The organism is Allobacillus halotolerans, assembly GCF_018967645.1.
GTDB classification, from domain to species: Bacteria; Bacillota; Bacilli; order Bacillales; family Alkalibacillaceae; genus Allobacillus; species Allobacillus halotolerans.
In genome coordinates this window covers 115659-173329 of the sequence record NZ_JAHLZF010000003.1, presented here as the reverse complement: position 1 = coordinate 173329, position 57671 = coordinate 115659, and the positions used below count along the sequence as shown (strand labels likewise).

Genomic DNA, 57671 nt, shown 5'->3' with positions numbered 1-57671 from the left:
TGCTTCTCCAGGTGAAGAAACCATATCCGTCACTTTATAACCCATGGTAACGAGACGCGCCATTGTATCGTCCAATGAATACTCTTTTCCTGTTTCAATGGTGAGAGACAAGTCACTGGCTGTTTGCTTCGGTGGCATGAGCCGTTTCAACCCAGCAACAGGGACGATGAAAATTCCATTTTCTTTCTCTTGCCAGCGGTTTTTCGCCTCAATCCGCTGTGATTTCAATTCAGGGGAGGCAGTCATAATCTCAGCGGGCAGCATTTCGTTAATCGGGTATAAATACAATTGATCTGGGTTTTCCGTCAACCCTTGTAGATCATCGTATAACTGTTGCGCTTGATTCAATTGAGGCGTGACGACGACTACCGGACGATTCGTCGACTCATGAGCCATAACCATTAAAAAGTTACGTAACGAGTTCGTTAACCCGGAAACAAGCTGTTCACGCATTTCACCCTTAATCCCATTAATTATATGTACAAAATCATCTTGTAAGCTTAAATAATCCTTTAATCCTTTCATCTGCTCTCCCCCTAGCTCGATACGTCCCTCTTCGGATTCATTGAATGGAAAAATGCTTTGGCGTGTACCAAAGCTTAGTGAATAAAATTATCATTTTCAAATAAACCCGGGTTCTGCGTGAGTGTTTCTTCACATGTTTCGCAAACCAATTGTAGCATCAAATCACCTTGCTGATTTTCTTTCATCATATGATTCGATTCCTCTGTTGATAACTCTTGATTCAATAAATCGAATACACGCGGATGCTCTTTCAACTCACCCATAGATTCTCCACAATGCCGACATGTCATCTGAATCGCCATCGATATCTCCTCCTCATCATAAGCTAGTGACTAGCTTTTCCAAGAAGAAGCAAATTTATTCTGTCGGTAAGTCTTCAAACGGTTTTTAATTAAACTGATTCATCACTTCCGGAAATGCCGTATCCATCCATGCTTCACAAGCATCATAAGTTTTCACGATGGATGAGTTGATCGTTTCCTTTTCTTGTTTGGAAAATTTACTGAGCACATAATGGACGATATCGATATTTGTGTCAGGTCTGCCGATTCCAAAACGGACTCGGTTAAATTCCTTTACCCCAAGATGCTCGATAATATTCCTCATACCATTGTGACCACCATGGCCTCCTGTATGTCTAAGACGGATTTTACCCGCCGGAAGATCCAAGTCGTCGTAAATGACAAGCAAGTTCTTAGGATCGATCTCGTAAAAATCCATTGCCTGTCTGACGGATTGGCCGGATAGATTCATAAAGGTTTGTGGTTTAAGTATGAGCACCTTTTCTCCTTGCCAGTTTTCAACAGCATAATGGGCTTCAAACTTCCCTTTTTTAAGCTTCCAGCCATTCTGCTTCACCAAGTAATCAATCACGTCAAATCCGATATTATGTCTTGTATGCTTATACTTTAAGCCTGGATTCCCTAACCCAACAATACATTTCATGACTGTCTTTATCTCCTTTTTGTCCATCGACTAACAATCGTTAAACAGCGATTATCCTACCCTCAATGGGCCATACCATCTTATTCAAGTTTACCCTGAGAAGCTTCGTGCCATGCCAGTCTAATTGAAAAAAATGCAACATGAAAACAGATCGAAGCGCCATATCGTGCTCCGATCTGTTTCATTCATGCTATGAAGACGGACTTATTTTTCTTCCTCTTCATCATCTTTAGCATCAACCAATTCTGGTTCTGCTGGCTCCTCGCCATCATCTTCTGTTTCAACTTCCTCTTGCTGTGGTGGTAAGATCGTAATGATGGTCGTTTCATCGTCGTCCATGATCTCGTAGTTTTTATCACCTTTAAGATCGCCAACAGTGATGACATCGCCAATGTTTAACTCAGAAATATCGATCAAGATCTCTTCAGGAATATTTCCTGGAGTCGAACGAATATTCAAGACATGCATTGGTTGCTGTCTGACACCACCGTCTTTTTCACCAATCGCTTCTCCGTCAAGGTTGATGGAAACTTCCACATCTACTTCTTGAGACATGTCCACCATATAGAAATCAACATGCGTCAATTCGCCTTTGATTGAATCTTGTTGATAATCATATAACATGGCATCATAAGCATTCCCATTATCTAATTTAACAGAGAATACAGCGTTCCTACCTTCTTCACGTACCTTTTTGATTAAATCGATTCCATCTACAGAAATATTAACAGGCTCTTTCCCTTTTCCATATAAAACGCCTGGGATTTGACCTTCGCCTCTCAATTTTTTTGTATTGGAAATACGTAAATCTGTTCTTGCTTTACCTTCGATTGTTGCAGCCATAATTTTTCACTTCCTCCATAAATAATTTCCAGTATATTTGTATTCTTCTCTATTATAACCTTTTAGACAGCTTTTTTAAAATTTTAGCTTATTTGAATGAAACCTTAGTTAAATAATGTACTGATTGAACGGTGCTCGTGTACACGCTTAATCGATTCCGCAATTAACTCACCAACAGAAAGTTGTTTGATTTTGTTTGAAGTAATTTGCTCAGTCAATGGAATTGTATTCGTCACAATCAATTCCTTGATTGGTGACTGATCAATTCGGTCATTTGCCGGACCGGATAATACCGGATGCGTACAGCATGCGTAAACTTCCTTCGCACCGCTATCCAACATAGCGTCAGCTGCCAATGTAATGGTTCCCGCTGTATCGATGATATCATCGATTAAAATCGCTGTTTTGCCTTCAACTTCACCTACAATGTTCATGACCTCTGCCACGTTCGGTTGTGGACGTCTTTTATCAATAATTGCAATCGGTGCTTTCAAACGGTCGGCTAGCTGTCTTGCACGTGTTACGCCCCCATGATCTGGAGAGACAACGACGACATCTTGCAGTTGCTTTTCTTCAAAATATTGACTTAAAATCGGCATGCCGAATAGGTGATCAATTGGAATATCAAAGAAACCTTGAATTTGAGCCGCATGAAAGTCCAATGTAATCAGTCGATCGGCACCTGCTTTTTCAATTAAATCGGCGACCAATTTTGCGGTGATCGGTTCACGGGATCTTGCTTTTCGATCTTGTCTTGCATAGCCATAATATGGTGTGACAACATTGATTGTACGAGCGGAAGCACGTTTTAATGCGTCAATCATAATCAATAACTCCATTAAATGCTCATTTACCGGGTTGGAAGTCGACTGTACAACGTATACATCACAGCCCCGCACACTTTCTTCGATATTGATTTGTACTTCACCATCACTGAAGCGCTTCACAGAACTTTTACCTAATTCCACACCGATATGATCAGCAATTTCCTCAGCAAGCTTCGGGTTTGAATTTAATGAGAACACCTTTAAAAATTCATCTTGATATTGACGAGTCATATTGAAACCTCCAACCAATTATTTTTTATTTAAACGCTCAACGTAACCTTCTTTATTTACTTGACGTGCACGGGCTATAGACAATGCTTTCTCAGGGATGTCTTTCGTAATCGTTGAGCCAGCAGCCACATAGGACCCTTCTTTTAGTGTAACCGGTGCAACTAAATTCGAATTACACCCGATAAATACGCCATCTTCTATAATTGTTTTATGTTTGCTTTTTCCATCATAATTGACGGTAATTGAACCACAACCAACATTCACATCATCGCCGATTTCTGCATCACCAAGATACGATAAATGGGAAGCTTTACTATTCTGTCCCATCGTCGTTTTCTTGATTTCCACAAAGTTACCGACTTTTACATCATCCTGGAGCGTACTCTCTGGACGAATATGTGCGAACGGGCCAACTTTTACTTGGCGGCCAACCTTACTTTCTTTCAGTACACTTTGGTGAATCTCCGTGCCTTCACCAATCTCACAGTCGATGATCTCACTGTTTAACCCGACATAAACATCGGATTGAATCGTCGTTTTCCCTTGAATCCGACAACCTGGTTCGATGACGACATCCGGTTCAATTATGACATCAGGGCCAATATATGTCTGATCGGGGTCAATTAACGTCACACCGTTTTTCATATGTTTTTCGTTAATTCGCTTCTGCATCAGTTTTTCTGCTTTGGAAAGCGCCAAACGATCATTGACTCCAATCGTTTCTTTATCGTCAGGAGTTAAGTATGCAGTCACCTTTTTTCCTTCATCTTTAGCAATCTCTAATACATCAGGCAAATAATACTCACCTTGCGCATTCGAGTTGGATACATTCTTTAACGCTTCGAACAACATTTTATTATCGAAACAATACGTACCGGTATTGATCTCAGTCAGTTGTTTTTCTTCATCAGTTGCATCTTTATCTTCAACAATTTTGGCTACTTCATTTGATTCATTACGTACAATACGACCATATCCTGATGGATTTTCAAGTTCAGTCGTCAACACAGTTACGGCGGATTGTTCTTTCTCATGATGTTGCATTAATTGCTTCAATGTCTCTGCTGTCAGTAGCGGGGTATCTCCACAAACGACAACGGTCGTTCCTTCATTATTCCCAATGAATGGCTCGGCCATTTGGACCGCATGACCTGTTCCAAGCTGTTCCTCCTGCAGTGCATATTCACTACGGCTTCCCAGCTGTTCTTTAACTTTTTCAGCTCCATGGCCTACTACAGTAATCAGTTGGTTTAACTGCAACTCATCCAGCTGATCGACAACATGCTCGACCATCGGCTTCCCACAAACGGGGTGCAGCACTTTATATAACTTCGATTTCATGCGTGTTCCTTTTCCCGCTGCCAACACGACAGCATATCTATTCGCCATAATTTCCCCTCCATACATAGGCATACATTATGAATATATCTTAAATAAAAAGTCGTTGCAACTGATGACAAGAAGTTCCAACAACTTCTTTTCCATCAACAAAAAAGAAGCCTATTCATTTACTTCATGAATAGACTTCTTATTCAACTCTTTTTTAGGAAGCTCCTGCTTCTTCAAGCTCAGATTCTTCTCCAACACGATGGTATTCTTCCAATACAGCATCTTGAATTTTACCTCGTGTATCTGAGTTGATTGGATGCGCGATATCTCTAAACTCTCCATCTGGTGTACGTTTACTTGGCATAGCAACGAACAAACCATTGTTTCCGTCGATCACACGGATATCATGGACGACAAATTCATCGTCCAATGTAATGGAAGCGATTGCACGCATACGACCATCAGTGTTCACGCGGCGTAATCTTACGTCGGTAACTTGCATTATGTATCACCACCTTTAATGAAAACTGCGCTTACGAGAGATCCGTAAGCTTGATCGGTTTCTCCATTCTTTTTAAACAAAGAATACGACTTATTATTGTCAATTCAACATTCTATCGATAAATCCTTCTTTTTATTAAAAATAATTTAAAAAATTATTGCATGGATGGAAACTACTTACGAGGCTGGGACAAAATCTTTAAAGTTGACTCAGATACGAACATTCTATTTTAGTGTGCTGGAAATACCCGCTTCGAAAATATACTGCGCTAAGTTAGATTGTTATTCATGTTTGTGAGTTTATCACTTTGATTTGTCCTAGCCTCTATATGTTACCAACAACCCAGTTGTCTTTTATGAACTTCTATAAACGATTATTCAAAGTAATTCCCACGGACAACTTGAATACGGCCTTCACGCTCATTGACTTCTTGAAATTTCAACAGGGAGATATAATCATCCACGCGACGGTCTTCTTCATCATCTTCAGCCTCCGCCAATACCCCGATTCCTTTGACGGTTGCATTAAATTCATTCATCAGGCTAACCATGCCATGAATGGTGCCTCCTGCTTTCATGAAATCATCTAGAAGGATTACATTCGAGTTCTCTTGAATGCTCCGTTTCGATAAAACCATCGTCTGAATTTTTCTAGAAGAGCCAGACACATAATTGATACTCACGGTCGAACCTTCCGTCACTTTCGGATCTCGTCTAATAATGACAACAGGAACTCTTAATACATCTGCAACAGCGTACGCGAGCGGAATCCCTTTCGTCGCAACCGTAACGACGTAATCGACATCATACGCTTTGAATGCTGCGCCAAACATTTTCCCGATAATGCGTAGTTGTTTAAGATCACCGAGCAGATCACTCATATAAATGTACCCGCCAGGCAAGATTCGTTTAGGATCTTCTAAAAGTTCAATAATATCATCAATCTTCTTTTTACTTAAGTCCATGTGATAATCCGGAATGTATTGAACCCCTCCGGCTGCACCAGCCGATGTTTGCAGCCGTCCAATTCCTAATTGATCAAACATGGCGTCAATAATATCCAAATCCTCACTGATCGATGATTTTGCCGCTTCAAACCATTGCACGAAAAAAGGCAAAGAAATATGTGTATAAGGGTTTTCTTTGAAGTAGTCAGTCATCGCCACCAGTCGTTCGCTTCGTCTCATTACCTTTCCACCTTTTTATTGCCGAATATTAATTAATAATATATCACTTAATGTTTGGGTTTACTAGGATTACTGGGTATTTTAACGGTATATAGTTAATCCGTTAAGGCACGGACTAAATAAACTTCTTGGCAAAAGCCCCTTAACCCATTTACGGTCCGTTCAGCTTTCGAAAGATGCTCGGTCAATCCGTATACAGTCGGTCCACTACCACTCATTAACACACCTTCCAAACCTTGCTTTTGCATAAATGTCTTTATTTGATGAACTTCTTGATGCATGGCGACCGTAATTGGTTCCAATACATTTTCTAGATGGTTACATAACGATTGGAAATCTTTCTTGCGAAGAGCATTAGCCATTGACTCTGTATCCGGATGCTCGATCTGATCTACATTCACGTTTCCGTATACATCTTTTGTCGATACGCCGATATTTGGTTTTGCGAGCACAACCCAACAAGGCGGGGGAGACGGTAAAGTGGATAGCTTCTCTCCCCTCCCTCTCGCAATTGCTGTTTTTCCCGACACACAAAACGGTACATCGGAGCCAATTTCCTCACCGATCTTTTGAAGCTGTTCAGTGCTCTGCCCAAGATTGAACAACCGATTCATGCCTCTTAGTGCAGCTGCTGCATCACTACTTCCGCCAGCAAGCCCTGCAGCAACAGGTATTTGTTTATCAATCGTTATTTTCACACCTGATTGAATCCCGAATTTTTCTCGCATCAAGGCAACCCCTTGATAAGCAAGGTTTCGTTGATCATTTGGTACGTATCTTTTTTCGGAAACAATCGTGATGGACGGATCGTTTGTTTTCTCAAACGTGAGTCGGTCTGCAAGGTCAATGGATGTCATAATCATTTCAATTTCGTGATACCCATCGTCTCGTTTATATAAAACGTCTAGCGTTAAATTGATCTTCGCCGGCGCTTTTTCAAAAATCATTGTTTCACCTTCTGCATCATTAATTTCTTTGATTGTATCACATACAAGAAACCATTTATAAAGAAAAAGAGCAAATGATTTTATTCAGTTTTTTTAGATGATTCATGTTATGTAACTTTAAGATTTCAAGCTCCCATTTTGAATGTGGCCGACATAGAAAATCGGCCACAGTTCAACTGAACCGTGACCGATGCAATCATTAGGGGGACATGCAGTCGGAGGAGAAAATTTACAATTTGTTTTTCGTGTTCTCCTCAGCCATTTCAATCGCTCGCTTTACCATGTTACCGGCATCGCGAGACTTGATGCCTCCCCATCCTTCTTTTTGAACCGTGTCGTAAATCCCCATTTCCTTTGCGATCTCCTCTTTCAAGCGATCAGACATGATGCCTTTTCGTCTACTCAATGATCACAACTCCTTTTCGGTTTTATTTACGACAGGCTTAGTATATGTATTTCCGGAAACATAAGACATGTAATTATTGGTGATATCATCATTGAATTTCATGAGAGACAATCACTTGAGGGGGGGATAGCTGGAGGACGATTTTCAAAACTAGTCCGCGTAAACATAAGAGGTCCCACAGTCAATTGCTGCAGGACCTCTTATGCTTGCTCTCCGTTAAGCCATTTTACTGACTTCATCTGTGAAGGTAATCTCTACGGTTTCTGTAAGTACGTCTGCATAGCTGTAAGAGACTCTTTCAAAAGAATGCTCATCCTGGTCTAGCTCAACGATAAAAACAGATGGGTACGTTTCTGCCAATACGCCAAACCGCTCAATCGTTTTGCGTCGACCACCGTTTGCTTTCAATGTTAATTGCTGCCCGATCTTAACATCCAAAGCTTGTTTAATTTCAGCCAAAGTTTTTCCCATACGACTCCACCTCACTAAGTGCTATCTTAACACAAAATGGCTTGGAAGTCAAAAAGTATTTAATTATATCAACATTCCAGCCATGGTGTCAACATAAATTTACGAACTATATTTTAACATTTCCCATTTAGCCAAATTCATGCATCAGAAATTCCGTTGGGGGTTCTTGTTTTATTCATCTGTGTTGGCTTTTTCATGTGTTTTAGGTAATTTTTTCATATATGGTAACCCAGTTCGAAAAAGACCTCTCGTCTCCAATCCACCGATTCCTTTTTCTTGCGTAACGGTCTTTTCGATGACGTCGTAAATATCTACTTTTTCCATAAAAGGTGTATAACCAACTTTGGCTGCTACATATACAGGATCTAATGCATGGATATTGATTCGCGTCGGTGAGCTGGCAAAGTTCGCTCCAGCTCGAATTAATGACTCAAAGTGGGATTGACAAGCGCCTGCAAAAATCACGAGCTGATCTAGGTGGGAAACCTTTTTTCTTGCGGCACGTACCGCTTCAACAAAATAGCGGCTATTACGATATGCACGCAAATCCACTTCTTCTCCTTTTTGCTTTGAATAAGAGTCATGGCCGGTCAAAACTAAAATGTCCGGCTGAACTTTTTCAAGCAATTCAGCCACTTGATGCGGCATCTCGCTTTCTTTTACATGCGCTCCATGTACTTGAAGCCCAAGTTTCTTATAAAGAAGTACACACTTTTTCAAGAATAACGCATCACTATCCATGTGAAGGACTTTGGGGCATATTTGGAACCTAGGTGCATCTTTGACGGAAATTGGCTGTGAGTGGTCTCTGAAGGACCTTAAATAGTAATCCTGTCTGAACAGTCTGTAGGATTCATGCTCTTTATGAATGATTGATTGTTCCACACGCTTTTTTTCTTCTTGAATGACTATCTTCAAGTCATCAATCGGTGCATCGACCTCAAGGCGAAAGTTTTCACCGTATAATTGAACTTGGTCTTGATCGATCGATTGGACGCGAAACAATAAATCATGATCATAAGAGTATCTTGTGACAATATCGCCTCTTTGAAGATTCATGGATGTCTCTCCCTCGTAATAGGCTCTCTGACTATCCTATTGAGGGAGCAGATGAATTGTTACACTTCTAACGCTTCTTTCATGAATTTTGTCAGTGTGGAGAATTCCTCCATCGACAAAGATTCACCTCGACGCGAAGGTTCGATTGCCGCTTGATTGAACACGTTCTGTAATTGTTCTTTGGAAACTCGGTCTTGAAAACCTTTTTGAAGGTTATTTTTCAACGTCTTTCTTCTTTGTTGAAAGCTTTTCTGAACGACTTCGAAGAACAACTCTTCATCGGTCACTTCAACGGGAGGCCGGTCACGTTTCACCAATTGTAAGATCGCTGAATCAACGTTCGGCTGTGGGATGAAGCAAGTCTTCGGAACGGTCATGACTACATTGGATGTCGTATAATATTGGACGGCAATCGACAATGATCCATATTCTTTAGAATTAGGCTTCGCTGCCATTCGTGCCGCGACTTCTTTTTGCATCATCACGGTTATGGAGTGAATGGGTGAGTTTTCCATCAATAATTTCATTAAAATTGGTGTCGTAATGTAATATGGTAGGTTGGCTACAACGCGAACATCAGAAGCTTCTGGCATCTTTTCGGCTATGAACGCATTCAAATCCACCTTCAAAATATCTTCGTTCATCACTTGGATATTTTGAAAGCCTTGCAATGTATCGTTTAATACCCCAATAAAACGCTGGTCGATTTCAATGGCAAAAACTTCTTTCGCTTTTAATGCCAACTGCTCCGTCAATGCACCGATCCCTGGACCGATTTCAATCACTGTCGTATCATCAGTTACACCGGCTTTATCAACAATCTTCTTTAAAATATTGGCATCAATCAAGAAGTTTTGGCCTAAACTTTTCTTAAAGGATAGCTTATGCTTGTCCATAATCTCTTTGGTTCTGGAATACGTCGCAATCGGTTTGCTCATGAATTGTTCCATCCTTTATCGATTTCATTCTGAATAATTTCTTTCATTGCCGCTTCGAACTGATATTCATCTATGGCAAACATGCTCAATCGTTTTTCCAATTGCTTGGCATTGGCATAGCCAATTTTTAAATGGTTGCCGAGCTTCATTCGTCGGTCTTTTGCTTTAGGACCACCAATTAAGCCATAGTGAAGTAAATACGGTCGCCAATCAATTGAATCCTTCATTTCTTGTCGTACCGTATAAACATCTTTTAGCGCTTGCTGAATATCCTCGATATGAGCATGCTCAATCCCTAAACCTTTTCTTTTCCCCTTAGCCTTAGCTTTTTCCTTTGGTAAAAAAGCATGCTTACATCCAGGGATATAGGCATCAATCAACCGTCTGAGTCGCTCTCCGGGATAGTCTGGATCGGTAAAAACGATGACTCCTCGTTTTTCCTTAGCATGTTTGATTTGCTCTAATGTATGTTGATTTAATGCAGAGCCATTCGTTTCGATTGTATCGGCATCGACGGCCAATTTGATTCGAACGGTATCATCTCTGCCTTCAACTACAATTACTTCTTTTATTTTCATATAAACCCTCACTGAATAAAAAATATGTAAGTCTAAAAAACATCACATAAAAATGAAGAGGCTGGGACAAAACTTTTAAAGTTGACTCAGATACGAATGTTCTAATTTAGTGATACGGAAATATCCGCTTCGGAAATATACTCCGCTTTTACCCATAGGGCATAAGGCGACATCTGCGGTAAACCGCAGTGTCTTCTATATCGCGGGCAGCTGTTGAGCCTCCTCGTGCTTCGCACTGCGGGGTCTCACCTAGGCTTTTGCTCCCGACGCCCAGGACGGGCTAGTGTCAACGTTGGCCACAAGACGTGGCCGTATTTAGTTGACCGCAGAAGTCTCCGTATATTTCCTACGCTAAGTTAGATTGTTATTCGTATTTCTGAGTTTATAACTTTGATTTGTCCCAGCCACTTCATGAGTTTTTTTATTAATATACTTTAATTCGGACTGTTTTTCTTCCGAATGATCTTGCTTTCTCATAAGAAGAAAAATGAATGTCAATTTTCTTTCCGTTAATCGCTCCACCTGTATCGCCAGCAATCGCCGTCCCATAACCTTCAACCCAAACTTTCGAACCTAATGGGATGACGTTAGGGTCAACTGCGATAACCTTTGGATTCGAACGTAAGTCAATTCCTGTTGCTGTATGTGTTCCTAATGACGGATTGTTCGTTGAATAGGCCGTTGCCTGAACAACCATCGTTTTGCCCGTTTCTTGCTTTGTATCTTTCGTTTCAATTTTAGACTTAGACTCAGACTTAGCGGATGTTTGTTGAACATTAGATGATTTCTTCGCGACAGTTCGCTTCGGTGGCTCCTTCGTTCCTTGGGCAACCACTCGACTTTGGCTTTCTTCCGTGATCTCTTCCTTCACTAGTTCACGGGAAACCTCTTCACCGTTTTTATACGTGATTTCAAAGGTTTGAACTTTTTTTCCTTCTTTACCTTGCTGTACGACACGTGTTTTTCCTTTTTCTAGTGAATCGTCGTTTTCCGTCTTTGTATGGTATGGAATGATTTCATCATATGTTTTTCTCTCTTTGTCAACTCGAGTAATCGTAATGGTTTCTTCGGAGTCTAGTTTTTTAGTCGGCTCCATGTTGAGTTGATCATGATCCGTCAGCTTAATCCCTTCTTTTGCAAGCAGCGATTGAATCGTCTGGCCTGTCGTCATGACAGTTTTCTTCTCGCCGCCATCGTTAATGACGACTTCAAAAGCTTTGGATATCGCTAAATGACGACCGTCACTTAACTCTTCTTCTAATTCAAAAGAAAGGTGATCATGTTCACTGATCTCGATATTCTCTTCTTCTAAAAACTCATCTGCCGTATCTGCTAACGTATGATAAGTTTCAGTTTCATCATCAACTGTGACGACCACTTCGTTGGCATAGTCCAGTTCAATTTCCATGCCATCTTCCACTTCTTTTGTGAGATCTTCAGAAAGATAGTCATGTGCGTCCTTTTCAAGACCCAGTTCATTCAATACGTCCTCAACTGTTTTAGCCATTGTGTTCGTATGAAACTCTTCTTCATCGGCCACGACAGTGACTTCTTTTTTCATAGATTCATAGACAATAAAAAATAACGAGGCCATAGCAACTACTGTTAAAGATAAAATGACCATGCCTTTAACGCCAAATCGTTTTGGAGCTGAATTCTTAGCATTCATAAACGAGCCTCCTATACGCAATTGATTATAGGCATACCCAAAAAGGAAGTCAATGAACAACCACATTACAAATTCATTACAATACTGAAACATTGACTGGATGATGCGAATCAATTGCAAATTGAAATCTTTCTTCTCTTGAAAAATAAGAGAGAATCGATCAACGATGAGCCTCACACTAAGCTTTTAGATAAAAAACACACCTAGGCGATTGTTTAAATATTGCTCATTTTAAACTGTATGCCTAGGTGTGTGTTTTAGAACATTGAATTAGCGCTTCAAACATTGACTAGCGATCGTTTCTTCTGAATAATCCATTCTTAAGCTATACCAAATAACTTCTTCGCATTATTCCGTGTCACTTCACCAATCTCTTCTACGGTCATTTGCTTAATTTCAGCGATTTTCTCTGCTACTAATAAAACGTATGCAGGTTCATTTCGTTTACCCCGGTTCGGATGTGGAGCCAAAAATGGACAATCCGTCTCAATCAACAATCGATCAAGTGGTACTTGTTCGGCGACGATTTTTGGATCGGTTGCATTTTTAAACGTCACTGGACCACCTAATGAAATATGGAAGTTTAAATCGATACATTCCGTTGCATATTCAGCGGGGGCATTAAAACAATGCATAATTCCGCCAATTTCTTGTGCATTTTCATCCTTCAATATTTCGATAATATCTTCAGTTGCTTCCCGATTATGAATAATGATTGGCATGGCAAGCTTCTTCGCAAGGCGAATTTGTTTCCTGAAAACTTCTTTTTGGACGTCTACAGGCGATTTATCCCAATGGTAATCGAGCCCCATCTCTCCAATAGCAACGACTTTTTCATGTGCTGCAAGCTCTTCAATCCATTTTAGATCGTCGTCGGTCATATCAATCGCATCAACAGGATGCCAGCCGACCGCTGCATAAATAAACGGATAGGCTTCAGCGATTTCTATCGCTAATGGTATGGTTTTTCGGTCGAACCCGACGACAACCATTTCAGTCACCCCTGCCTCTTTCGCTCGCTCGATGACTTCATCACGGTCTTCCATAAATTGATCGGCATTTAAATGAACATGTGTATCAAATAACACAGACTCATCCTTTCATTTGAACAGTTCGAATTAGTTAATTTGCGTTCCATTTGGTAACGTTTGATCGATCGTAGCCAATGAGAGGATTCCTTCATCATCTTCTCCAGCTAAAATCATACCTTGCGATAGCTCTCCGCGCAGTTTGACCGGTTTTAAATTCGAAACGACAATCACTTTTTTCCCAACTAGTTCACCTGGTTTATAGTGTTCAGCAATTCCCGAAACGACCTGACGTTTTTCATAGCCGAGGTCCACGCGCAATTTGAGTAATTTATCTGCTTTTTTCACTTGTTCTGCCTCGATGACTTCACCGACACGGAAATCAAGTTTTAGAAAATCATCAATGGTTACCTCAGGAGCGATCTCCTGCTCTTTCGGTTCTTCTTTCGTTTCTTCTTTTTTCGGTGCTGGGGGTGCCATCATGTCTTTGATCGCTTGTACTTCTACTTCATTATCTAGACGTGGGAAGATCGGCTTTCCTTTTTGGACAATTGTGCCAGCAGGAATGCCATCAATTGTATGCAAGCTTTCCCATTTTTGCTGCTCTTCTTTCTCCAAACCTAGTTGACTGAAAATCTTTTGTGGCGTAGAAGTCAAAAATGGTTGAAGCATAATGGCGATTTGTCTAAGTGACTCGACTAAGTGAGCCATGACATTTCCAAGCCGTTCTTTTTTCGCATCATCTTTTGCCAATACCCAAGGTTCATTTTCATCGATATACTTATTCGTACGGCTGATAAACTGCCAAAGTGTGGACAATGCAACCGAAAATTGCATATTTTCCAAAGCCTCTTCCACTTGTTCTCTTGTCGTCGAAGCCACGTTCATTAACTCTCGGTCATATTCTGTTTCATTTAACTGAATCGTTTGAATCTCACCATTGAAATATTTGTTGATCATTGCAACAGTGCGGTTCAATAGATTTCCAAGATCATTTGCCAGATCATAATTTGTACGTTCTACGAAAGCTTCCGGTGTGAAAACGCCGTCTGAACCAAAAGGCACTTCACGAAGCAAGTAATAACGTAATGCATCCAGGCCATAGCGATCGATCAAATCAACTGGGTCGACAACATTTCCTTTGGACTTGGACATTTTTCCGTCTTTCATTAAAAGCCATCCATGAGCAAAAACTTTTTTAGGGAGTGGCAAATCCAATGCCATGAGCATGATTGGCCAATAAATGGTATGAAAACGAACGATCTCTTTTCCAACTAAATGAACATCCGCTGGCCAGAATTTTTGAAAACGTTCATCATGATCCGTTCCATAACCCAATGTCGTAATATAGTTGGACAGCGCGTCGATCCATACGTAAATAACGTGTTTCGGATCTCCTGGCACGCGAACTCCCCAATCAAATGTCGTTCTGGAGACCGCCAAGTCTTCAAGACCTGGTTTAATGAAGTTATTTAACATTTCATTTTTTCGGCTTTCAGGTTGGATAAATTCAGGGTTTTCTTCGTAAAATTCAACCAAACGATCGGCGTATTTACTCATCTTAAAGAAATAAGATTCTTCTTTCACTTTCTCAACCGGACGTCCACAATCAGGGCATTTTCCATCATCCAGTTGACGTTCCGTAAAGAAAGATTCACAAGGAGTACAATACCAACCTTCATATTGATCTAAATAAATATCTCCTTGTTGATACAGCTGATCGAATATTTTTTCGACAATTTCTTTATGGCGTTTCTCCGTTGTTCGAATGAAATCATCATGAGAAATGTCCAATTGACTCCAAAGTTTTTGGATGCCGGATACAATCTCATCGACGTACTTGATCGGTTCGACACCTTTTTCTTCTGCTTTTCGTTGAATCTTTTGTCCGTGTTCATCTGTCCCTGTCAAGAACATGACTTCATAACCGCGAAGGCGTTTGTATCGAGCAATCGCATCAGCCGCAACGGTCGTATATGCGTGACCAATATGCAAATTGCCACTTGGATAATAAATAGGTGTTGTTATATAAAACGTATTTTTTTCTTCTGGCATCCTGGAACCTCCTGTTTTTACTATAGCTTTTTCATAAAATGTTAACATGAATATGACAAATTTTTTTAAATTGCAAAAAAATGTTCTCTATTTAACAGTTGTTTGGTAAAATATCAACTAGATATTATTGTACCCATTTAATAGTTTAATTTCCACACAGAAACAGGTAAGATTGCGCAAAACATTTTCTGCCAATTTTTCCTTTACTTAATTGACTGTTAAAAATAATAGTGGTACATTAATGTCATAAGATAGCGAATCTTATATTATGATCGAGAGGAGAGAGAAAAACAATGAAATCAACAGGTATTGTAAGAAAGGTTGACGAGCTTGGTAGAGTCGTTATTCCAATTGAATTGCGTCGTACTCTAGACATAAACATTAAAGACGCGCTTGAGATTTACGTGGATGACGATCAAATCATCTTGAAAAAATACAAACCAAACATGGCATGTGCAATCACTGGTGATGTTTCCAATGACAATATCACTGTTGGCGACGGCTCTATTGTATTAAGTCGTGAAGGCGCCGATCAATTGATCTCTGAGATTAACAAAAAGTTTGATAGTAAATAAATCTATGAATACATCATAGACTGTAGCGATTAGCTGCAGTCTATTTATTTTTCCCAAGAAATTCATAAGCTTATGTGCATGTGTTTCTTGCCATACAAAAATTCGCCCGTCGTTTTTACGAATTGCCTACATGATATGCTTGGTACACCTCTCGTTTAGGGATGGAACGATCGATTGCTGTTTGCTTGATCGCATCCTTTGAAGAAGATCCCTTCTGGATATAAGTCTCGACATGTTCAATCAAACTTAAACTTTTCCACCAAAAATCCTCAGAAGAATCCTCTCCGCGAGGACCAACAAGTAAAACGAACTCTCCTTTTAACGTTGCATTGCCTTCGTCGATGAATTCTTTTACGTCATTAATTGTACCCCGTACATATTCTTCAAATTTTTTCGTTAGCTCCCTCGCTAAAACAATTTCACGCTCTGGATGATACCATTCCGCCATGACTTCAACCGTTTGTTTAATACGATATGGTGACTCATAAAAAATCACCGTTTGCTTGATCTGATCAAGGCTAGCCAATATCTCAGTAATTTCCTTTTTCTTTTTAGGCAGAAATCCATAAAACGTAAATGTATTCGCGGGCAGGCCTGAAGCAACCAAAGCGACAAGCGCCGCGTTGGCTCCCGGAAGGCTCACGACATCAACTTGCTCTTCTCTCGCTCGTTGGATCAGTCCAAAACCTGGATCTGACACAACGGGCATTCCTGCATCACTGACAAGGGCAATCGAATGGCCTTCACGCAACTTTGACATGAGCTCGTCTTCTTTTTGACGATTGCTATATTCATGGTAGCTGATCAATGGTTTGTGAATCTCGAAATGATTCAATAGCTTCTTTGTCTGGCGCGTATCTTCACAGGCAATATAAGAAACTTTCTGTAACGTTGACAATGCCCGATACGTAATATCATCCAAATTGCCAATTGGTGTCGGCACTAAATATAACTTCGCTTCCGCTTCATTCTGAAAACTCTTCTGGACGTCGACCATGAAATCGGCTCCCCTCTTCACCGTATAAAATCTTTGCAACCTCTCCTGTATAATGACCATCTTCATCATGAATATAAATCGGTGGCAAGACATCCAAATCCGGTTTACCATCCTTGGAATACTCAATCAACACAATATTTGCTTCACGACCCTTTTTTGGATGAACAAACTGTAGTCGTTTTGGCTCGAGATTGTACTTTTTGCCGATCGTTATTAAATCTGCCACACGCTGTGGTCGGTGAACAAGTGAAACTTTTCCCTTCGAGCGGACGAGGGAGCTGCAAGCTTTTAATACATCGTCTAAGTTGCATAGTATTTCATGTCTTGCATAGGCGAGAAATTCATTTTCGTTTATTTTTTTCTGTCCATCATCCGTACGGAAATAAGGTGGATTGCATGTTACAACATCAAACCGCTGATTGGCAAGTTCTGGAGGAAGCTCTTTTAAATCACCCTTGACGGGCTGAATTTGTTCTTCAAGATGATTCATTTCCACATTCCGCTTAGCCATATCAAAAATCCGCTCTTGAATCTCCAATCCATAAATGGACGCCTGGCTTCTTTTCGATAAAAATAAAGGGATGACTGCATTACCTGTACACAAATCAAGTATTTTCCCCTTCTTTATCGGTAAATAAGTGAAATTGGCCAGCAATACGGCATCAATTGAAAATGAGAATACAGTCGGGCTTTGAATAATCCGACGTTCTTGGTCAGCTAGCAAATAATCTATACGTTCATCACCTTTAAGTGCCACCATAAACTTTCCTCGTTTCTTCGTTGCTATGATTTAATGTTTTATTGCTTCATAATTTGTTAAATTTCATAATCCACTAAGGCTAGGACGCCATCCCTTTTGCTTTTTTAATTGGAGAGAAGGCTGATTCAACGGCTCGAGCTGATTATACGACGGCTTGATTTGGTTTATCGACGGCTCCGAGTGGCTTTTCGACGGCTTCGAGTGATTTTTCAGCGGCTCCATCTGATTTTTCGACGGCTTCGGATGTTTATTCGACGGGTCCATCCGATTTATCAGCGGCTCCGAAGAGATTCTGATTGAAGAAAAACACCCTCCGTCGTTTTCACAACAAAGGATGTTTCACTGGTTCACTCAAAAAATTTCAAACAGAATATACAATCTTTTTCGCCTCTTGGCGTACCAAAATAGACATGACAGATGTGAAAACCTTCCTCATAGATCCGTGCTAAATTGTCATATCCTTCTCCTACGGCTTGTATGTTTTCTCCATTTGCCTCTTCTGATTCGGAATCACCGTCACTCCGTAACTCATCAAGACGTTGCCGTAAATGGTGGTTTTCATGGGCCAACTGGTGATTCTCTTCAACCAATTGCACGAGATTGGTTTTTAATTTCACCAAATCCTCTTGTAAATCGGTAAACTTTTTTTCAAAGCTAGAGAAATGCTCTAACATTTCTTTTTTGTTCACGTTACCCACCTCATTGTTTAACAGCTGGAACTGAAAGGGCCCCCTCTTCAATCAGTTCGTCGATGGTATATTCGACAACCCGTTCCAATTCAGTCAATTCAACTTGGACAAGTCGTTCAAGCATATTGAGTCCAACTACTTTCCCTTTACCTTGTGCAGTGTTTAATCGCTCTCCGATATCCGGAAGCTCGCGTTTTGCATCCTCATACATATCATTCTCATATTTTAAGCAACACATTAGTCGACCGCATAATCCAGAGATTTTCGCCGGATTCAATGAAAGGTTTTGATCTTTCGCCATTTTGATGGAAACGGGCTCAAAGTCTCCCAAAAAGGTAGAACAGCAAAGCATTCGGCCACAAGGTCCTATTCCACCTAACATTTTCGCTTCATCGCGCACGCCGATTTGTCGTAGCTCGATTCGCGTTTTGAATACCGATGCCAAGTCTTTGACCAAGTGTCTGAAATCAACACGGCCATCTGCTGTAAAGTAAAAGATAATTTTGTTCCGGTCGAAGGTGAACTCCACATCGACCAAATTCATATCGAGCTCGTGCTCATTAATTTTACGAGCACACAGTTCAAAAGCTTCCTCCGTCTGCTGTTGATTCTCCATCACTGTCTGATGGTCGTGCTCATCAGCAATCCGAATGACCTTCTTTAGTGGAAGAACGACATCTTCCTCGTCGACACGCTTATTCGCAATGACGACGTCACCGTATTCGATTCCGCGAACGGTTTCTACGATTACATGATGATCCGTTGTAATCGCCAAGTCACCTGGATCGAAGTAATATATTTTACCCGCTTTTTTGAAGCGGACACCAATAATTTCAATCAATCTATATTCACCTCTCCATTTTGAGGATTAATTGCTCCATTGCCAATGTTGGATGGACATTCATCGCCAATCTTCTCTTCGTTTGCAACACTTCATAAATCGCCGCTTTGATTCGCTGTAGCGGCAAATGAGCTTGTTGCTGTTCCAGTCGATCCAATTGGTCAATGAAGACGAGTTGTTCCTTTTCATCTAAGTGTAAATAAACGAGATCCTTCAACCATACAAGCAACAAATCAAGCCCTTTTTCATGCTGCACCCGGCCATCGAAATGTTGCATCCATGTTTGATGGAAATATATGTAGGATTCCTCATTTGATTGGACAATCCTATCCATTAATTGTACCACTATTTTTCGGCTATTCGCAAACCACTCATCGCTTTGCAGTTCTTTCGCCTCAGTTAAATCAAACTGCAGCGCTGATGCCAATCGTGCATTTGCTTCACTAAGTCCTTCCTCACGTAACTGCTTCAAATAAGCTTCTTGTGCGAGTGGGTAAAAATGAATGCGTTGGCAGCGGGATAAAATCGTATCCAGCAACGCGTCAACCTGCTCTGTCAAAAGAATGGCTAACGTTCGCCTGCTTGGTTCTTCCAAAAATTTAAGTAACCGATTGGCTGCGTTAACGGTCATTTTATCTGCTTTTTCAACAATATAAATCTTTGAATCGGACTCAAAACTCGAATAGGTAAATTCTTTTTGCAGAAACTCAATTTGTTCTTTTTTGATGGATTGGCCATCTGGCTTAATCCAATGTACATCCGGATGGTTTCCCGATTGAATTCGTTTGCAAGCCACACACTCACCGCAAGGCTCTTCATTTTCTTGCGGTCTTTCACAAAAATAGCGCATAGCAAATAAAAGACTGGCCTCCCGTTTGCCAGTCCCTCTAGGCCCATGAAACAAATAGGCATGTGCTATTCGGTTTTTTTGAATACTGTTTTGCAACATTTTTGTTGCGACAGGTTGTTTTTCGCCTAGTACTGACCAGTTCATCATGCCCATCCTATCTATCTGAAATCAATTTTAAGCGTATATGTTTACTAGCAATCCTTTAATCTCACCGATTACCTTCAACAAATCGAGAGAGTCTTTTTCTTGATCTAAAAGCTGGTCGGTTAAGTTCATCAGCTTCTCATCGATTTGTTCGACTAATGTAAGCTGTCGATTTCCACCCGCCAGGTCCCAGCTTCTCGACTGCTTCAACGTTAACCCATGCTTGACAGCTTCGTCGATAAATTCATGAATCATTCGTTTATATTTAGCTAAGTCTTTAAACGAACGGAATTTCGCGATTTTCTCACCTTGTGCTTGAATTTGGTTGAGAAACTTTGTCAGCTGCTCTCCTTGTAGTTTATCTCGTTCTTGTCCAACCATCGATAAAAAAGCTTGCGAAGGTTGTGAAGTATTCACACGTTTAGTTTGAGCCGTATCGATTTTAGGTTGGAGATCTTGAGTGATCTTCATAACGATTTACCTACCTTTACATGAGGCAATTAAAATTTATGAAACGCATCTACAGGTAATACAAAGACAGTTGCCCCGCCAACTTCCACTTGTACAGGTCGTGGAATATAGGAATCTGCATTTCCACCCATCGGCGAAATTGGCGCAACCATTTGTTCACGCTGACTGCAATTATCTCGGATAATCTCAAGCGCCACTTCGACTTGATCGTCCTCACAACCGATCATTAACGTCGTGTTTCCTTCTTTCAAAAAGCCACCACTTGATGCTAACTTCGTCGTCTTGAACTCTTTCTCCGATAAAGCTTCTTGTAAACGATTCACATCTTTGTCTTGGACTACAGCAAGGACTAGTTTCATCCTTAACCTCCTTTAGATCCTTTTCTATCATTATAACAAGCTTTAAGCCAGTTTATCACTCGTAAATACTTTTAATGTATATTTAATTGGTTTTTTATCAGGTTTAAGCATTCATTTTGAACAGCTTCAACCGGTTGACTGGCATCAATTGGTTGAATACGATTCGGAAAACGATCGATCAATTGCTCATAAGCATCAAAAACTTTTTGATGAAAATCAATTTTTTCCAAGTCCAATCGGTTCTGCTCGCGATCTTTATTTGCAGCAATCCGTTTTAATCCTTCGACAGGATCAATTCGAAATAAAATGGTTAAATCAGGCATCGCATCTCCAATGGCAAACCGGTTCATTTCATATACTTCATCAATACCAAGCCCTCTCGCATAGCCTTGATAAGCAAGACTACTATCGATAAACCGATCGCAAAGGACGATTTTCCCTTCTTCCAGGGCTGGCAGAACGCGCTCGACCAAATGTTGTCTTCGAGCTGCAGCATACAGTAATGCTTCGGTCCGAGCTTCCATTGCTGTATGTTCTGGATTTAAAATGACATCCCGAATCTTCTCGGCAATTTCGATTCCTCCAGGCTCACGTGTACGAATCACTTGATAGCCCGCTTCAGTCAATTGGTTATGTATATAGGAAAGAGCAGTCGTTTTTCCTGCTCCTTCAACGCCTTCAAATGTAATAAATAATCCACTCACGCACATAAACTCCTCTATTGTTGTTCTCGATAAACCGTCATTCCTCGTTTTAGATCGTGTCCATCGTATTGAATCGATTGGAATAGCTTTTCTTTGGAATGAAGCACCTCAAGTTCCTTGTCATGAATCCGTTCACCTTGGAGGATCAATGGTATTCCTGGTGGATAAGGTGTAATCGTTTCTGCAGCTAATCGTCCGACTGCTTTTGACCACGGAACCCATTCCGCATCCAAATGATGGAGCTCTTGATAACTCAATTCCAATCGTTGAATCTCTTTTTTTACATGTCTACTTTTTATTTTACCATGAAAATTGTTTAATTCGAGCGTATTCACCGACTTTACTGCCTGTTTTAAACGAGAATAATCAAATTGTTCATCATAGAAGCCATGAATCAACAATAATTGATTATTTTGTACCATCTCAGCATATATGCCTTTTGCTTGTAGTTGGCCATCCAAATCTCGCATATCGAAGTCATTTGAATACAACGTCGTTTTCAGCGGATCATCAATCCCCGGTCGAATCGGTTGGATTGATACGTTTTGCAACGAACTAAGCTCTTCACGAATTGCGCGGATCTGAGAAAACGTTTCTTTCAAATCCTTCTCCGTTCGTGTCGCCAAAAAAGACCTCGCCAAATCAAGCGATGCCATCACAGCATACGACGGACTGCTCGTTTGTACCATCTGTAAATAATACGCAATCCGTTTGGGTGAAATCCGTTTGCTGCTACAAACATGCAAGTAGGACCCCATCGTTAAAGCCGGCAACGTTTTATGAGCAGAATGAACAACCACATCAGCCCCACAATCAATCGCCGATTTCGGAAACGGGAGACCTAACCGAAAATGTGCGCCATGCGCTTCATCGACTAAAACGGGGAGGTTTTTTTCATGACAAAGCTCAACAATCCTTTCCAGATCATATGTTGAACCGAAATAATCCGGGTACGTTAAAACAACCGCTTTAATGGAAGGAAAGCGGTTAATAGCTTCTCTTATTGTTTCACGTGAAATAACCGATACACGACTCACTTGTTCATCGTCATCAGGTGAAACGAAAATCGGTCGAGCCCCTGCTAATTCTAGCGCATGCATGATCGATTTATGACTGTTTCGCTGGACGAGAATTTCATCCCCTGGCGAACAAGCCGCTAAAATCATCGCTAGATTCCCAGAAGTTGTGCCATTCACGAGAAAAAACGTCCGTTCTACTTGAAAATAATCCGCTGCCAACTCTTCTGCTTCCTGAATCACACCTTCAGGTTGGTGCAAATCGTCCAATCCCGATAGCTCCGTTAAATCAAACGGCATCATTTCTTGGAATGGATTTGTTTTTTGGGAAGGAAAAACACGTCCATTTTTATGGCCTGGAACATGAAAAGAAACAGGATTCGTGTCCACATGTTCGATTAATCGGTTAAATAAAGGGGTTTGTCGTTGGTCCATTTTAGCTTCCTCTTTTACAGTTGTTTGTATCGAGCATAGCAGAGGCATCTAAAATTGAAAAGCAACCGCTTAGACGAACTACGGGAGCATATACTTCAATCTTGGGACCATTTATTGATCATCCGGGTCTATATCCTGGAACGCCGGTGCCACCTACTCCCATCTTAGGACCATATATTTTTAGTTTGGTAACATAATTCTTAAGCTAGGGTCCATATATCCTTTTAGTGGTCACATAATCCTCTCGAACGGGCTCATATTTGCCAACAGTAGTCTCATATCTTTCATAAAAGGGCGCATAAATCTATCACTAAAGCACAAAAAAAAGACTCCTACTGTTTTTGGTAGGAGCATGCTTTTAACCGGTCGACATAGTAATCGTAACGTTCTTCTTCAGGTGAAGTATGAATAATTTCCTTTTCACAATCCGTACAGATAAACGCAAAGAACAGCTGCAACCCCTCTTGCTTCGGTTGATCACAAATCTTGCAAACTTTCATAGATTCTCTCATAAATAACTTCCCCTCCTCTTTATCTACTAGCTTGTCCAGGACGAGAAGCATTTATACATAAATCTATGAAATTTTTAATAGAAAATTTAAGGAAGGATCAAAAAGTGAATGGCTGCTAAACTCCCTAAACCAAATAAACCGAGAAATCCAACGAACAATGATGTGAAAACGTTAATAGGTATATGAAGCCCGAACATCGAACCAAATACATTGGCAAAGAAAATAAACAGTGCGCCAATAATTAGTCGAACGACTCCTTTGGAAGCAAAACGCATCAACTTTAACGGCGGACCAAAAAATAGAACAAGAACAATCAATGCAATGATCGTTAAAATGACGACGATAGGATCCATCTGACATCCCCTTTCTACACTTACTCTATTGCCATTTTATGTTGTGTCTAATTTAAGTAGAACAAGTTATTTTCGCATTTTTATGGGTTTATTTAATTTGGTAATTTTTTAAATATATTGATTGTGGTATAGTAAATATAGAAAATTTTAGCAACTGTGCGGAAACCAATGGTTACATTCTAATGGTAGTTGCTATCAATCATGCAACTGCGATAAGGAGGAACATATGAGGAAAGATGTCTTCTTAATAATTGGTTTAATTTTTTTAGTTGCATGTAATCAAAGTGTAGATCAAGAAGTGTCTAACCAACCACAAAAAGTAGTTAAAAAGCAAAATGAAGAGACGACTAATGAAGAAAACATTTCATTAGAAAAACAATTCATTCCTCCAAATTTCACCATTAATCAGTTAGCAATGGATGTACAAGAGAATGAATTGGCCTTTCAATTTGATTTCACGTTGTCTCAACATCTCTATGATTTACTTCACCAGTATGAAGATTATTACTTTGTCATTGAATATCCAAAAGCTTTTCACGAATATACGGGGATTTACCTATCAGAGCCCATAAAAGGTCCTATACCAACCAACGAAAACCTCTCTTATCAAGTGAGCATTCGCACCACATGGAACATGAAGTTACCAGCAAGCTTGATGGATCATCTTACACGGGAAGATGCCAGCTATAATCTACTGATTTTAGATAGAGAGTACATGCCTGTCCACGCAGTTAAGGACGTACAATGGTACCACTACGGCAATAAAAATAAGGGATAAAAAATGAAGAAGAGATATTTGAGTTATATTCTATTTAATATCATTGTAATTGGTTATGTCGATTACATTAATCAGTTGCCGAAAAAACTATGATTATATGACGAATCCAAATCATTACAGACGTAATATGATGCAACTGATCGTGGTTGAATATAATGAGGGCCTGATCTTATTATGGCAGCAGCATAGACTATTGAGTTTTCTATAAGACTTTCCGGCGTTTTTCCTACCCGTTCAGGGGTATAGAGCACTCCTATAAGACTTTCTGGCATTATTTCCTGCTCGCTCGGGGGTATAGAGAACTCCTATAGGACTTTACGGCGTCATTTCCTGTCCGTTCGGGGGTATAGAGCACTTCTATAAGACTTTCCGGATTCTTTTCCTGCTCGCTCGGGGGTATAGAGAACTTCTATAAGACTTTCCGGATTCTTTTCCTGCTCGCTCGGGGGTATAGAGAACTCCTATAAGACTTTCCGGCGCTATTTCCTGCCCGTTCAGGGGTATAGAGCACTCCTATAAGACTTTCCGGCGTCGTTTCTTGTCCGTTCAGGGGTATAGAACACTCCTATAGGACTTTCCGGCGTCATTTCCTGCTCGCTCGAGGGTATAGAACACTCCTATAAGACTTTCCGGCGCCTTTTCTTGTCCGCTCGGGGGTATAGAACACTCCTATAAGACTTTCCGGCGCCTTTTCTTGTCCGCTCGGGGGTATAGAACCCTTCTACCCGACTTTTCAACTTGCTTTCTTGCTTAGCGAAGACCTAACAAAAGATCCGCACGCTCCAACTAAAAGGAGCAATGCGGATTACTTACATATCTATTGAGTATTATTATAAATCTCGTCGACCTTCCAAAGCTTTGGACAGTGTTACTTCGTCCGCATATTCCAGATCTCCTCCGACTGGTAATCCATGGGCAATTCGGGTTGTCCGGATTCCAGACGGTCTCACTAACCGGGAAATATACATCGCTGTTGCTTCCCCTTCTACCGTCGGGTTTGTCGCTAAAATCAATTCTTCTACTTCTTCATCTTTTAACCGTTCAATCAACGATGTGACATTAATGTCTTCAGGTCCAATTCCATCCATTGGTGAAATCGCACCATTCAATACGTGATATCTTCCTTGGAAGTCTTTCATCTTCTCCATGGCGATCACATCTTTTGGATCTTGAACGACACAAATAAGCGTGTTATCTCGATTTGGATCCGTACAAATATTACATGGATCTTTATCGGTTATATGCCCACAGTTACTGCAATGAGTTAACTCACGTTTCGCATTGACGAGTGCTTTCCCAAACTCCAACACATCATCTTCTTCCATCGATAACACGAAAAAAGCCAGGCGGACGGCTGTTTTCGGACCAATGCCTGGCAGTTTTGTAAAACTGTCGACGAGCTTTGATATTGGTTCTGGATAATACATGAAGCGTGCCTCCTAGAAGCCCGGTATATTCATACCTTTGGTAAATTGACCCATCTTATCATTCGTCGTGTCTTCCACTTGCTTCATGACGTCGTTCGTTGCTGCGAGAATTAAGTCTTGTAGCATTTCTACATCATCTGGATCAACGACTTCTTCGCTAATTTCAACATCTGTAATTTCTTTTTTGCCGTTTGCGATGACTTTCACCATGCCACCGCCAGCTGTTGCTTCAAATGTCATTTCATGAAGCTCATCTTGAGCCGCCATCATTTTCTTTTGCATTTTTTGCATTTGTTTCATCATATTATTCATGTTTCCTCCACCACGCATATAAATGCCTCCTTAAGATTCTTTTATTTCAAGTAGTTCGTTACCGACAAGCTTTCGGGCTTCAGCGACCAAAGGATCTTCTTCACTTTCTTCCTTTTTAGCTGGTTCTTCCGCTTGCTGTTGGTTTAAAAAATCTTCTCGAATTGTTGTCCATTCACTTTCAGGAACTGGAATAATCGTTAATTGCTTTCCAGTATACTCACTCAATTGTGATTCTATCATAGTTTGATTTTCCATGACTAATGAACAATGGATTTCATAACGGAAAGAAATAATCAAGGATTCTCCTGAAGCGGCTCGTGGCTTGCTATCGACCAATTTTGCGTGAGCTGGCGGACTGTTCCGCTTCAGTTGGTCCATAAAGTTCGCCCAATTTTGTTTCACATTTTGAATATCTTCCTTCGTCGCTTCGGATAATGTTCGTCGGATTTTTTCATATGGTATTTTATAACCAGATCCCCGATTAGTCCTCCGCTTCGTTTCCTTCACAGGAGAAGACTCTTGTTTCACCTGAACCCCTTGCTCTTTCAATTGATTCAATGCTTTCTCAAGCTGTGCAACCTGTCTTTGGAGAACAGCTGTATCTTCTGCAGGCGTCGCTGGTTGATCTTCTGTCGTATGAAGGTCAATTTCTTGTAGGTCCAATAGGGCAACTTCAAGCAAAACTTGTGGGCTGTTTGTCCAGCGCATATCTTGCTGCGTTTTATTCAAAATTCCAATCGCTGTTTCAAGCCAATGTCGAGATACTTTTTCCGTCTGCTCTTTGAATTCCTCGTTTGGAATGGCTCGGACGAGTACTTCAGCTTGTCCCCGAGAGCTTTTAAACATCAGCACATCTCGAAGATAATGGATAAAGTCAAAAACGAAACGGCCTGGGTCCTTACCGGATTGCAATTGACGGTCCAAGAGTTGCAAGGTCTCTTTAGCATTATGCTCCAACAAGGCATTTGTTAACGTAAAAAGATGTTCTTGGGCAATCGACCCTGTCACAGCAAGTACATCATCCATTGAAATCATCGAGTCATCACTGTAAGCGATCGCTTGGTCGAGTAAACTCAGTGCGTCACGCATACCACCCTCAGCAGTTAAACTGATGTGAATCATCGCATTTTCTTCATACTGAACGTCTTCTTCATCTAAAATATACTTCAATCGGTCCGTAATGGCTTGTTGTGAAATCCGCTTGAAATCAAATCGCTGACAACGTGAAATAATCGTAAGCGGAATTTTATGCGGTTCCGTCGTCGCCAAAATGAATATCACATGCTCTGGAGGTTCTTCCAATGTTTTTAACAACGCATTGAACGCACCTTGTGAAAGCATATGTACCTCATCAATAATATACACTTTGTATTTAACGGACGTCGGTGCATACTTCACTTTGTCACGGATTTCCCGGATATCATCCACACCATTATTCGATGCAGCATCAATCTCAATAATATCGGAGACCGTCCCGTCCTGGATTCCCTGACAAGCTGAACATTCTCCACAAGGTTCCTCAACCGGTGAACGTTCACAGTTGATCGCCTTCGAGAAGATTTTTGCAGCACTTGTTTTACCGGTTCCACGAGGTCCCGTAAACAAATAGGCGTGCGCAACTTTGTTCTGCAATAATGCATTTTGCAGGGTGCGGGTAATATGCTCTTGTCCGACGACATCACGAAAATCTGTTGGTCGCCATACGCGATAGAGCGCTTGATATGCCATGAGCTTTTCTCCTTTAAAATTCTCTCTTTATTATAACCGATTTTACGTCAATCGGATAGGATTTTAATATCGTCTATTTTCTTAATCATACGGTATTCTCTTCAATAATAAGCCAAAAAAAGAGCATCCGGTTTGGATTCCGCCTGGACGCTCCTTTTCTATGAACATATTTTTCGTTCGCTGTTTTCTATTGAATATTTTCAAGCTTTAACCAATATTGATTCTTTTGGTCATTTTCTTTAATGTACCAAGGACGCTTACAGCAGCTAGGTAACTTGTATTTTTGTTTGATGGAAATGGATTATTGCTAATTTCAAACGAAGCTGTACCAAAATCACCACTTACTTGGATGGAATGGATGTTTTTATCCAAATTTGGATCAGCTAATAGAGTCACTTTTGTTTGTTGTAAGCCGACTCCAGCCAGTGCCAATGCGATGGATACATTGATATTTTTAGGATATTGTTCAATTGCTTCCGCCGCGTTCCCTTCAAACACCGTCTTCGTTTCATCGGTCGGTTCGCTCAACAATGTGTGGGCTGGTTTTCTTGTGACTAGAGATAAAGTATCGATGATTCCCGCTTCAGTAACATTTTCAATGAGGTCTAAACCACCGATGGCTCCAGATGGTAAGTGAACTCGATGATTCTTTTCATTGATAATCTCTGTTATTTTATTAAAGAAGTTCTCTTCCGCTAGTGCACCAATACTGATTAATACGGTTTCTTTCTCGCTCACAATGTCTGGAAGCACTTCTCTAGCTGCTTGAACATTTGCAGCTTCCACAACAACGTCGATTGATGAATCTAAAAATTCATCGACAGATGTGTACAATTGTACACCATACCGCTCTTCTAAATGTTGATATTTTTCTAAATTACGGACGAAAACACTGGTAATTCGTATATCTTGATCATTTTTTCTGGAAAGCTCATCAAGTAAATACGTACCTATTGTTCCTGCACCGATTAAACCGACTCTCATTGACATTCACCCTATAAAAAAAGCTCACCTATGAAGGCAAGCATTGATTTTGTATGTAACACCGTGCACCCGTTGTCGACCAGGCCATCATATGCGTTACGCAAGTTTGCAGCTCGGCCCAGGCGATCCTGCGTCACATAGAAGGGTTCGCTTACTGCTGCTTCCTTCCGGACCTGACAGGGTTCGCGAGTTTCTATTGCGCAGGACCCAAGCGTCAACACTGCTCCCTTGCGGCAGGCCATACAATGACCTGGCCTCGAACGGGAATTCAGCCCCACTATAGCGGATTGTGGGTTACAGGGCACCGCTACCTCCCCACCTAGCACGGCAAGTTTTAAATATCGTGCACTCCAAATTGAAGTGCACTACCTAGTATATAGCGATTTGGGGAAAAATGCAATCGGAAAAACTTACTTATCCGCATTCTTCTTTTTTCGATTTCTTAAGTTTTTAAAAAATGTTTTCAACAGTTCCGCACATTGTTCTTGCAGCACGCCTGGCACGACTTCCGACTGATGGTTAAAACGTTTTTCATCCAATAAATTCAGTAATGTGCCTGCACATCCTGCTTTCGGATCTGCAGCTCCATAGACGACTCGTGGGATTCTCGATTGAACAATAGCTCCAGCACACATTGGGCAAGGCTCAAGTGTCACATAGAGCGTGCAATTTTCCAACCGCCAACTCCCAATCGTTTGATTGGCTTCCAAGATCGCCATCATTTCAGCATGCGCCTGACTATGTTGGTCGGTCTCCCGGCGATTATATCCCCTTCCGATTACCTCTCCGTCATGAACAATCACTGCCCCGATCGGTACTTCATTGATTGCTTCAGCTTTTTTCGCTTGTTCGATTGCTTTTTCCATCCAATAAATATCCATCGCGGCCAACTCCTTTTTTCAGCCTTCGGATGGCTGAATCTCCAAGTCATAACTTTTATTCGTACACATAAATATAACATATACTGTGCAAAAGGGAGTGTACGTGATTGATCATCCATACTGTTTCTCGAGGTGACTCCGTCTATTTACTTTCTCAACGTTATCAAACCTCTGTTGATTTGATTGTTCAAGCGAATGAATTGGACCAACCAGAAGACTTAGTGGTCGGGCAAGCATTAGTGATTCCAATTGATTTTTATACTGTTCAACCAGGTGAAAGTTTATATCTGATCGCACAAAAATTAAATACAACCTACCAAACACTCGCTGCCTATAATGACTTAAGTTTGGAGGCGCCACTTCAAATCGGGCAGGTACTGGCAGTTCCCAAACCTGCTGAGCGACCGATTGTTTCCAATGCTTACATCGAACCATTCGGCGGTGTAGTCAGTGAAAAGTTGCAACAATCTGCTCGCTCAAAGTCTCCGTACTTGACTTACTTGGCACTGTTTTCTTATCGGATCAATCGAGATGGTACATTGAATCCCCCACCAATTGATGATTTTCCTGCTATTGCCGAAGCAAACGGGGCATCTTTAATGATGGTTATATCAAATTTGGAGGAAGGAGCTTTTAGTGAGGAGTTAGGGCGACTGATCTTAACCGATAATACGGTCCAAACAACGCTGTTAGATGAAATCATCCAAATAGCTACGGAAATGAATTATCGTGATGTTCATTTTGATTTCGAATTCCTTCCTGCAGAACTAAAGGAAAGTTATAATGATTTTCTACGTCGAGCTAAAAAACGGTTACATGCCAATCATTTATTACTATCCACGGCATTAGCACCGAAAAACAGGGCGGACCAGCCTGGACAATTGTATGAGGCGCACGATTACAAAGCTCATGGCGAGATCGCTGATATGGTCGTGTTAATGACTTACGAATGGGGATACAGTGGTGGCCCGCCGATGGCTGTCAGTCCAATCGGTCCCGTTCGTGCAGTTGTTGAATATGCTCTTACCGAAATGCCTGCCGAGAAAATTTTACTTGGGCAAAATCTCTATGGTTATGATTGGACGCTTCCTTATGAACCTGGCGGTGAATATGCCCGCGCACTTAGTCCAAATCAAGCTGTACAGCTAGCTCGTTCGATGAATCAGGCCATTCAATACGATGAAGAGGCTCAGGCACCGTTTTTCAATTATTGGGACGTAGAAGGAAATGAACACGTAGTTTGGTTTGAAGATGCTCGTTCGATTCAAGCAAAGTTTGATTTAATCAGAGAATTGAAACTCAGAGGCATTAGTTATTGGAAGCTCGGATTGGCTTTCCCACAAAATTGGTTGTTGCTTCAAGATCAGTTTGCAATCGTTAAATACAGATAGAGAAACCTTTTAAAGCATCCAGATGGAATGAAAGTCTGGATGCTTTTTTATGCTTACGTTTCACAACACCGTTATTCGGATTCGATTTTTGCTTCTCTCATCTTCGTTTTCGCCGCTTCATACGCTTGTTTCAATCCGTGTTGGTCAATCTCAGCTTTTGAGATTTTCTTATAAGGAATTTCTAATGAAAATGTTTCTGCAAATGGTCCGCTTTTCAATAAAATGAAGTCGGGTTGCTCCCAATATGCCACCATTTTTTCCTTTATACCTTCGAATTGTTGACGAAAACCACGTTTAAACATTTCCGTCTCATTCTCTTTGTCGATTCCTGGTTCATTCAGGCAGAAGTATAACGATAAATCGTCACAAAACTGCAATAAACGAAAGTGAAAATCAAATGCTTGCTCATTAAATTGTTCACCAAGTTCCTCTTTAATTCGTTCATTTTTCTTTATTTCCTGGGAAATATAGCGCTGGATGGTTGGGTCATTTGATGAATGATCAAAAAACGATAAGTAATGATGACTGCAAAGTAAGCCAGCATATTTCGACTCGTTTCGTACTTCTTCCACACCCTTTTGGTAATGCTCAACTTTCACTTCTTTTGGGTAATTCATAAAGGAATGTGGTTCTTGTTTATCTTTGTTCCATGTCGGCTGATCATCCAAAGGAATCCAAGCCCGGTCATGTTGTTCAATGGCAAATTCTACTTCTTCTCGTAAATGTTCCGATAAAAATAATTCACTCGGCCAATGTTTTGCAATTTCTCCACTTGCCTTTGCATGGTCATGCTGTGTAAACAACCGAAAAAACTGGTCTGTTTTCGTTACAATCACTCAATTCACCCCATTATTTAAAAGAGTATGTATAAATAAAGATGCCCCACGTATGGGACACCTCTACTTAAGATACTCATGATTAGCCATTTAATACCTTCAACGATTCACGGTTGAATGCCGGAATATCGTTTGGATTACGGCTTGTAACAAGATCGTTATGACAAACGACGACTTCTTCATCTTTGAAATTAGCACCAGCATAAATCATATCTTGTGCGATGGATTTATACCCTGTTGCCATACGACCTTCTAACGTCTTCGCTGTGATTAATAATTGTGGTCCGTGGCAAATAGCTAAAACTGGTTTATCTTTATCCGCCATAAATGGTTTGACGAATTCAACAAATCGATCATCTGCACGTAATTGGTCAGGTGAAAATCCACCTGGAATAAACAATGCATCAAAGTCTTCCGGTTTCACATCATCAATGGAAGCATCGATTTCTACTTCAGCTTCACCTTGTTTTCCTTGTACGACTTTCCCTTTTTCTTTTTCAATCGTTACCACTTCATGGCCTGCGTCCTTAAATGCATTTACAGGCTCTGTATATTCAATGTCCTCGAATAAATCAGTGATTACACATGCGATTTTTTTACTCATTTAAAACATCCTCCTCTGAAATATAGGATTATGCCTACATTAAACAAGTTTCCCACATGAGCATCTACTCAAACATCACGGATGATTATGCTTCGTTAATTTCGGCTGGCTGTTCAGGTCTTTTCCAAATTAACTCTAAAATAACAGCGATAGCAGTTCCGACTAATAACCCGTTGCTGACGACTTGTCGCACCATATCAGACAATCCTGAAAAACTATCCGCTGGGAAGAACATTAATCCTGAGCCGATTAATAAGGAAACCGTAATAATTGTCGTATTTCGGTCATCCAATCGATTTGAAAATAAGTTTTTAATTCCTAAGCCCATCAACTCAACAAAAGTAGCTAGTAAGGCCGCATTCGCAATTGGAGCTGGAATTTGTGCTAGGTAATAAATCATGCTCGGAAAAAAGGAAGCTAATATTAGTACAGCCGAAGCAATCAAGAATGGTCGAATTCTTTTTTCACCGGTTAATTTTAAAAACCCTGCTGAAGAGGCCAAAGTAATGACGGCAATACCTGAGAAAATTCCTGATATCCCATGGTTTACTCCTAATGTAAAGCTAGACCGGTTCATATCCCCATAAGAAACTCTCGCTTTTTCTTCTCTTACATCTGTAACGGCAGAAAGCGCTGCGACAATATTTGAAAGTAAAATGACAGCTGTTAAGAGTGCGATCGGTATGAGACTCCAATCCCAAATCGGCGTTCCCCAAGCAAACCATTCAGGTGCCGAGATCGTCTGCAGACCATTCGGCCGTTCGGAGCTTGTCCCAATAAAAAGTTCATATACGACCCATCCAACTACAATTCCGATCAAAACAGCATAACTCTTCTTCCACCCGTGTGAAAACAACGACAATACCAACACTAGAATAAATGTGATAAAGCTAACAATTGTTGCATCAATTTGAATAACAGCATATTCAGCAACACCCGTCATTCCTTGCAGAAACGTGCCACCCAGTTGAACAGTCAATAAAGTTAAAAAGACACCTGTCACAAGAGGGGTGAAAATGGAGATAATTTTTCCGGAAATCTTGAACAGACCAAATAGCATTAAAAAAATGCCCGTTAAAATCATGGCCATTTCGAGTAATCGTAATGAATTTTCAGCCGAGCCAGTTGCAGTTGAAATCGTCCCTGCAAAAACTGCAAATGTACTGACCCAAATACCTGCAGGACCATCAACGATCGGCATTTTATGACCAATCCATCCTTGCAGAAAACAAGCAACACCCATGATGAAGAATGTCCGTTGCATTAATTGCATGACTTCTATTGAACTCATATCGAATAAAGGACCGATCACGATGGGAATCGCGACGGCATTCGCTAATAAAAACACAAACCATTGAATAATCGAAAACAAAACAACTTCCTCCTGACTGCATACTTCGTTTGTTTCTATTCATTAGCATACTCCTTTTAATCGACAGAATCCAACGGTTTTTGGTGTTAAAATTGGTTTTTATGCCTATTAAGACTTGAATAATTTATTTAAAATTCAATAAACTGTGATAAACTAAAATGAAATGAATTGGCGAACGACAATCAGGCTAAATTGGACTGGATTGTTATATGCGGCAAACGTTCAAATGGTTTAAAAGGGGTTTGAATATATTTGAAAAAGATAACTGTATTGATTCTTTTGTTACTTGTATTGGTAGGATGTAATCAGCGTAATGCCGATTTAGAGGATTCCATTCATTCGATTGTGAAAGATGAAAATAAAAGTGAGATCAAGATCCAATCACTTACTAACGAAGACTGGGATAAAGCATTTCTTTTCACGCCATATAGTACAGAGAAAGGCATTGAAGAACAGCTAGGAACAAAATTTAATGATAAAAGTAATATCTTTCTTCGAGATGATATATATTTATTAGTTTTTCTTTATGAAGATAAAGTTGTTCAATATGCAGAAATTAAACGTCATGGTTCTGATTTTTCAACAGGAAATAAAAATTATCTAACACCCTCCGATGATCTTATACTTATTGAAAGACATTAACTGAATACACTGGCGACAATCGGGCATAGTGGTGTTTCATAATGGGGCCAATTTATTGAAGAAAGGGGTACATTAATGACAAAACAAATAAAGCGTTTTGAAAAAAAAGTGGCACTAGTTACAGGTGGGCGTTCGGGAATTGGACGAGCTATCGCCCGCAGGTTGCATGACGAAGGAGCGACTGTAATTACCGCACAGCGCGGCAAGGATGAAGAGTTTGACTGGATTGAGGCAGATTTCTTGGACCCAAATTCACCAGAGCGAATCGTTAAAGAAGTCATCGCCCGAACAGGCCAACTCGATGTAGTGATCAACAATGCCGGTATGATGCAAGAATCATCGATTGAAGAGATGAGCGTTGAGGATTGGCAGCGTAATCTTAACGTGAATCTGACAGCTCCTTTCCTGATGATTCGAGCAGCGTTGCCTTACCTGCGCCAAACGAAAGGTAGTATAGTCAATACTGGATCGACAGAGGGGCTAGCTGCCAATCCACAGCATGCGGCTTATTGTGCGTCTAAAGCTGGTCTTCATGGGCTGACCCGTTCGGTGGCAGTAGACCATGGTCATGAAGGCATTCGTTGCAATGCCGTGGCACCTGGTTGGATCGACACGGAGTTAAACAATGATATGATTGAAAACCATTCAGATGTAGAGGCTTTCCGACGCGATATCGCACGCATTCATCCAGTTGGCCGTACAGGTTCACCCGAAGAAGTAGCAGCGCTCGTTGCATTTCTTGCAGCCGATGAAGCTGGGTTTATCACAGGCCAGGTGTATACTGTGGATGGCGGAAGAACGACTAAGTTAAGTCTCCCTTGAACAGAGTTTTAATTTTCCCTGACCACTGCTCTATAAGTTTTAATTTAACGTAAACATAAAACAACAATAAGCGCGCTTGTTGCACTAAGTTGTGACAGAATTGGAGCCAGATCAATGGAATAAGAACATAATTAATCATTAGAACTTCCAATCATCGGAAGTTCTATTTTTTATAGATCATCTAATAAAAACCCACTTCAGGCATATTCAGCCTAAAGTGGGTTTCGTTGATCAATTAATATTCCAATGTAGACGTATCCCCTTCAGGTAAACCGAGCTCACGTGCCTTCAACAGACGACGCATGATTTTACCGCTTCGGGTTTTTGGAATCTTGTTACTGATTTCAACTTCCCGTGGCGCAGCATGAGCACTCAAGCCTGTTTTGACGAATTGGCGAATGTCTTCCAATAATTCATCGGATTCTTCATAACCCTCGTTCAATGAAATAAAGGCTTTGACGATTTCACCTCGTTCAGGATGCGGTTTACCGATCACACCTGCTTCAGCGACCGCTTCATGTTCAATTAGCTTACTTTCGACTTCAAACGGACCGACTCGTTCACCGGACGTATTAATGACATCATCAACACGGCCTTGGAACCAGAAGTAACCGTCTTCGTCCCGGTAAGCACTATCGCCAGAAACATACCATCCGTTAACAAAGTAACTTTGATATTTCTCAGGGCGATTCAAGATTTTACGCATCATCGCCGGCCAACCTTCTCTAATGGCTAAATTGCCCATTTGGTTCGGTGGCAACTCATTTCCTTGATCATCGACGATGGATGCTGTCACACCTGGAATTGGTTTTCCCATTGATCCTGGTCGAATATCAACGGTTGGATAGTTACAGATTAGCTGTGCACCGGTTTCTGTCATCCACCAAGTATCGTGGATCCGTAAGTCAAACGCTTTCATTCCCCAGTGAATGACTTCTGGGTTTAATGGTTCTCCGACACTCATGATATGACGTAGGCTGGATAAATCATGCTTCTCAATCTCATCTTTCCCAGCACTCATCAACTTACGAAATGCGGTCGGTGCTGAATACCAAACAGTCACATTATAACGGTCAAGTGCACCGTACCAAGCATCTGGACTGAAGCGTCCACCGACAACCACATTGGTAACCCCATTTAACCAAGGTGCAAAGATTCCATAACTCGTGCCGGTTACCCATCCTGGATCTGCGGTACACCAATACACATCACCATCTTGTAGATCAAGCACCCATTTTCCCGTCTGATAATGCTGAATCATCGCATAATGCACATGATAAACACCTTTTGGCTTCCCTGTTGAACCGGAAGTATAATGAAGCACCAAGCCATCTTCTAAGTCTACCCACTCAATATCAAATTCTTCGCTTGCCTGCTTCATTTCTTCGTGATAATCAATATAGCGACCATCGGCTTCTACATTCTCACCGACCAATACGACCTTTTCTAATTTCGGCAAATCATTTTCAGGTACACGACCAAGTAAATCGGGTGTCGTCACAAGCACACTCGCTTCACTATCCTCTAAACGGTCCTTCACTGCTTGCTCCATAAATGCCTCGAATAACGGGCCTGCAACCGCTCCCACTTTTAAGATCCCAAAAAAGCTCGCGTAAAACTCTGGGGATCTCGGCATAAACATGAACACACGGTCACCTTTCTGAACCCCATGCTCTTGAAGAACGTTCGCAAATTGGTTACTCATTTTCTTTAATTGATCAAATGTATAAGATTCTTTTCGATCAGGTGACTCATAGTAGAGTGCCACTTGGTCTTTCTTTCCCGCCGTTTCCGCATGGCGATCAATGGCTTCATAGGCCATATTCACTTTGCCCGTTTCATACCAAGAGAATGCTTTTTTCGCTTCCTCCCAGTCGAAATTATTATACGTCTCCGCATAGTCCATTAAATTATGTTGTCCGGCCTCTGCTTTTAACACTTGTTCACTCATCGGATCACCTCTTGTTTAAATTGATTATTCATTATCATACAAATATTCTAAATTATTTATGTTTTCATTGTATAAAAGAAAATTGACTTTGAAAAGAAAAACAATTGGTTCGCGGTTATGACTGACACAATATGTCAATGGACTCATTGTGTTTACCAACATTTTGTGGTAATATTTTTAATTATCAAATTAATTTAAACATCTTAAGAGGTGAAATGAAAATGAAGCTCTATTTATCAGTCGATATGGAAGGTATTACCGGATTGCCTGATCATACGTTTGTCGATTCACAATTACATAACTATGAACGAAGTAGAAAAATTATGACAAAAGAAGTTAATCATGTAGTTGAGCAAGCTTTTGAAAAAGGGTGTCAGTCTTTTTTAGTCAATGACAGCCATTCCAAAATGAATAATCTATTAATTGACGAACTTCATCCAGAAGCTGATTTAATCACTGGAGGTGTAAAACCTTATTCCATGGTTCAAGGACTTGACGAATCCTTTGATGGGGCAATGTTCCTTGGTTACCATGCACGTGCCGGCCAGCCAGGTGTCATGTCGCATTCCATGATCTTTGGTGTTCGTAATTTTTATATAGACGATATGGAGATTGGAGAGTTAGGCTTCAATGCCTTAGTTGCCGGTTATTACGATGTTCCAGTACTTTTAGTTGGTGGCGACGACCGTGCTGCTGCCGAGGCGGAAGCATTAATTCCTCACGTAACGACTGCTGCCGTTAAGGAGAGTATTACGCGCTCAGCTGTGAAATCGCTATCATTAAAAAATGCAGGTGAATTACTGGAAAGAAAAACAGAAGAAGCCATTAACAATCGTTTTCAAGTCAAACCTTTGACACCACCGAAAAATCCAACGTTGCGTATTGAATTTGTGAACTATGGACAAGCAGAGTTGGCGGCATTTATGCCAGGAACAACAATAGAACCAAATAGTTGCATCGTTAAATTTGAAGCGAAAGATATTTTGGAAGCTTACAGAGCGATGATTGTCATGACAGAATTAGCGATGCAAGCAACCTTTTCCTAGGAGGTTAAATTATGATTCGTTATATCCTCAAGCGATTTTTCATGATGATCTTAACGATTTGGATTATCGCCACACTGACTTTTGTATTGATGAACGCCATTCCAGGTTCTCCGTTTAACGAAGAAAGAACTTCCAATGAAGCGGTCCAAGAGAATTTGGAACGGCATTTTAATTTAGACGAACCTCCTATTGTGCAATATTTTATTTACTTAAAATCGATTGCAACATTAGACTTCGGACCATCTATCAAAAAACCGAATGATACGGTTAATGATTTACTGGCACGAGGATTTCCGATTTCAGCAGAGCTTGGAATCATCGCTATTTTAGTAGCATTGGTCTCTGGAATTATTTTAGGGGTATTAGCCGCTTTGCGTCATAACGGAATCATCGATTACCTTGCGATGATGATCGCCGTACTCGGCATTTCCATTCCGAACTTTGTGTTAGCGACATTGTTGATTCAACAATTAGCCGTAAACGCAGGTTTCTTCCCTGTCGCTACATGGCAATCTCCCATGCATATGATTCTTCCGACACTCGCATTAGCGACTGGGCCAATGGCGATCATTGCCCGGTTAACACGGTCGAGCATGTTGGAAGTGTTGACGCAAGATTACATTAAGATGGCACGTGCCAAAGGATTAGCCCCATACAAAGTCGTCATAAAGCACGCACTTAAAAATGCATTAATGCCTGTCGTGACAATTATGGGAACCTTATTGGCGGGCATCCTGACAGGAACTTTTGTCATTGAGAAAATCTTCGCGATTCCTGGAATGGGTAAGTATTTTGTCGAGAGTATTAACCAGCGGGACTATCCGGTCATTATGGGCACAACCGTCTTTTATAGTGCATTTCTCGTGTTCGCCTTATTTTTAGTTGATATTGCATACGGGTTGTTAGACCCTCGGATTAAACTGCACAAGGAAGAGGGGAATTAGGCATGAAATCACATACAACACAATCACACGACCACATCGATCCAAATTCAAAAGAGATTCCCCTCGATTGGTTTAAACCATTGGAAGGATCAAGTGACTCATCCAATACCGTTGTTCGTCCTTCACTCTCCTATTGGAAGGACGCCTGGATTCGTCTTCGTTCCAATTACATAGCAATGGGTGGACTGATTTTTCTCATTCTATTAGGAATCATGGCGATCATCGGTCCATACTTAACACCTTATTCAGTTAGTGAAACAAGCTTGGCAAATCAAAACCAACCGCCTTCCTCGACCTATTGGTTTGGGACAGACAATCTTGGTAGAGACGTCTTTACACGGACATGGTATGGCGCTCGGATTTCTTTATTCGTCGGCATTATGGCTGCCCTCATTGATTTTACGGTTGGTGTCATTTACGGAGGTGTCTCAGGCTATAAAGGCGGAAGAACCGATAATCTTATGATGCGGATTGTCGAGATATTATACGGATTACCTTATTTACTCGTCGTTATTTTGTTATTGGTTGTTTTGGGACCGAGTCTTTCAACGATTATTTTGGCACTGACGGTTACGGGTTGGGTAGGTATGGCCCGGATTGTCCGTGGACAAGTTTTACAGATCAAAAACTATGAATTCGTCCATGCATCAAAGTCATTTGGCGCAAAAACGAGTCGGATTATCCGGAAAAATTTATTACCGAACACAATGGGACCAATCATCGTTCAAATGACGTTGACGGTACCTACAGCCATCTTTGCAGAAGCCTTTTTAAGCTTTTTAGGTCTAGGCGTCCAGTTTCCTTTCGCTAGTTGGGGTGTGATGGCTAATGATGCGTTGACAACGATTTTGTCTGGGCATTGGTGGCGCTTATTCTTCCCAGCATTTTTCATCTCGGCAACCATGTTTGCCTTTAACGTACTAGGTGATGGCTTACAAGATGCCTTAGACCCGAAACTCAGGAGGTAACCCCAATGAAAAAAATTCTAGAAGTGAACGACCTTCATGTCACGTTTTCAACGTATGGTGGAGAAATCAAAGCTGTCCGCGGCGTTGATTTCGATCTTCATGAAGGTGAAACACTGGCAATTGTCGGTGAATCCGGTTGTGGAAAGAGTGTGACAGCAAATAGCATTATGCGCTTAATCCCCTCACCAGCCGGTAAAATAGCGAACGGTGAAATCATCTTTAAAGGGAATGATTTAGCGAAAGAAAGCGATAAAAACATGCGTAAAATACGCGGTGTAGATATTTCGATGATTTTCCAAGATCCTATGACAGCGTTAAACCCGACGTTAACCATCGGTAACCAATTGACAGAAGGCTTGAGACAACATAAAAAGGTATCTCGAAAAGAAGCTGAGCAAAAAGCTTTGGAAATGCTCGACTTGGTAGGAATTCCGAATCCGAAAGAGCGACTCAAGCAATACCCTCACCAATTCAGTGGGGGGATGCGCCAGCGGATTGTGATTGCAATCGCTTTAATTTGTGAACCTGATCTCTTGATTGCCGATGAACCAACGACAGCACTTGACGTCACCATTCAAGCGCAAATTTTAGAGTTGTTTGAAACCATCCAAGAAGAAACGAATGTCGCGATTATTTTGATTACACACGACTTAGGCGTTGTCGCGAAGGCTGCCGACCGCATTGCCGTCATGTACGCCGGGAAAATTGTTGAATCAGGAACAAAATATGAAGTTTTCTATCAACCTAAACACCCCTATACACAAGGACTACTGAATTCGATACCACGGCTGGACCAAAAAGGAGAAAGACTGGAACCGATTGACGGCACACCACCAGATTTGTTCTCTCCACCGGTTGGATGTCCATTTACCGCCAGATGTCCACATGCCATGTTTGTATGTGAAAAGGTATACCCTCTCCGTCACGAGCCTAGTGAAACGCATTATGCAGATTGCTGGCTATATGATGAGAGAGTTCATACACCCAATTTAACGAATAAAAAGGAGGAAACAACGTGAAAAAATGGTTGGTATTATTATTCATTCTGATGTTTACATTTCTAGTCGCTTGTACTACTGGTAATGATGAAAGTTCAGAGGGGGATTCGGGTTCCGAGGATTCAAACACAGAAGAATCGTCAACAGATCAAGAAGAAGCAGAATCGGATGAGGAATCATCGAGTGAAAGTAGCGGCAAGGTTCTCCGTCTAAATAACGGAAGCGAACCGACATCCTTTGATCCACCACAAGGATTTAATGCGGTTTCTTGGAACGCGCTAAACAACTTAATGGAAGGGTTGACGCGTTTAGATGAATCGCATCAACCAGCTGCTGGGATTGCTGAAGATTGGAATATCTCAGATGATGGATTGGAATATACCTTCACATTGCGTGAAGATGCCAATTGGTCGAATGGTGATCCGGTAACTGCGGAAGATTTCGTTTTTGCGTGGACCCGTTTATTAGATCCAGATGAAGCTTCTCCAGCTGCTTTCCTTGGCTACTTCATTGAAGGTGCTGAAGCTTTTAACAATGGCGAAGGAAGTGCCGAAGACCTTGGCTTGGTCGCCGAAGATGAAAAAACATTAAAAGTAACATTGAATGCACCGACTGGGTTTTTCCTTGATTTAGTTTCAAATCCTGCTTTCTTCCCAGTCAATAAAGCCGTTGCCGAAGAAAATCCAGATTGGCATGCTGAAGCCGATTCCTTTGTTAGTAACGGGCCATTCACTTTATCTGAATGGGAGCATGAGAGTCATTTTACGTTTAAAAAGAACCCTGAATATTGGGATGCAGAGAACGTCGACCTAGAAGAAGTTCACTGGGCGATGGTCAATGAAGAAAATACAGAATATCAAATGTATGAAAGTGGTGAGTTAGACACTGCTGCCATTCCATCTGACTTGGCTGAACAGCTATTGGATAATGAAGACGCATTCTTCGTAGATCAGGCGGGAACTTACTTCTACCGTTTTAACGTAGAAATGGAACCTTTCCAAAATGAGAAGATCCGGAAAGCGTTCGCTAAAGTAATCAACCAAGAAGATATCGTTCAATACATTACCAAAAATAAAGAAGTACCTGCAAAAGGATTTGTTTCTCCAGGATTTACCGATGCTAACGGTAATGACTTCCGTGAAGAGAGCGGCGACCTATTAACGCATGATCCTGAAGAGGCACGCCAGCTTCTAAAAGAAGGTATGGAGGAAGAGGGGTACGACGAATTACCGGAAGTTGTTCTTTCTTATAATACAGACGATGCCCACCGAGCGATCGCTGAATATATGGCTGAGGTTTACAGTGAAGAATTAGACGTCGATGTGACATTAGAGAATACCGAGTGGAACGTATTTTTAGAAGACCAGAAAAGTTTGAGTTTACAGTTCTCTCGTAGTTCATTTCTAGCAGATTATGCCGATCCGGTTAACTTCTTGGAAAGCTTTGTAACGGATTCTTCAATGAACCGTACAGGTTGGTCGAACGAAAAATATGATGAGTTGATCGCCAATGCGAAAAATGAAGCGGATGAAGAGAAACGTTATGAATACCTTTATGAAGCTGAACAAGTTTTATTTGATGAATTACCACTTTTCCCAATTCACTTCTACAATCAAGTCGGACTACAAAAACCTGAAGTTTCCGGTGTCGTACGACATCCTGTAGGTTATTTGGAATTGAAGTGGGCTTCGAAAGAGTAATGGATTCAAGTGAATCAAAGGGGAGTAATCGAACACTCCTCTTTGATTTCATTATTTCACCGAAGGAGTCACGATATCATGCTACCTAAACCTTTAAAACATGGGGACACGGTTGGGGTGATCGCCCCGGCTAGCCCGCCAAATATCGAAAACTATAAAAAATCAATAGCATTTATTGAAAGCTTTGGATTATCTATTCAAGAAGGAAAACATCTTAAAAACGTTCATGGCTATTTAGCCGGAACGGATGATGAAAGATTAGAAGACTTGCATGACATGTTTGCAGATGATTCCATTAAGGGAATTATTTTTGCAGGTGGAGGTTATGGAACAGCCCGTATTGCCCACCGGCTAGATTACGAGTTGATTAAAAAGAATCCGAAAATCTTTTGGGGCTATAGCGACCTGACTTACTTGCACACAGCTATACGCCAAGAAACGGGGCTCGTTACATTCCATGGACCGATGCTAGCGTCAGATGTCGGTAAGGAAGATTTCCATCCATTGTCCAAAAAGCAATTCAACCAATTATTCGAACCGACTTTTCTTGTTTATGATGAATCCATTGCACCTTTAGAAGTGATTGCAGAGGGGAAGGCTGAAGGCGAAATTGTTGGTGGTAATTTAACGTTAATTGCAAGTAGTCTCGGTGGTCAATATGAGTTGGACACAAAAGGGAAGTTACTGTTAATTGAAGACGTTGACGAAGAACCTTACCGGATTGATGGCTATCTTGCCCAATTAATGCATGCTGGAAAATTAGAAGAAGCGGCTGGAATCATCGTTGGTGATTTTAATAACGCAGTACCAACCAGAAATCCATCTTTATCATTAGAGACCGTTCTTGATGATTATTTTCGTCAGCTGGGAAAACCAGTCATGAAAGGGTTCCAGATCGGTCATTGTCAACCTCATTTCGCTATACCGCTTGGAACTCGTGCACGATTATCAACTGAATCGAAAACATTAACCATTCAACCAGGTGTTACTGGCTCATCGAATGACTCAGAAAGTAGGCTATAAACCAATGCGGGTTCAAAATATAGAAACACACCATATAAAAATACCATTAAAAAAACCATTCAAAACAGCATTGCGGACAGTTACTGTTGCTGAATCCGTTTATGTAAAAGTGACGCTCGACAACGGCATCATCGGGTACGGCGAAGCACCACCAACCCATGTCATCACCGGTGATTCGCTTCACAGTATCGATTATGCCATCAACCAAATCTATCAACCACTTTTAATTGGAAAGTCGATTGATCAATTAGAAGAAATCATGCAAATTATACAGCAAGCAATGATCCGCAATACGAGTGCGAAGGCTGCTTTAGACATCGCCTTATACGATTGTTTTGCCCAGCAGACAGGTTTACCGCTATATAAACTACTTGGTGGTTATCGCGACAGACTGGAAACGGATTATACGGTCAGTGTCAATGAACCTCGTGAAATGGCCGACGATGCACAGCAATATATTAAGGACGGTTTTAATCTATTAAAAATTAAAGTAGGAAAAGATGAAATCGCCAAGGATATTGAGAGAATAAAAGCCATCCGGGATAATGTCGGTGATCAACCGACAATCCGGCTTGATGCAAACCAAGGTTGGTCGGTAAAAGAAGCCATTTTTGCGATTCGTAAAATGGAAGATTTAAATTTAAACATTGAACTTGTCGAACAACCCGTCAAATACCATGATTTAGAAGGGCTAAAACAAGTGACTGAACATACAGAAACACCGATCATGGCAGATGAAGCCGTCTTTACATCCATTGATGCCAGACGAGTATTGGAGATGAGAGGTGCTGATCTGATTAACATTAAGCTAATGAAAGCAGGAGGCATCCACGAAGCACTTAAAATCAACCGACTCGCTGAAGCATACGGTGTTCCGTGTATGGTCGGTAGCATGATTGAGACCAAGCTCGGCATTTCAGCCGCCGCACATTTCGCAGCAAGTCAACCGAATATCACACGCTTTGATTTTGATGCACCACTAATGCTTAATGATGACTTAATCAATGGTGGCGTAACCTATGACCGAAACCATATCTATTTATCAGCACACCCTGGATTAGGGATTCACTCGATACATCAGCAGTCCAGTGAAAGGGAGGAACGATAACATGAACGAACAACAAACAACCTGGGTAGTCGATGTTCCAGTAGCAACCATTTGGACAAGCCCTTCTTCTCCGAGAGAAATTGATCGGCCTGGTATAACCAATCCGGTTTTATTAGAAGATTGGTACAATGCATTGAATTTTGAATTGCGAAAAGGTCTTTGCGATGACAATCTTGTGCAATCGCAATTACTGTATGGTGAAGAAGTCATTATAGAGGAAACTGACGGTGATTGGTCCAAAGTCATAGCTGTCAGACAGCCTTCCGGAAAAGATGAACGCGGCTATCCGGGATGGGTCCCAACTATACAACTCAAAGAAGTTAAGCGTGAATTATGGAACCGAGAAGAAGTTGCTGTCGTCACCAAAAAACAAGCGAATTTAATCGATCATAAAGACGAACCTATTTTTGAATTAAGCTTCATGACCTACTTGCCGATCATTGAACACGAAGATTTAAAAGTGAAAGTTCAAACCCCTTCCGGAGAAGCTTGGTTATATAAAAAGGACGTACTGATCACTTCATCCATTCACGATCTTGACCAAGGTAGCGGAAAGGAAATTGTTGAAACTGGCAAGCAATTTTTATCCCTTTCATACTTTTGGGGTGGCATGAGTGCCTTCGGTTATGATTGTTCCGGTTTTAGTTACAATATGCACAAAGCACATGGATATGAAATTCCACGAGACGCAAGTGACCAAGCAAAAGAAGGTGTCGAAGTTCCAAAAGATCAACTTGGAATCGGCGACTTGCTATTTTTCGCCAAAGAAGAAACACCAGAAAAAATCACCCATGTCGGCATCTATTACGGAGACGATAAAATGATTCATGCACCAATGACCGGTAAAGGAATCGAAATCATTCCATTAAAAGGAACGAAATACGAGAAAGAATTCCGTATCGCACGAAGATATCATAAAACACCGGGGGAATAAGTAAATGAGCTATCGACCAATTTTGGAAGTAAAAGATCTAAAAAAACACTTTGGGGTAGGCGGTGGACAAACCTTAAAAGCAGTGGACGGGATTTCATTTGAAGTCTACAAAGGAGAAACATTTGGTCTCGTTGGAGAATCAGGGTGCGGTAAATCAACAGCTGGGAGAACGTTACTCACCCTTTACCCAAAAACAGATGGTGAAGTTCTTTATGATGGCGAAGATGTTCATAAAATCGCTGAGAAAAATCGTTTACACTACTTTCGAAAGATGCAAATGATTTTTCAAGATCCTTATGCATCATTAAATCCGCGGTCTACTGTCAAAGAAATCATTGCTGAACCAATGGAAGTCCATGGTTTGTACAAAAATAAAAAAGAAAGACATGATCGTATTTACGAATTACTGGAAGAAGTAGGATTAAACCGTGATCATGCTACTCGTTATCCCCATGAATTCAGTGGCGGGCAACGACAACGAATTGGCATTGCACGTGCATTAGCATTAGAACCTGAATTTATTATCTGTGATGAACCAATTTCAGCACTCGATGTTTCCGTACAAGCGCAAATCATCAATTTATTGGAACGTCTACAAGAAGAAAAAGGATTAACATTCTTATTTATTGCCCATGACCTATCCATGGTGCGACATATTTCAGATCGAATAGCTGTGATGTATCTGGGACATATCGTTGAATTGACAGATAGTGAGCGCCTTTATGAAAAGCCGCTTCATCCATACACACAAGCCTTGTTATCTGCTGTTCCGATCCCCGACCCGAAAATCGAAGAACAACGATCTCGTGTCATTTTGAAAGGTGAATTGCCAAGTCCGATTGATCCACCTTCTGGCTGCGTTTTCCGTACACGTTGTCCATTCGCCCGTGATGTCTGTGCAGAACAAACACCAAAATGGCTTGAAGCAGAAGAAGGACGCTATGTAGCGTGTCATTTATATGATCCGCAATTCTTTGAGATGACACCAGAAGAACTCAATCAAACGATTGTGCCAAAGTAACGAAGGAATAGGTAAACTCGTTAAAGTGGAAGAGCAGTCAATCCATGCTATACTAGATGGTGAATTGAATTCAGCAACTTAGATCGCTTTAGGAGGATAAGTAATGAACGTATTTACCATCGTAGGTAGCCTTAGGGAAAAATCGTACAATATGCACTTAGCTAAGGCTATGCAACAAAGATATTCGGATAAGATTTCATTAGACATCGCCGAATTGAAAGACATTCCACTTTACAATCAAGATGATGAGCACAATCCGCCAGAAGCTGTTAAAACCTTCAAACAAAATATTAAAGAAGCGGATGCGGTGATCATTATTACACCTGAATACAACTGGTCTATTCCCGGTGTCCTGAAAAACGCATTGGATTGGGCTTCTCGTGTCGATAAAGTATTCATCGATAAAAAGGTGATGATTCTTGGTGCTTCGATCAGTACCGCAGGAACTCTACGTGCACAACTTCAACTAAGACAAGTGTTGAGTGCATTGAGAGCTAATGTACTTCCGCCAGGAGCAAATGAAGTAACGATTACAACGGCTCAAACAAAAATAGATGAAGATACAGGTGAAGTGACCGATCAAAATACACTCGAATTTCTTGACCAGAGAATAGAGTCGTTTATTGAATTTGTTGAAGGGAAATAAAATTATATTCTTAGAAAGAACAGAAAAACACCCGTAGTTGATTACATCTTAATTAACTACGGGTGTTACTTTTTTATTAGTTTGTTAAGGTCCGTTGTTGATATTGTGATCCGCTACCGCTGGACGCTTTTACCCAAAGGGCATAAGGGCGACATCTGCGATAAATCGCAGTGTCTTCTTTACCGCGGGCACGGCTCGAGCCTCCTCGGCCCAAAACCATGGCCTGCGGGGTCTCGAGACTCGTGCTATTCCCGTGACGACCCGGATGGTCTAATGTCGACGTTGGTCACAGGACGTGACCGCTTTTAGTCGACCAGGAGTCGCCACCTTCGCTTCTCACAATTCAACAACTCAGTGTTACAACATTAGAAAGTCATCACTGAGCCTTAACAAAGCCTTTTACTAATGACAATCATTTTACCGCACAACGATTCGGACCAATTTCCATTTCTCTTCTTTCTTCTGGATCAGCGCTTTCTTTCCCCATATTTACTTGTCGGATACGTTCATGATCATTCGGTTGCGGCGGAAGGTTTTCAGTGACCATTCGTTGAAACTCTTCTGCATCTTCGACTTGTAATCCTTTATTTTTTTCATATAAGACACCTAATTTCTCTGCAACCGTTCCCTTCTCGTTCATTTCATCAATAGACGAATAATGGGCGGGTAATACGATCAGATCATCTGAAAAATCAGGGTACTTTTCGTATAGTGTGTTTCTTAAATCATTGACCCAGGCAGCTGCTTTACCTGCCAAGTCAGGGCGCCCGATTGACTCGATAAACAAAATATCTCCACTTAACAAGTACTGTTTATCAATTAGTAAAGAGGTCGAACCTTTCGTATGACCTGGTGAATAAACGGCTTGAATGCTAACTGGTGAATCGCCTATGGTTATTTCGGTTTCATTTTCGAGCGGCTCATAAGAGAATACCACTTCATCTGCATCCTCTGGAGGTAGCCAATACGTTGAATCCGTCTGATTAGCTAATTCATGTCCGCCTGATATATGGTCGGCATGCAGATGTGTGTCAATGACATGCTTGATTGTTACACCTTTCTCATCTGTAAAATTTATAAATTTATCTGTCATACGTGTCGGATCAATGATAACCGCTTCCTGATCTTTCATGACGACATACGACAGACAACCTTTTCCTAAACGGACAAATTGATATAATTCTCCGCCATCTGTTAAATTGCCAATCTTCACAGGCTCTAAATGCTCACTCCAAGCACGCATTCCTCCTTCGACCGAATAAACATTTTCATAACCCGCTTCGATTAGAGCTTTAGCCGCTTTCTGTGAACTGTTTCCTCGTGCACAAATAACAACGATCTCTTGGTCTTTACTTGGCAAATCTGAAGCAATCTGGTCGACCTGCCCATCCCAAGCAGAAAACGGATGATTCACGTATTGGAAATGATTACTTTCGACCTTCCAATCTTGAAAATCTTCCACACTACGTACATCCAGTAGCACCGTCGCTTCTTTGTTCAATACCTTTTTAGCCAACTCTTCTACGGATAAACGTTTCATTTTTTCTATCACCCTTCATTAGTATCTATACTTGTTTCATTCCACAAAATGAGTATATGTATGTATATGAAAACTATTTTAAAAAAAGGCTGCTCCCTAAGGAACAGCCTTAACTTTGAAAGAGGATAAAATTTAGTTGTTACTCTTCGTTACGTGCGGCACTACTTCTTAGTCTAGAACGAAAGTCAGATACTGGTAATGTTGCAACACCTTCTAAGCAAGAAATGCCCATGAATTTTTTCAAATCAACTGTGATACAGATTCCTGTACGTTGTAGATTTCGAATGGAATTGCCAGGGAAATAATCGCATACATCATCTCCACCAGGTCCTGGAGTAGAACCTCCCATTGTCACAGGAAGCAACAATTCAATTTCTGCACAGCAATTGTCTTTTACTTTATTGACACGGAAAATCGGTGATTCAAAACATTGAAAAACACGATTTCCTCCTACCATTGCTTGCAGGACACTTTGCCCGATAAACGGCTCACAAGTTCCTTCACAGTATAGAACGAATGGAACCGTATCATTCCCTCCAACATCCTGAGTTGGGGAAAGCAGGTCCTTAATGGATTGCTTACAACCATATTGACAATCGCCACCATTATTATTGGTAGCCGCTTGAGCTCTCACGATGTGTCTTAATGTTCTACAAACACAATCCTGATCGCCACAATGGCCGCCACATTCTCCACAATCGCCTTCGTTGAACGAAGGATCTAATTCATCTTCATAAAAACCCATATAATCACCTCTTAATTATTTGATTCACTACTACCTTATGTACCAGCTTCCCTTTGGTATAGGTGAGTCAAATAGGACAATCAATCATTTTCTCTATTTGTCGAAAACCGTCCAATTTTATTGTGATTTTTGGTATGATGATAAGACAATAAATTTTCATGAGTTGAATGGAGGATTTAGATGAATCAGCAAGTACCTTTTATCGCTGTTGAAGGACCGATTGGAGTAGGGAAAACCTCTCTTTCAAATAAAATAGCTTCTCATTTTTACTATCATTTATTACGGGAAATCGTCGAAGAAAACCCATTTCTCGAAAAGTTTTACGAGAATATTGAGGAATGGAGCTTCCAAACAGAGATGTTTTTCCTTTGTAATCGATATAAACAATTGGAAGATATTCAAAAGCATTATTTAAATGCTGGAAAACCGGTTGTTTCTGATTATCATATTTTTAAAAATACCATTTTTGCGAAACGTACATTGAAAGAAGAACAATACGAGAAGTACCGCAAAGTGTATGATATTCTCACCGAAGGGCATCCAAAACCAAATGTACTCATTTACTTAACGGCTAGTTTAGATACCTTAATCGAACGCATACAGCTTCGTGGCAGAGAAGTCGAACAAAATATCCAAGCTTCCTACTTAGAACAAATCAGACAAGATTATGAGGATTTTATGATTGAATTTGAACAGAACCACCCAGATATTCCAGTTATCCGTTTAGATGGCGACAAATTGGATTTCGTTAAGAACAACTCAGATCTGGATGAGATTCTCTCAATCGTTGAAAAACATATATTTAAAGGAGAAGTTATTTCATGAATCAACTAACGACATTTGGCATTCCGTCAAATGCTGTCATTACTGTAGCCGGAACTGTTGGCGTAGGAAAGTCTACTTTAACTTCAGCACTGGCCAATCATCTTGACTTCAAAACATCATTCGAAAAAGTAGACGGGAATCCCTATTTGGATCAATTTTATAAAGACTTTGAGCGTTGGAGTTTTCATTTACAAGTTTATTTCTTGGCAGAGCGTTTTAAAGAGCAAAAACGAATTTTTGAATACGGTGGCGGTTTTGTGCAAGATCGCTCCATCTATGAAGATACAGGCATATTTGCAAAAATGCATTACGACAAAGGAACAATGACCCCTACAGATTACGATACGTATAAAAATCTTTTTGATGCCATGGTCATGACACCATACTTTCCACATCCAGATTTACTCATTTATTTGGAGGGATCTTTCGAAGATATACTTGACCGAATCCAAGCTCGCGGAAGAAAGATGGAACAAGAAACACCTGTGGAATATTGGAAAGAGATGTACGAACGTTACGAACATTGGATCAACAATTTTAATACGTGCCCAGTAATGCGTGTGAACATCAATGATTATGATCTCTTGAATCATGAACAATCCATCGAACCATTGTTGGAACGAATCGGCAAATCGATTCAAACATCGAGAAAATTAATGCGATCATAACTTCATTTATTAATTCATAAATTGAGTAACAATCATATAAATAACTAGGCACTGACTTCGGTCGGTGCCTTTTTTATGCTAAATGTTGAAGATATGCTAATTAGTGTTGAAGGTTTTTAAATCAATGTTGAAGACGATCCAATTAATGTTGAAGAAGCTCATTTAAGTGTTGAAGACGAACTAATGAATGTTGAAGAAGTCCAAATAAGTGTTGAAGCAAAGCTAATGAATGTTGAAGCTTCTGAATGACGAGGAATTCGGGCAACCGTTGAAAGCTCCCTACAAATTAAAAACAGACTAGTCCTTATTCAAAAGACTAGCCTGCTTGGCTTGTAATATTATGGCGGAGGAGGAGGGATTCGAACCCCCGCGGGCCGCAAAGCCCCTGGCGGTTTTCAAGACCGCTCCCTTCAGCCAGGCTTGGGTACTCCTCCGTTTGGCTGACACTTTAAAAATATATCATATGCGAAAAGTTTAAGCAACCGAATTAGTGATTTTTTTTATAAAAAGTTTATTTAGATCTTTTTTTCTATCCAATGATGGAAAAAATATCGTTTACATAAGATGGAATAAATGAAATTTATAAGTTAAAATTTAAAACAAGAGATTGTGAAGAACTTTTTTACTAACGGATAATTGTTAAATAAGAAGTTTGTGGAGGATGCTCATGAAGTTCAAGTTACTTATTTCTTTATTAGCTATCTTTTTATTAATGGGTTGTACGGATAGCGAAGCTTCATTCTCATATGAGTATGGACTAGATTCCATTGAGAAAGAGGATCAAGCTGAAGTTCAAAAATGGTTAAATGAACCAGACCAAACACCGATACGTACCTATGAAGTAAATGATGAAATTAACAACCGTCACTACATTTATGGTCATTCAAAGGTATATAGTAAAGTTGAATTAGAAGAAAATGATGGTAGGATAACTTTAACGTTTTCAGATGAAAAACAAGACAATTCACTGCAAGATGCGTTTGTAAAAATAAAAAGTTTTGAATCAATTGAATCAGTAATTCTTAAAATTAATTAAAGAAGAGACTGGGACAAATCAAAGTTATAAACTCAGAAATACGAGTCACAATCTAACTTAGCGTAGGAAATATACGGAGACTTCTGCGGTCAACTAAATGCGGCCACGTCCTGTGGCCAACGTTGACACTAGCCCGTCCTGGGCGTCGGGAGCAAAAGCCTAGGTGAGACCCCGCAGTGCGAAGCACGAGGAGGCTCAACAGCTGCCTGCGATATAGAAGACACTGCGGTTTACCGCAGATGTCGCCTTATGCCCTGTGGGTAAAAGCGGAGTATATTTCCGAAGCGGGTATTTCCGACACACTAAATTAGAATGTTCGTATCTGAGAACTTTTGTCCCAGCCACTTTAATTTTCCTTTATAAACATTTAATTAGTTATTTCTACTCTTCATCTGGCGCTGTAATCGTCTCTAAACCGCCCATATACGGTCGTAAAACTTCTGGAATCGTAATTGACCCATCTTCTTCTTGGTAGTTTTCTAAGATGGCTGCAACTGTTCTGCCAATCGCCAATCCAGATCCATTCAATGTATGGACGTATTCTGGCTTCCCGCCTTGCTCACGACGGAAGCGAATACCTGCACGACGCGCTTGGAATGCCTCAAAGTTAGAACAAGAAGAAATTTCACGATAAGTTTCGTAGCTTGGAATCCAAACTTCAATATCGTACTTTTTAGCGGCAGTAAATCCTAAATCACCTGTACACATACTCATTACCCGGTAAGGAAGTTTCAACAATTGAAGTACTTTCTCCGCATTTCCTGTTAGATTTTCTAATGCTTCATACGACTCTTCAGGCTTCACAAATTGAACGAGTTCCACTTTGTTGAATTGATGCTGTCGAATCAAGCCACGCGTATCTCGACCTGCAGAACCCGCTTCAGAACGGAAATTTGCGCTGTATGCAACATATTTCTTTGGTAGATCATCGATATCCAATATTTCATCCCGATGATAGTTTGTTACTGGTACTTCTGCAGTAGGTATCAGGAAATAATCCAGTTCTTCTAGCTTAAAGACATCTTCAGCAAATTTAGGAAGCTGACCTGTTCCTGTTAAGCTGTCACGGTTAACAATCTGCGGTGGCAACATTTCCGTATAGCCATGCTGATCGGCATGTAAATCCATCATGAAGTTTAATAAAGCACGTTCTAAGCGAGCGCCCAATCCTTTATAAAAGACAAACCGGCTTCCAGTCACTTTTGCTGCTCGTTCAAAATCAAGGATATCCAACTCTGTTGCCAAATCCCAGTGCGGTTTTGGTTCAAACCCAAAATCACGAACCTCGCCCCAGTCACGGGCCAACATATTATCATCCTCATCTTCGCCAAATGGGACTGACTCATGCGGAATATTCGGGATGGAGAGGAGTAAGTGATTTAACTTTTCCTCAACTTCCTTTAACTCGTGATCAATTGCTTTAATGCGATCGCCTACTTCACGCATCTCTTTGATTAAGTGGTCCGCATCCTGTTTTTCTTTTTTCAATTGTGAAATGTCTTTTGATACTTGATTCCGTCGTGCTTTCAATTCCTCGGTTTCTTGAATCAATGTGCGTCGTTTGCGGTCCATATCATCAAAATGATCCAAATCAGATAAATCTTCGCCACGATGCTGTAGTCTTTTTTTAATCTCAGCAAAATGACTGCGCAAATATTTCAGTTCTAACATATAGAATCCTCCCTCATGAAATATAAAAAAGCCCGTCCCTGTAAATGAAGGGACGAGCTGTATACCCGCGTTACCACCCTTGTTGGAGAGATACTCCCAACTCGGAAGCTTTAACGGTGCTTGACCGGATTGACTTATGCATCGCTTTCGCCAATCAGCTCAAGGATGGATTCATAGCGGAGTTTCACTGGTTCACAGCAACCACCAGCTCTCTGAAGAAACGCTCACTATTACTAGTTCCTATCATTGCTTTTCAGTTCACTATTACCATTAATATATCGGTAGTATGCACATTTTGCAAGTCATTATGAAAATAACCCTTTTATGCTATCGAATAGACCGACAAAGAAATCACCAATCGTGAGGAATAATCGAACGAACCAGTTGGATTGCTCGACATCATCACTTGTGACAAGGGGAACAGAGATCGACTCTTGGTCTTGGGTATCGATGTTTCCGTAGTCATGATCACCTGAATAAGTTAGCACCATACGACCAACTTCTGTCCCTTTTTCGACTGGCGCTTTTAATTCCCCTTCTTCATTTAACATTTCTTCATCGAATTCGTAACTGACGGAGTAGTTTTCTTGATCGCCGTTGCGTACCATTTTTTCAATTGCTTCAGCTGACTCTATTTGAACCGTATCTTGTTTGCCACGATAAACAGGGATTGTAGATTCACCTTCAATTTGGTGACCCGCTTCATACAATGTTTCCCTACTGAAGTCATTAAATCCGTAATCCAACAATTTCGCGGTTTGGTTAAACCGTTCTTCAATGCTATCCGTACGCATGACAACAGAGATCAATCGTGTATCATCTTGTTTCGCTGTACCAGCAAAGGAGTATCCTGCCAAATCGGTAAAACCTGTTTTTAATCCATCCATTCCTTCGTACGTAAATTGTTCGAAGTTTTGACTGTCCATCCCTGGAAGCATCCAGTTCCAATTGACCATTTCCTGGTCTTCAAATTCTTTTTTCGGAATACTAGAGATCTCTAATGCTTGGTCGAAATCATTTACGAGATGGTAAGCTAGCATCGCTGTCGAACGTGCAGACAGTAAATTAGTATCATCTGCTTTTGTGCCTTCCGGGTGTTTTCCATTTAAGTCTTTATTATCCAAGCCCGTAGAATTCACAAATTTAGCATCAGGCAAACCCATTTCTTCAGCCTTTTGATTCATGAGTTTCACGAATTCACCTTCTGAACCAGCAATTAACTCTGCTAAAGCAATGCTCGTTGCATTATCTGAATTGATTGCCATTGCTTCATATAGCTGCTCGACTGTATATTCATGATCCAAACGCAATCCTACGCCTGAAAATGAATTATTCGCGGAAATAGAGTACGCATATTCACTGATTTCTGTACGTGTATCCCAGCTGATCTCGCCTTCTTCAATAGCTTCCAAAACGAGATATTCTGTCATCATTTTTGTCATACTTGCTGGTGGCAAAGCTTCATCCGCGTTCTTCGCGTAAAGGACCTCTCCTGTAGTGGCATCAACCAATATAGCTGATTCAGCACTCAAGTTATCTAATTGGGCGTAAGTCTTTAGCGGACTCACCATAAAAGAAGCCATTAATAAAACAGTTGCCATCACGATAGCTGTTAACGATTTATATGTTTTAATCATCTGTTTTTTTCCTCCAAATAACGAACTTTTCTTTATGTAAATAGGATGAATACCTTTATTATTATACATGATTTCAGGTCATGAAACATTGGTAAAATATTATCATTTGTTAACATTTTTAGTATTTTTATCGACCTATGTGTTGATAAAAAAACATCCTTTGAGCCCGAGTTCTGACTCAAAGGATATTGACCTATCTAATCAAGTCTCATGATCTATTAAAAACTCTTTAATATCGAGATCATGCTCTTTCAAATCAATAATTTTTTCACTAGCATCTTCAAGTTGTACAAAAGGGCGGGCGGGATCGGACTCATTCACAAAGACGACAGTGCCGTTTTGTTCATTTGATAGTTTTACCCGTGTACCGACTTGCAGAGTCAAATAGTTTTGGATTAACGTTTCAATCGTCAAAACATCTAACTTACCTGCCTGTCGTTGCATTAGTTCTTCAACGACATGATAGATAGATTGCTTTTGTTGATATGCTCGTTCAGACATCATTGCATGGAAGGTATCGACAACACCAATCACTTTGGCGAATGGATGAATTTTTTCCGCCTTCACGCCGAGTGGATAACCCGAACCATCTATTCGTTCATGATGCTGTAAGACAGCGATTTTTACATCCTTACTAATGGATGACATGTGCTCGATCATCCGATAAGAAAGAACAGGATGCATGCGAATGTTTTCGGTTTCTTTCTCAGTCAATTCTCTATTCTTTAAATAGATGCCATCATGTTCAGAAACCATCCCCATATCGCTTAAATAGGCTGCTAATGCTATTTTTAAACGATCGCCTTGGCTATAGTCTAATTTCGTCGCTAAACTAGCTGATAATAACGCGATTGACACCATATGGTGATAAATATATCGCTGTTTATCACCATATTGATGTAGCTTTAAAAATAAGTTTCGTTGCTTTTCTGCCTGTTTCATTAAAGGGATCATAAGCTTCCGTACTTGTTGAATATTTAATCGATTGGTACGTTTTAAATCTTCGCAAATGGATTTTGTAATTTTGACAGCATTCATATAATAATCATCAAACGTCCAGTTCACTCGTTCATTCACTTCATTTTCCTTTTGATCCTCAGATGGTACTTCGCGCTTTTCAACGCGAAAGACATCTCCATTAACCAAGCGAGGTGCAACGTCTACGACTTGGATCTTAAATGTTTGTAA

Annotated in this window: 60 protein-coding genes, 1 tRNA gene, 1 other RNA gene and 1 other annotated feature (2 of these 63 cut by a window edge); of the genes, 18 read left to right on the top strand and 44 right to left on the bottom strand. The window is 40.7% G+C overall.

What is annotated here, in order from left to right:
• The 17 genes from mfd to metG all read right to left on the bottom strand — a co-directional run.
• Nucleotides 1–525, bottom strand: partial view of a transcription-repair coupling factor gene (gene mfd / locus KQ486_RS03805; RefSeq protein WP_216686838.1) — the 5' portion only. Its footprint begins 3015 nt before the window's first position; the window shows 525 of its 3540 coding nt (coding positions 1–525); the start codon lies at nucleotides 523–525; its stop codon lies beyond the left edge, outside the window.
• A gap of 74 nt (nucleotides 526–599) precedes the next feature.
• Nucleotides 600–827, bottom strand: a complete 228-nt coding sequence (locus KQ486_RS03800) for an anti-sigma-F factor Fin (RefSeq protein WP_144163302.1) — start codon at nucleotides 825–827, stop codon at nucleotides 600–602.
• A gap of 85 nt (nucleotides 828–912) precedes the next feature.
• Nucleotides 913–1470: an aminoacyl-tRNA hydrolase gene (gene pth, locus KQ486_RS03795; protein ID WP_144163303.1), complete on the bottom strand. Its 558-nt coding sequence runs from the start codon at nucleotides 1468–1470 to the stop codon at nucleotides 913–915.
• A 204-nt stretch (nucleotides 1471–1674) separates the two neighbouring features.
• Entirely contained in the window at nucleotides 1675–2313 is a 639-nt protein-coding gene (locus KQ486_RS03790; protein WP_144163304.1) for a 50S ribosomal protein L25/general stress protein Ctc, read from the bottom strand.
• A 104-nt stretch (nucleotides 2314–2417) separates the two neighbouring features.
• Entirely contained in the window at nucleotides 2418–3371 is a 954-nt protein-coding gene (locus KQ486_RS03785) for a ribose-phosphate diphosphokinase (protein WP_144163305.1), read from the bottom strand.
• Nucleotides 3372–3389: 18 nt separating this feature from the next.
• A complete protein-coding gene (gene glmU / locus KQ486_RS03780; protein ID WP_216686837.1) occupies nucleotides 3390–4760 on the bottom strand; it encodes a bifunctional UDP-N-acetylglucosamine diphosphorylase/glucosamine-1-phosphate N-acetyltransferase GlmU in 1371 nt (456 codons plus the stop codon).
• A 154-nt stretch (nucleotides 4761–4914) separates the two neighbouring features.
• On the bottom strand, nucleotides 4915–5202 hold the full coding sequence (spoVG, locus tag KQ486_RS03775) for a septation regulator SpoVG (RefSeq protein ID WP_144089365.1): 288 nt from the start codon (nucleotides 5200–5202) through the stop codon (nucleotides 4915–4917).
• Nucleotides 5203–5575: 373 nt separating this feature from the next.
• Complete coding sequence (gene purR / locus KQ486_RS03770; protein ID WP_144163307.1) at nucleotides 5576–6388, bottom strand: pur operon repressor; 813 nt, start codon at nucleotides 6386–6388, stop codon at nucleotides 5576–5578.
• Between the two features lie 95 nt (nucleotides 6389–6483).
• On the bottom strand, nucleotides 6484–7335 hold the full coding sequence (gene ispE / locus KQ486_RS03765) for a 4-(cytidine 5'-diphospho)-2-C-methyl-D-erythritol kinase (protein ID WP_144163308.1): 852 nt from the start codon (nucleotides 7333–7335) through the stop codon (nucleotides 6484–6486).
• A gap of 229 nt (nucleotides 7336–7564) precedes the next feature.
• On the bottom strand, nucleotides 7565–7741 hold the full coding sequence (locus KQ486_RS03760) for a small, acid-soluble spore protein, alpha/beta type (protein ID WP_144163309.1): 177 nt from the start codon (nucleotides 7739–7741) through the stop codon (nucleotides 7565–7567).
• A gap of 216 nt (nucleotides 7742–7957) precedes the next feature.
• Nucleotides 7958–8212 (bottom strand): biofilm formation stimulator Veg, encoded by a 255-nt coding sequence (veg, locus tag KQ486_RS03755; protein ID WP_144089361.1) that lies wholly within the window; start codon nucleotides 8210–8212, stop codon nucleotides 7958–7960.
• Between the two features lie 171 nt (nucleotides 8213–8383).
• Nucleotides 8384–9271, bottom strand: a complete 888-nt coding sequence (yabG, locus tag KQ486_RS03750) for a sporulation peptidase YabG (RefSeq protein WP_144163310.1) — start codon at nucleotides 9269–9271, stop codon at nucleotides 8384–8386.
• A gap of 59 nt (nucleotides 9272–9330) precedes the next feature.
• Entirely contained in the window at nucleotides 9331–10209 is an 879-nt protein-coding gene (gene rsmA, locus KQ486_RS03745; RefSeq protein WP_216686836.1) for a 16S rRNA (adenine(1518)-N(6)/adenine(1519)-N(6))-dimethyltransferase RsmA, read from the bottom strand.
• Nucleotides 10206–10787 carry a ribonuclease M5 gene (gene rnmV, locus KQ486_RS03740; protein ID WP_144163312.1) on the bottom strand — a complete coding sequence of 194 codons (582 nt, stop codon included), beginning with the start codon at nucleotides 10785–10787 and terminating at the stop codon, nucleotides 10206–10208. Before rnmV ends, rsmA begins: the two co-directional genes overlap by 4 nt.
• Before the next feature lie 424 nt (nucleotides 10788–11211).
• Nucleotides 11212–12456: a G5 and 3D domain-containing protein gene (locus tag KQ486_RS03735; RefSeq protein WP_216686835.1), complete on the bottom strand. Its 1245-nt coding sequence runs from the start codon at nucleotides 12454–12456 to the stop codon at nucleotides 11212–11214.
• A 320-nt stretch (nucleotides 12457–12776) separates the two neighbouring features.
• A complete protein-coding gene (locus KQ486_RS03730) occupies nucleotides 12777–13544 on the bottom strand; it encodes a TatD family hydrolase (protein WP_216686834.1) in 768 nt (255 codons plus the stop codon).
• Nucleotides 13545–13574: 30 nt separating this feature from the next.
• Nucleotides 13575–15539, bottom strand: a complete 1965-nt coding sequence (metG, locus tag KQ486_RS03725; protein ID WP_216686833.1) for a methionine--tRNA ligase — start codon at nucleotides 15537–15539, stop codon at nucleotides 13575–13577.
• 293 nt (nucleotides 15540–15832) lie between these two features.
• On the opposite strand from metG, the gene abrB reads away from it, so the two are divergent.
• The gene (gene abrB, locus KQ486_RS03720; RefSeq protein WP_144163316.1) at nucleotides 15833–16114 is read left to right on the top strand and encodes a transition state genes transcriptional regulator AbrB; all 282 of its coding nucleotides are present in this window, start codon (nucleotides 15833–15835) and stop codon (nucleotides 16112–16114) included.
• A gap of 115 nt (nucleotides 16115–16229) precedes the next feature.
• Here abrB and rsmI read toward each other — a convergent pair whose 3' ends face one another.
• The 11 genes from rsmI to KQ486_RS03665 all read right to left on the bottom strand — a co-directional run bounded on the left by rsmI (nucleotide 16230) and on the right by KQ486_RS03665 (nucleotide 24245).
• A complete protein-coding gene (gene rsmI, locus KQ486_RS03715) occupies nucleotides 16230–17111 on the bottom strand; it encodes a 16S rRNA (cytidine(1402)-2'-O)-methyltransferase (RefSeq protein WP_144163317.1) in 882 nt (293 codons plus the stop codon).
• Nucleotides 17080–17871 carry a tRNA1(Val) (adenine(37)-N6)-methyltransferase gene (locus KQ486_RS03710; RefSeq protein WP_216686832.1) on the bottom strand — a complete coding sequence of 264 codons (792 nt, stop codon included), beginning with the start codon at nucleotides 17869–17871 and terminating at the stop codon, nucleotides 17080–17082. The genes rsmI and KQ486_RS03710 overlap by 32 nt, the downstream gene beginning before the upstream one ends.
• A 347-nt stretch (nucleotides 17872–18218) precedes the next feature.
• The gene (gene yabA / locus KQ486_RS03705) at nucleotides 18219–18545 is read right to left on the bottom strand and encodes a DNA replication initiation control protein YabA (RefSeq protein ID WP_246569185.1); all 327 of its coding nucleotides are present in this window, start codon (nucleotides 18543–18545) and stop codon (nucleotides 18219–18221) included.
• A 25-nt stretch (nucleotides 18546–18570) separates the two neighbouring features.
• Nucleotides 18571–19401 carry a PSP1 domain-containing protein gene (locus KQ486_RS03700; protein WP_144163319.1) on the bottom strand — a complete coding sequence of 277 codons (831 nt, stop codon included), beginning with the start codon at nucleotides 19399–19401 and terminating at the stop codon, nucleotides 18571–18573.
• 7 nt (nucleotides 19402–19408) lie between these two features.
• Nucleotides 19409–20395 (bottom strand): DNA polymerase III subunit delta', encoded by a 987-nt coding sequence (holB, locus tag KQ486_RS03695; protein WP_311379178.1) that lies wholly within the window; start codon nucleotides 20393–20395, stop codon nucleotides 19409–19411.
• Nucleotides 20396–20425: 30 nt separating this feature from the next.
• Nucleotides 20426–20866, bottom strand: a complete 441-nt coding sequence (locus tag KQ486_RS03690) for a YaaR family protein (protein ID WP_144163321.1) — start codon at nucleotides 20864–20866, stop codon at nucleotides 20426–20428.
• Between the two features lie 29 nt (nucleotides 20867–20895).
• The gene (gene darA, locus KQ486_RS03685) at nucleotides 20896–21225 is read right to left on the bottom strand and encodes a cyclic di-AMP receptor DarA (protein ID WP_216686831.1); all 330 of its coding nucleotides are present in this window, start codon (nucleotides 21223–21225) and stop codon (nucleotides 20896–20898) included.
• Between the two features lie 71 nt (nucleotides 21226–21296).
• The gene (gene tmk / locus KQ486_RS03680) at nucleotides 21297–21929 is read right to left on the bottom strand and encodes a dTMP kinase (RefSeq protein WP_216686830.1); all 633 of its coding nucleotides are present in this window, start codon (nucleotides 21927–21929) and stop codon (nucleotides 21297–21299) included.
• 14 nt (nucleotides 21930–21943) lie between these two features.
• Nucleotides 21944–23380, bottom strand: coding sequence for an aminotransferase class I/II-fold pyridoxal phosphate-dependent enzyme (locus tag KQ486_RS03675; protein ID WP_216686829.1), 1437 nt, complete (start codon nucleotides 23378–23380; stop codon nucleotides 21944–21946).
• Between the two features lie 332 nt (nucleotides 23381–23712).
• Entirely contained in the window at nucleotides 23713–23892 is a 180-nt protein-coding gene (locus KQ486_RS03670) for a sigma factor G inhibitor Gin (RefSeq protein ID WP_216686828.1), read from the bottom strand.
• Nucleotides 23893–23978: 86 nt separating this feature from the next.
• On the bottom strand, nucleotides 23979–24245 hold the full coding sequence (locus tag KQ486_RS03665; RefSeq protein WP_216686827.1) for a pro-sigmaK processing inhibitor BofA family protein: 267 nt from the start codon (nucleotides 24243–24245) through the stop codon (nucleotides 23979–23981).
• A gap of 226 nt (nucleotides 24246–24471) precedes the next feature.
• Here KQ486_RS03665 and KQ486_RS03660 point away from each other — a divergent pair, with 226 nt between their 5' ends.
• On the top strand, nucleotides 24472–25023 hold the full coding sequence (locus KQ486_RS03660; RefSeq protein WP_216686826.1) for a hypothetical protein: 552 nt from the start codon (nucleotides 24472–24474) through the stop codon (nucleotides 25021–25023).
• Between the two features lie 830 nt (nucleotides 25024–25853).
• Here the strand turns inward: KQ486_RS03660 and recR are convergent.
• The 6 genes from recR to tadA form a co-directional block, all read right to left on the bottom strand.
• Entirely contained in the window at nucleotides 25854–26450 is a 597-nt protein-coding gene (recR, locus tag KQ486_RS03655) for a recombination mediator RecR (RefSeq protein WP_144163328.1), read from the bottom strand.
• A 12-nt stretch (nucleotides 26451–26462) separates the two neighbouring features.
• Entirely contained in the window at nucleotides 26463–26780 is a 318-nt protein-coding gene (locus KQ486_RS03650) for a YbaB/EbfC family nucleoid-associated protein (RefSeq protein WP_144163329.1), read from the bottom strand.
• A gap of 12 nt (nucleotides 26781–26792) precedes the next feature.
• Nucleotides 26793–28490: a DNA polymerase III subunit gamma/tau gene (gene dnaX / locus KQ486_RS03645; RefSeq protein WP_144163330.1), complete on the bottom strand. Its 1698-nt coding sequence runs from the start codon at nucleotides 28488–28490 to the stop codon at nucleotides 26793–26795.
• A gap of 207 nt (nucleotides 28491–28697) precedes the next feature.
• Nucleotides 28698–29474 (bottom strand): aspartate dehydrogenase, encoded by a 777-nt coding sequence (gene nadX / locus KQ486_RS03640; protein ID WP_216686825.1) that lies wholly within the window; start codon nucleotides 29472–29474, stop codon nucleotides 28698–28700.
• 61 nt (nucleotides 29475–29535) lie between these two features.
• An RNA gene (gene ffs, locus KQ486_RS03635) (signal recognition particle sRNA large type) lies at nucleotides 29536–29802 on the bottom strand.
• A gap of 82 nt (nucleotides 29803–29884) precedes the next feature.
• Nucleotides 29885–30355: a tRNA adenosine(34) deaminase TadA gene (tadA, locus tag KQ486_RS03630; protein ID WP_216686824.1), complete on the bottom strand. Its 471-nt coding sequence runs from the start codon at nucleotides 30353–30355 to the stop codon at nucleotides 29885–29887.
• Nucleotides 30356–30462: 107 nt separating this feature from the next.
• On the opposite strand from tadA, the gene KQ486_RS03625 reads away from it, so the two are divergent.
• Entirely contained in the window at nucleotides 30463–31746 is a 1284-nt protein-coding gene (locus tag KQ486_RS03625) for a glycoside hydrolase family 18 protein (protein WP_216686823.1), read from the top strand.
• 71 nt (nucleotides 31747–31817) lie between these two features.
• Here the strand turns inward: KQ486_RS03625 and KQ486_RS03620 are convergent, their stop codons facing one another.
• The 3 genes from KQ486_RS03620 to KQ486_RS03610 all read right to left on the bottom strand — a co-directional run bounded on the left by KQ486_RS03620 (nucleotide 31818) and on the right by KQ486_RS03610 (nucleotide 34558).
• Complete coding sequence (locus KQ486_RS03620) at nucleotides 31818–32582, bottom strand: DUF3891 family protein (RefSeq protein ID WP_216686822.1); 765 nt, start codon at nucleotides 32580–32582, stop codon at nucleotides 31818–31820.
• A gap of 82 nt (nucleotides 32583–32664) precedes the next feature.
• Nucleotides 32665–33186 carry a type 1 glutamine amidotransferase domain-containing protein gene (locus KQ486_RS03615; RefSeq protein ID WP_144163335.1) on the bottom strand — a complete coding sequence of 174 codons (522 nt, stop codon included), beginning with the start codon at nucleotides 33184–33186 and terminating at the stop codon, nucleotides 32665–32667.
• Nucleotides 33187–33271: 85 nt separating this feature from the next.
• Nucleotides 33272–34558: a purine/pyrimidine permease gene (locus KQ486_RS03610; protein WP_144163336.1), complete on the bottom strand. Its 1287-nt coding sequence runs from the start codon at nucleotides 34556–34558 to the stop codon at nucleotides 33272–33274.
• A gap of 252 nt (nucleotides 34559–34810) precedes the next feature.
• On the opposite strand from KQ486_RS03610, the gene KQ486_RS03605 reads away from it, so the two are divergent.
• Together KQ486_RS03605 and KQ486_RS03600 are read left to right on the top strand one after the other, a co-directional pair.
• Nucleotides 34811–35200, top strand: coding sequence for a hypothetical protein (locus tag KQ486_RS03605; protein WP_216686821.1), 390 nt, complete (start codon nucleotides 34811–34813; stop codon nucleotides 35198–35200).
• A gap of 75 nt (nucleotides 35201–35275) precedes the next feature.
• Nucleotides 35276–36022 (top strand): SDR family NAD(P)-dependent oxidoreductase, encoded by a 747-nt coding sequence (locus KQ486_RS03600; protein ID WP_216686820.1) that lies wholly within the window; start codon nucleotides 35276–35278, stop codon nucleotides 36020–36022.
• Nucleotides 36023–36257: 235 nt separating this feature from the next.
• Here the strand turns inward: KQ486_RS03600 and acsA are convergent, their stop codons facing one another.
• A complete protein-coding gene (gene acsA, locus KQ486_RS03595; RefSeq protein ID WP_216686819.1) occupies nucleotides 36258–37973 on the bottom strand; it encodes an acetate--CoA ligase in 1716 nt (571 codons plus the stop codon).
• Nucleotides 37974–38194: 221 nt separating this feature from the next.
• Between acsA and dppA the strand changes: the two genes are divergently transcribed.
• From dppA to KQ486_RS03545, 10 genes are all read left to right on the top strand, one after another.
• Entirely contained in the window at nucleotides 38195–39019 is an 825-nt protein-coding gene (dppA, locus tag KQ486_RS03590) for a D-aminopeptidase DppA (protein WP_216686818.1), read from the top strand.
• Between the two features lie 11 nt (nucleotides 39020–39030).
• A complete protein-coding gene (locus KQ486_RS03585) occupies nucleotides 39031–39963 on the top strand; it encodes an ABC transporter permease (protein WP_144163219.1) in 933 nt (310 codons plus the stop codon).
• Between the two features lie 2 nt (nucleotides 39964–39965).
• The gene (locus KQ486_RS03580) at nucleotides 39966–40931 is read left to right on the top strand and encodes an ABC transporter permease (RefSeq protein WP_144163220.1); all 966 of its coding nucleotides are present in this window, start codon (nucleotides 39966–39968) and stop codon (nucleotides 40929–40931) included.
• 5 nt (nucleotides 40932–40936) lie between these two features.
• Nucleotides 40937–41950 (top strand): ABC transporter ATP-binding protein, encoded by a 1014-nt coding sequence (locus KQ486_RS03575; protein WP_216686817.1) that lies wholly within the window; start codon nucleotides 40937–40939, stop codon nucleotides 41948–41950.
• On the top strand, nucleotides 41947–43629 hold the full coding sequence (locus tag KQ486_RS03570) for a peptide ABC transporter substrate-binding protein (RefSeq protein ID WP_274236497.1): 1683 nt from the start codon (nucleotides 41947–41949) through the stop codon (nucleotides 43627–43629). The genes KQ486_RS03575 and KQ486_RS03570 overlap by 4 nt, the downstream gene beginning before the upstream one ends.
• A gap of 78 nt (nucleotides 43630–43707) precedes the next feature.
• Entirely contained in the window at nucleotides 43708–44652 is a 945-nt protein-coding gene (locus KQ486_RS03565) for a S66 peptidase family protein (RefSeq protein ID WP_144163222.1), read from the top strand.
• A 4-nt stretch (nucleotides 44653–44656) separates the two neighbouring features.
• The gene (locus KQ486_RS03560) at nucleotides 44657–45760 is read left to right on the top strand and encodes a mandelate racemase/muconate lactonizing enzyme family protein (RefSeq protein WP_144163277.1); all 1104 of its coding nucleotides are present in this window, start codon (nucleotides 44657–44659) and stop codon (nucleotides 45758–45760) included.
• Between the two features lies 1 nt (nucleotide 45761).
• Nucleotides 45762–46694, top strand: a complete 933-nt coding sequence (locus KQ486_RS03555) for a C40 family peptidase (protein WP_216686816.1) — start codon at nucleotides 45762–45764, stop codon at nucleotides 46692–46694.
• Between the two features lie 4 nt (nucleotides 46695–46698).
• Nucleotides 46699–47715 carry an ABC transporter ATP-binding protein gene (locus tag KQ486_RS03550; RefSeq protein ID WP_216686815.1) on the top strand — a complete coding sequence of 339 codons (1017 nt, stop codon included), beginning with the start codon at nucleotides 46699–46701 and terminating at the stop codon, nucleotides 47713–47715.
• A 103-nt stretch (nucleotides 47716–47818) separates the two neighbouring features.
• On the top strand, nucleotides 47819–48361 hold the full coding sequence (locus tag KQ486_RS03545) for an NADPH-dependent FMN reductase (RefSeq protein ID WP_144163225.1): 543 nt from the start codon (nucleotides 47819–47821) through the stop codon (nucleotides 48359–48361).
• A 412-nt stretch (nucleotides 48362–48773) separates the two neighbouring features.
• On the opposite strand, the gene KQ486_RS03540 is transcribed toward KQ486_RS03545, so the two are convergent.
• Both KQ486_RS03540 and KQ486_RS03535 read right to left on the bottom strand, forming a co-directional pair.
• Entirely contained in the window at nucleotides 48774–49901 is a 1128-nt protein-coding gene (locus tag KQ486_RS03540; RefSeq protein WP_144163226.1) for an MBL fold metallo-hydrolase, read from the bottom strand.
• A 139-nt stretch (nucleotides 49902–50040) separates the two neighbouring features.
• Complete coding sequence (locus tag KQ486_RS03535; protein WP_144163227.1) at nucleotides 50041–50646, bottom strand: CotY/CotZ family spore coat protein; 606 nt, start codon at nucleotides 50644–50646, stop codon at nucleotides 50041–50043.
• 180 nt (nucleotides 50647–50826) lie between these two features.
• Here KQ486_RS03535 and KQ486_RS03530 point away from each other — a divergent pair, with 180 nt between their 5' ends.
• Complete coding sequence (locus KQ486_RS03530; protein ID WP_216686814.1) at nucleotides 50827–51471, top strand: deoxynucleoside kinase; 645 nt, start codon at nucleotides 50827–50829, stop codon at nucleotides 51469–51471.
• The gene (locus KQ486_RS03525) at nucleotides 51468–52139 is read left to right on the top strand and encodes a deoxynucleoside kinase (RefSeq protein WP_144163229.1); all 672 of its coding nucleotides are present in this window, start codon (nucleotides 51468–51470) and stop codon (nucleotides 52137–52139) included. Before KQ486_RS03530 ends, KQ486_RS03525 begins: the two co-directional genes overlap by 4 nt.
• A gap of 341 nt (nucleotides 52140–52480) precedes the next feature.
• On the opposite strand, the gene KQ486_RS03520 is transcribed toward KQ486_RS03525, so the two are convergent.
• Nucleotides 52481–52573: transfer RNA gene (locus tag KQ486_RS03520), tRNA-Ser, on the bottom strand.
• Nucleotides 52574–52806: 233 nt separating this feature from the next.
• Between KQ486_RS03520 and KQ486_RS03515 the strand changes: the two genes are divergently transcribed.
• Nucleotides 52807–53175 (top strand): hypothetical protein, encoded by a 369-nt coding sequence (locus KQ486_RS03515; RefSeq protein WP_216686813.1) that lies wholly within the window; start codon nucleotides 52807–52809, stop codon nucleotides 53173–53175.
• A 381-nt stretch (nucleotides 53176–53556) separates the two neighbouring features.
• Here KQ486_RS03515 and serS read toward each other — a convergent pair whose 3' ends face one another.
• From serS to KQ486_RS14595, 3 genes are all read right to left on the bottom strand, one after another.
• Entirely contained in the window at nucleotides 53557–54846 is a 1290-nt protein-coding gene (serS, locus tag KQ486_RS03510) for a serine--tRNA ligase (RefSeq protein ID WP_216686812.1), read from the bottom strand.
• Nucleotides 54847–54891: 45 nt separating this feature from the next.
• Nucleotides 54892–55102: a binding site (T-box leader), on the bottom strand.
• Nucleotides 55103–55151: 49 nt separating this feature from the next.
• A complete protein-coding gene (locus KQ486_RS03505; RefSeq protein ID WP_216686811.1) occupies nucleotides 55152–56483 on the bottom strand; it encodes a D-alanyl-D-alanine carboxypeptidase family protein in 1332 nt (443 codons plus the stop codon).
• Between the two features lie 201 nt (nucleotides 56484–56684).
• Nucleotides 56685–57671 carry the 3' portion of an HD-GYP domain-containing protein gene (locus KQ486_RS14595; protein WP_216686810.1) on the bottom strand. 120 nt of this gene lie beyond the right edge of the window, so 987 of the gene's 1107 nt are visible here — the last part of the coding sequence; the start codon falls outside the window, past its right edge; the stop codon is at nucleotides 56685–56687.

Coding starts and splice junctions, on each gene's coding strand:
- KQ486_RS03800 (WP_144163302.1), bottom strand. CDS start 827: ATGGCGATTCAGATGACATGTCGGCATTGTGGAGAATCTATGGGTGAG.
- pth (WP_144163303.1), bottom strand. CDS start 1,470: ATGAAATGTATTGTTGGGTTAGGGAATCCAGGCTTAAAGTATAAGCAT.
- KQ486_RS03790 (WP_144163304.1), bottom strand. CDS start 2,313: ATGGCTGCAACAATCGAAGGTAAAGCAAGAACAGATTTACGTATTTCC.
- KQ486_RS03785 (WP_144163305.1), bottom strand. CDS start 3,371: ATGACTCGTCAATATCAAGATGAATTTTTAAAGGTGTTCTCATTAAAT.
- glmU (WP_216686837.1), bottom strand. CDS start 4,760: ATGGCGAATAGATATGCTGTCGTGTTGGCAGCGGGAAAAGGAACACGC.
- spoVG (WP_144089365.1), bottom strand. CDS start 5,202: ATGCAAGTTACCGACGTAAGATTACGCCGCGTGAACACTGATGGTCGT.
- purR (WP_144163307.1), bottom strand. CDS start 6,388: ATGAGACGAAGCGAACGACTGGTGGCGATGACTGACTACTTCAAAGAA.
- ispE (WP_144163308.1), bottom strand. CDS start 7,335: ATGATTTTTGAAAAAGCGCCGGCGAAGATCAATTTAACGCTAGACGTT.
- veg (WP_144089361.1), bottom strand. CDS start 8,212: ATGGGAAAAACTTTGGCTGAAATTAAACAAGCTTTGGATGTTAAGATC.
- yabG (WP_144163310.1), bottom strand. CDS start 9,271: ATGAATCTTCAAAGAGGCGATATTGTCACAAGATACTCTTATGATCAT.
- rsmA (WP_216686836.1), bottom strand. CDS start 10,209: ATGAGCAAACCGATTGCGACGTATTCCAGAACCAAAGAGATTATGGAC.
- rnmV (WP_144163312.1), bottom strand. CDS start 10,787: ATGAAAATAAAAGAAGTAATTGTAGTTGAAGGCAGAGATGATACCGTT.
- KQ486_RS03735 (WP_216686835.1), bottom strand. CDS start 12,456: ATGAATGCTAAGAATTCAGCTCCAAAACGATTTGGCGTTAAAGGCATG.
- metG (WP_216686833.1), bottom strand. CDS start 15,539: ATGCCAGAAGAAAAAAATACGTTTTATATAACAACACCTATTTATTAT.
- abrB (WP_144163316.1), top strand. CDS start 15,833: ATGAAATCAACAGGTATTGTAAGAAAGGTTGACGAGCTTGGTAGAGTC.
- rsmI (WP_144163317.1), bottom strand. CDS start 17,111: ATGGTCGACGTCCAGAAGAGTTTTCAGAATGAAGCGGAAGCGAAGTTA.
- KQ486_RS03710 (WP_216686832.1), bottom strand. CDS start 17,871: ATGGTGGCACTTAAAGGTGATGAACGTATAGATTATTTGCTAGCTGAC.
- yabA (WP_246569185.1), bottom strand. CDS start 18,545: ATGTTAGAGCATTTCTCTAGCTTTGAAAAAAAGTTTACCGATTTACAA.
- holB (WP_311379178.1), bottom strand. CDS start 20,395: ATGAACTGGTCAGTACTAGGCGAAAAACAACCTGTCGCAACAAAAATG.
- KQ486_RS03690 (WP_144163321.1), bottom strand. CDS start 20,866: ATGAAGATCACTCAAGATCTCCAACCTAAAATCGATACGGCTCAAACT.
- darA (WP_216686831.1), bottom strand. CDS start 21,225: ATGAAACTAGTCCTTGCTGTAGTCCAAGACAAAGATGTGAATCGTTTA.
- KQ486_RS03675 (WP_216686829.1), bottom strand. CDS start 23,380: ATGGACCAACGACAAACCCCTTTATTTAACCGATTAATCGAACATGTG.
- KQ486_RS03670 (WP_216686828.1), bottom strand. CDS start 23,892: ATGAGAGAATCTATGAAAGTTTGCAAGATTTGTGATCAACCGAAGCAA.
- KQ486_RS03665 (WP_216686827.1), bottom strand. CDS start 24,245: ATGGATCCTATCGTCGTCATTTTAACGATCATTGCATTGATTGTTCTT.
- KQ486_RS03660 (WP_216686826.1), top strand. CDS start 24,472: ATGAGGAAAGATGTCTTCTTAATAATTGGTTTAATTTTTTTAGTTGCA.
- recR (WP_144163328.1), bottom strand. CDS start 26,450: ATGTATTATCCAGAACCAATATCAAAGCTCGTCGACAGTTTTACAAAA.
- KQ486_RS03650 (WP_144163329.1), bottom strand. CDS start 26,780: ATGCGTGGTGGAGGAAACATGAATAATATGATGAAACAAATGCAAAAA.
- dnaX (WP_144163330.1), bottom strand. CDS start 28,490: ATGGCATATCAAGCGCTCTATCGCGTATGGCGACCAACAGATTTTCGT.
- nadX (WP_216686825.1), bottom strand. CDS start 29,474: ATGAGAGTCGGTTTAATCGGTGCAGGAACAATAGGTACGTATTTACTT.
- tadA (WP_216686824.1), bottom strand. CDS start 30,355: ATGGATATTTATTGGATGGAAAAAGCAATCGAACAAGCGAAAAAAGCT.
- KQ486_RS03615 (WP_144163335.1), bottom strand. CDS start 33,186: ATGAGTAAAAAAATCGCATGTGTAATCACTGATTTATTCGAGGACATT.
- KQ486_RS03600 (WP_216686820.1), top strand. CDS start 35,276: ATGACAAAACAAATAAAGCGTTTTGAAAAAAAAGTGGCACTAGTTACA.
- acsA (WP_216686819.1), bottom strand. CDS start 37,973: ATGAGTGAACAAGTGTTAAAAGCAGAGGCCGGACAACATAATTTAATG.
- dppA (WP_216686818.1), top strand. CDS start 38,195: ATGAAGCTCTATTTATCAGTCGATATGGAAGGTATTACCGGATTGCCT.
- KQ486_RS03585 (WP_144163219.1), top strand. CDS start 39,031: ATGATTCGTTATATCCTCAAGCGATTTTTCATGATGATCTTAACGATT.
- KQ486_RS03580 (WP_144163220.1), top strand. CDS start 39,966: ATGAAATCACATACAACACAATCACACGACCACATCGATCCAAATTCA.
- KQ486_RS03575 (WP_216686817.1), top strand. CDS start 40,937: ATGAAAAAAATTCTAGAAGTGAACGACCTTCATGTCACGTTTTCAACG.
- KQ486_RS03565 (WP_144163222.1), top strand. CDS start 43,708: ATGCTACCTAAACCTTTAAAACATGGGGACACGGTTGGGGTGATCGCC.
- KQ486_RS03560 (WP_144163277.1), top strand. CDS start 44,657: ATGCGGGTTCAAAATATAGAAACACACCATATAAAAATACCATTAAAA.
- KQ486_RS03555 (WP_216686816.1), top strand. CDS start 45,762: ATGAACGAACAACAAACAACCTGGGTAGTCGATGTTCCAGTAGCAACC.
- KQ486_RS03550 (WP_216686815.1), top strand. CDS start 46,699: ATGAGCTATCGACCAATTTTGGAAGTAAAAGATCTAAAAAAACACTTT.
- KQ486_RS03545 (WP_144163225.1), top strand. CDS start 47,819: ATGAACGTATTTACCATCGTAGGTAGCCTTAGGGAAAAATCGTACAAT.
- KQ486_RS03540 (WP_144163226.1), bottom strand. CDS start 49,901: ATGAAACGTTTATCCGTAGAAGAGTTGGCTAAAAAGGTATTGAACAAA.
- KQ486_RS03535 (WP_144163227.1), bottom strand. CDS start 50,646: ATGGGTTTTTATGAAGATGAATTAGATCCTTCGTTCAACGAAGGCGAT.
- KQ486_RS03530 (WP_216686814.1), top strand. CDS start 50,827: ATGAATCAGCAAGTACCTTTTATCGCTGTTGAAGGACCGATTGGAGTA.
- KQ486_RS03525 (WP_144163229.1), top strand. CDS start 51,468: ATGAATCAACTAACGACATTTGGCATTCCGTCAAATGCTGTCATTACT.
- KQ486_RS03515 (WP_216686813.1), top strand. CDS start 52,807: ATGAAGTTCAAGTTACTTATTTCTTTATTAGCTATCTTTTTATTAATG.
- serS (WP_216686812.1), bottom strand. CDS start 54,846: ATGTTAGAACTGAAATATTTGCGCAGTCATTTTGCTGAGATTAAAAAA.
- KQ486_RS03505 (WP_216686811.1), bottom strand. CDS start 56,483: ATGATTAAAACATATAAATCGTTAACAGCTATCGTGATGGCAACTGTT.